The sequence below is a fragment of the Streptomyces sp. CHD11 genome, assembly GCF_018638295.1.
Classification (GTDB): Bacteria; Actinomycetota; Actinomycetes; order Streptomycetales; family Streptomycetaceae; genus Streptomyces.
Map to the genome: position 1 here is coordinate 57355 of NZ_JABTTS010000006.1, position 55030 is coordinate 112384.

Here is a 55030-nt window from a genome sequence, read left to right on the forward strand (position 1 = left end):
TCCTCCAGAGGGGGACGCCTCATCGCGAGCAGCCCTCTCATGTACTCCTCGGTCTGGAGCAGCCCATTGAGGACGGGCATGCTGTAGGAGACGAGCTCAACCGCCTCCTTCTCGAGCGTCGCCATCCCCTGGAAGAACACCGGATACTGAGCCCGCTCCACCTCCTCCTTCCACACGCACAGCAACCCACCCGCCCCCAGCGCCTCGTCCGCCCGCTCGATCGTCCCGGGCGACGGAATCCTCCGCCCCTGCTCGAACGACGCGACCGTGGCCGCCGAGTACCCGATCCGGCTCCCGAACTCCGCCCGGTCCAGCCCTTCCCGCAGCCGCAGCGTCTTCATGGTCTGCCCGAACGCGGCGACCACGCCGCCCTTCCCGCCCCCGCCCCCGCCGCCGTCCTCGGGACGGCACGCGCCGCCCCCGCCGTCGTCGCTCTCCCAGCCGTCCCCGACACTGACGACCGTTCCGCCGTCTCCGCCGCCCGCCAGGGCGTCCGCACCCGTACGCTTCGTCATCGACCACCGCCTTTTTCGGCCCAACGCGCCCGCCCGGGACGACGTCACGCCGCACGCTTCGTACTCGCGTCGACACATCGCGTACAGAGGCCCGCGTCGGTGCGTCACCACTGGTCACGCTACGCGACCGACGGGACCGTGGATGGCATGACGAACAACCCCGCTGGCCTCACCGACCCCGGCCGACTCGCCACCCCCACCCCCCACTTGAACACCACCCCACCCGCACCCGCGCCGGCGGCCCGCACCTTCCAGATGCGCTTCACCTCCACTCCACGCGGAGCCCGTCTCGCCCGCCACCTCGCCGCCGTCCGCCTGGACGCCTGGGGCCTCCCGTACGGCACCGGCGATCACGACGCGGTCGTGCTGATCGTCGCCGAGCTGACGGCGAACGCCGTGCTGCACGGCAACGTCCCCGGCCGGGACTTCCACTTCCGCCTCGCGCTCCTCCCCGCCGGGCCCCGCCCCGCCACCGTCCGCGTCGAGGTCACCGACACCCGGGGCGAACGCGTCCCGCCTCGACCCGGCGCACCCCGCCCCGAGGTCCCCGCCGTCTACGAAACCGGCCGGGGCCTCCTCCTGATCACCGCCCTCGCCACCCGCTGGGACTGGCACCCACGGCCGGACGGCCCGGGCAAGACGGTCTGGGCGGAGTGCGAGATCGAGGCCGTACCAGATGTACATCTGCTACATTCGTGACATGAGTGAACCGGTGATTGAATCCATGGCCGAGGTCCGAGGCCACCTCGCCGACGTCATAGACCGTGCCCGGCGCGAGGAGACCCCGACGATCATCACGCGGCGCGGGAAGCAGGAGGCCGTCGTGATCGACATCCAGGAGTACCAGCGACTGCGCCGGATCGCCGAGGACGCCGAAGAGGCCTGGCTCAACCGGCTGGCCGACGAAGCCGAGTCCGAAGGTCTGGAGGGGTCGGTCTCGCTCGAGGAGATGGCCACTGTCCTCCGCGCCGGTCAGGACTGACCGCATGGGGTACGTCACGCGCTTCACGCCGCACGCGCAGCGGGACATGCTCAAGATCCCGCGCCCGGACGCCCTGCGGATCCTGTACCGGCTCACCGAGTTGCAGAAGGCGATGGACGCGGGCGACACGGCGGCGTTCGACATCAAAGCCCTGCAGGGTCACAGCGCCCGGTGGCGGCTCAGGGTCGGTGACTACCGCGTCGTCTACACCGTCGAGGACGGCCGGCTGATCGTGTGGGTCCTGGCTCTCGGCAATCGCCGCGATGTCTACCGACAGGTGCCCTGACGTGCCGTCCCGCGAACCCGGTCACCCGGGTACCCCCGAAGAGCGAGCGCTGCGGGCCGAACAGGTCCGTATCGGTCTGCGCGAGTGGAACGGCTACGACCCGGGCGAAAGTGATCTGGTGACTCTCGACGCGGAGCTGGACCGGCGGCTGCGCGAGGCCGGCGCGAGGTGACCACAGTGGCCCGCCTCTCCGGCTCCCGACCCTGATTCCTCCGAACCCCGAAGGGCTGTCGGACCTCACCCGTAGAGTGGAGCGTGATCGATTCCGGTCGCTCCGGACCTGCGCTCCAGGCCCCCGGAGCGATCGGATCGCACGCCGGGACACGGGAGACGGGGGCCGCAGCGCGTCATGAGACCCACACTCGCCGCGCAGACACTGCGTGACACGACGGTCGAGTACCTGACGACGACGTTCGCGCTGGCCGAGCCCGACACCCAGGACGCGCTGGAGGACTTCCTCACCGACCCGGCCGACGGGCTCTTCCGCGGGCCGTACCTGCGCATCCGGCGGCCCTTCCGGACGGCGGAGGACGGCTGGCAGCGCCACCTGGACCGGTACCCGGCCGACTTCCCGCCGCCGTACGCTCACCAGGCCGGGCGTTCGCGCGGCTGACCGGCAAGGAAGGTCACCGCCCCGAGCCCACGCTGGTGACCACCGGCACCGGCTCCGGCAAGACCGAGTCCTTCCTCATCCCCGTGCTCGACCACGACGGGCGAGGGAAGCCGGGAAGCACGGCATCAAGGCCGTCCTGCTGTCGCGGCGATAAAGCAGCTGCGGGTGTGCGACCCGACGGGATAAGTTCCTGCCAGTTCGGAAAAGGGGGAGAGCCGACATGGCGAAGCTGAACCAGATCATCGCGGTCGAGAAGGGTGTCAAGAGCAAGGCGCTCCAGGACATCACCGCCGCGCACCACAAGGTGCAGAAGCCGGCGCTGATGGCCGGTATCTCGCGTACGTACCAGCCGAAGGACGAGGAGGGCGAGCAGCTGCCGCCCGAGTCGACGCGGGTGCAGGTGCAGGGCGAGGACGTGCTGCGGGAGATGGCCGCCTCGCTGACCCGGCTGTTCGACGTGACCGCGACCAAGGACTGGGCGAACTGCGCGGCCCGCGCGGACGTGACCGTCGACGGGCGGACCGTCGTCGCCGATGTTCCGGTCAGCTACCTGCTCTTCCTCGAGAAGCAGCTCACCGACCTGCACACCTTCGTCAAGAAGCTGCCCACCCTCGACGCCGCCGAGTCCTGGTCGCACGACCCGTCGACCGACTGGTGGAAGACGGACTCGGTCCGCACGATCCGGACCAAGAAGGTGCCGCGCAACCACGTCAAGGCGGAGGCGACCGACAAGCACCCGGCGCAGGTCGAGGTGTACTACGAGGACGTGTCCATCGGGTACTGGACCACCGTGAAGTTCTCCGGGGCGCTCCCCGCGCGGCGGGTCAACGAGCTCACCGAGCGGGTCGAGAAGCTCCAGCAGGCGGTCAAGTTCGCCCGTGAGGAGGCCAACGGTGCCGAGGTCACCGACCAGCGGGTCGGGGACGCGGTGTTCGGGTACCTTTTCGGCTGACGTGGCAGCACGTCACCACCATGATCGCCCCCGCGTGCGAGCGCGGGGGTGCGCTACGGGGCGCGGGCCGGACTGAGGACCGGTTCGCGCCAGGAGCGCAAGCTGAAACTGAAGTTCAGCCTGAAACGCGGCTCGCCGAGACGGCGGCCGCGGTCAATCTCAGACTCTCGCTCCAGTCTCAGTATCGCCGCCGATCGCCGGATCGACCGGGGACGGACATATGCCATCGGATGCGAGTTCGAATCTCGCCTGCACCTCTTCCACGGTGCGGTAGTTCAAAGGAAGAACACGACGGCTTCATGACTGATCCGTCCTCTTAAACGCCACCGGCGTGCGCATTGGGTGGCAGCCCCAGGGGCCCGGGAGCTGGATACGACTCCCGGGCTCCGCCACGTCATCCCCGGGCCGCGACCAGGAGGACCGGGTGGAGCAGACCCAGGGATCCCGTGACGAGGCCGATGGCGCACGGGACCCTGCCGAGGCCCTGGTTCAGGCCGAGCAGCGCGAAGGTGACGGCCAGGCTGCCGCAGAGCAGCGGGATCGCGAGGCCGAGGAGGCCGGTGAACACGACGGCGACCGCGGCGGCGGTGCCGAGGGCGAGCGAGACGGGCCCGTAGAGGGTCGCGGGGCTGTCTGCGGATCCACTGGCCACGGTGGGCTCCTCGCTCGAGGTCCGAGATGGTCGGCGTGCGGCGTGCGGCGGGCGGCGTGCGGCGTGCGGCGTGCGGCGGGCGGATGCCCGCACCGTCATCATGGCACGGCGGGCCCATTATTTGAACATGTTCAAAAGAGCGCTAGGGTGGTGTCCTGGACGGAGGGCAGGCCGGCTGATGAAGATCGTGATACCCGGGGGGACCGGGCAGGTGGGAACGGTCCTGAACCGCGCGCTGAGCGCGGCCGGACACGAGGTCGTGGTGCTGACCAGGCGGCCGGCGGCGCCGGGGGAGGTGGCCTGGGACGGCAGGACCACGGGGGCGTGGGCCGGCGAGGTCGACGGCAGCGACGTCGTGATCAACCTCGCCGGCCGCAGCGTGAGCTGCCGCTACACCCCCGCCAACCTCCGCGCCATGATGGACTCCCGGGTGCACTCCACCCGGGTCGTGGGTGAGGTGATCGGCGCCGCGGCGCGGCCTCCGCGGGTCTGGCTCCAGATGAGCACCGCCACCGTCTACGCCCACCGCTTCGACGCGCCCAACGACGAGGCCACCGGCGTGATCGGCGGGACGGAGCCCGGCGTGCCCGGCTACTGGTCCTACAGCGTCGACATCGCCAGGGCCTGGGAGCGGGAGCAGGAGGAGGCCGACACCCCGGGCACCCGCAAGGTGGCCCTGCGCTCCGCCATGGTGATGAGCCCGGACCGGGGCGGTGTCTTCGACGTCCTGTCCTGGATGACCCGGCTCGGTCTGGGCGGGCCGGTCGCGGGCGGCGGGCAGTACGTGTCGTGGATCCACGACCACGACTTCGTCCGCGCGGTCGAGTTCCTGGCCGACCGTGACGACCTCACCGGACCGGTGAACCTGGCGGCGCCCGAGCCCCTTCCGCAGCGGGTGTTCATGCGGCATCTGCGGAAGGCGTGGCGCATGCCGGTGGGGCTGCCCGCGACGCGGTGGATGGCCGAGGTGGGCGCGTTCGCACTCCGGTCGGACACCGAACTGCTGCTCAAGAGCCGCCGGGTGGTGCCCGGCCGGCTGCTCGACGCGGGTTTCGGCTTCACGCACCCGAGCTGGCCGGAGGCGGCCCGCGACCTGGCGCGGCGCCGACGGGACGGAGGGAGGGGCGGCTCCTCGAGTATCACTCTGTAGTACATCGAGGCCACCACGCGTGACTTCCATCAGAACGCCTCGAGGATCCTCACCGCGGCCCAGTGCGCCGAGCGCGGCGAGCTAACACGGTGACCAGGAACGGACGGCCGGTCGCCGTACTGTCGCCCGTCGCGCCCATGGTCCTGGAGGGCGCGCGGCCGGAGGACGAGGACGCCTCGTCGACCGCGGTCCACTCGCGATGGGCCTGACTCACCGTGGGCGCGCAGTCCGCGCGCCGTGCCGATCCCCGGCTTCCGATCGGTCGCCCAGGCGGAGGGGGTCGCGGGGGCTGGAGAAGGGCGCGCTCACCCGGCGCGCGGATGACCGAGGCGCGGCGCGTTCTCGCCCCCCGTCGGGGCGGGCGGTGAAGGGGGCGCCCGGTCCGGGCGTTTCGTGCGGCAGCCGTCCCGCCCGTCGGTGCGTATCCGCGGTCCCCCGCGGATCCACCCCCACCCGACGGTGGGGAACGGCTGCCGCATCCCCCCTGGAGATGGCCTTCGGAAGCACCTTGCTCCAAGTGTGAAGCTTTTGTGGAGCAGAGTTGAGCATAGGTCCGTTACCGGCCGCAATGGGCCGGACGGACATAATCCGTTTGTGGAAGGTGTGCGTCTCGCGCGGCCCCGCGCCGCCGGTCCGCCGTCCTCGGCCCCGGCCCGTGTACGGCATCGCCGTCGCCAGGACCGTCGCGAACCGCATGTTCGCCTCCGGTGGCAGTTCGGCCATGTGCCGCACCGTGCGGGCGACGTCCGCGACGTCCGTCACCGGCTCGGGAACGGTCTGTCCGTTCGCCTGGAGGACGCCGGTCTCCATGCGCCGTGTCATGTCGGCCGCCGCGTTGCCGATGTCGATCTGGCCCACCGCGATCCGGCTGCTGCCGTGGAACGCGGGCGCTGCCACGGACGGCACCGGTTACGGGTCGGTAAACGTTGCATGACGATGTGCGTTCATCTGTTCATACTCCAGTTACCCTCCCGAGACCCGGTCCGGTCCGTGAAGGGGAATGTCCTTGAGTACTCCCGCCCACCGTCCCATGGCTCACCCGTCGGTGACTGGCGCGGCTCCGCAACGGCAGCGTCCGCCGAGGCTCGCCACGTCCCGGGAGCGCGCCCTCGCGGACATCCAGCGCACCGCGGGCAACCGGGCCGCGGTGACCGTCATGAGGTCCGGCGGGACCGGGACCACCGGGACCACCGGAACCACCGGGAACGCCGGAACCACCGGGAACGCCGGGAGTACGGCCGAGGCCAAGGCCCCGGGGACGCCGGCGCCCACGAGCGGCGAAGCCGCCGCGAAGAGCAAGGCGTCCCCCGAGAAGAAGAGTTTTCACGACCGCGTCAGCCACGCCCTCGAAAGGGCCCAGCAGTCCTTCGCGCATCTCGACACCTGGGTCAGTAACGTGCACTCTCCCGTCAACGCGGGATTCCTCAGCAAGGCCTCCGTCACCAACGATGCCGGTCTCAGACAGGACGTAGCCGCTTCGGGGGCCGCCGCCGTGGGGGTGGGCGCCGGCGCCGAGATGCTCGAGACCGTGGTCGCCGGAATGGAGGCGCGCGAGGCCAGGAAGGAAGCCAAGGAGCACGGGAGCGGGGCCGCCTTCCACACCGCGAACAAGAAGGCCAAGAGCACGACGGCCGACGCCGGCCTCGCCGCCGCCGGCACGGTCAGCGAGGCCCTGCTCATCGCCAGGCAGGCGGCCAGGCTCCACGAGGCGGCGAGCGTGGCCAGGCCGGTGGGCACGGTGGCCGGTGTCAGTGGCGGTGCGACCGGCCTGGTGATAGGTGGCCGTGCCGCGGCCCGCACCTATACGACGGACAGGAAGCGCAGGAAACTGAAGAACGTCACCATGCCCGCCGGACCGGGCGAGGAGGCGATGGGCGAGCTGCGGCAGGCACTGGCGAATGCCGGGGAGGCGACGGCCGAGGCGCACGCCGCGCTGGACATGTACGTGGCCGACGCGGGCGACACCCCGCTGGCCCGTTTCGAGATGGCCATCGACGCGGCCTTCGAGACGACGAAGCCGCTGGCCGAGGCCGCCGCGGCACTCAAGCGGGAAATGGACAAGAAGGCGCTGTACGAGGAGCTGCCCGCGGCTCACCGGTACGCGCTCAAGAAGCAGCGCAACAAGGAAGTCAAGCAGGCCCTCACCGCCGTCGGCCAGACCACCAGGGCCGCGGGAGCCATCACGACGGCGACCTCCATCGGACTGGGCGGAGCGCTGCTGACCAGCCCGGTCGGCTGGGCCCTCGCCGGCACCGCGGCCCTGATCCTCTTCGGCGTCGCCGGCTACAAGGGAGGCCGTGCGGCCAAGAACCGCTACGACGGTGCCCGCCACCCCGAACTCCACGCGGCGCCCGTGGAGTCGGAGGACTCGGCTCCGAAGGAGCCCATGTCCCGCGGGGAGGCGCTGCGGGAGGCCCTGAAGTTCTGGAAGAAGGCGGAGAACAGCGAACGCAAGGCCGTGGCGCGCAGGATCTACCAGTACGCGGCGGGTCCGACCGTCAACGCCCAGTCCGGAGTGACCGACGAACTGCGGGAGACGGCCCGGGAGATCCTCATCGTTCTCAAGGCGGGCCCCGCCGATCACCGCACGGACCGGGTGGCCTGGGAGGGGAGCCTCAACGACCCGGAGAAGACCGAGGTGTGGATCAAGGAGATCGAGCAGGCGCTGTCCTCGGCCTGACCGGGAGGCGCGGAGCGTGGGGAGGGGGCGGCACCGTCGGGACGGGGCTGGGCCCGCGCCGGACCGCGGGTACGCACCGGCGTGGAACGGCTGTCGCACGAGGACGTGAGACCCCGCTGGCGGAAGGTGTGCGTCTCGCGCGGCCCCGCGCCGCCGGTCCGCCGTCCTCAGCCCCGGCCCGCGTACGGCATCGCCGTCGCCAGGACCGTCGCGAACTGCATGTTCGCCTCCAGTGGCAGTTCGGCCATGTGCCGCACCGTGCGGGCGACGTCCGCGACGTCCATCACCGGCTCGGGAACGGTCTGTCCGTTCGCCTGGAGGACGCCGGTCTCCATGCGCCGTGTCATGTCGGTCGCCGCGTTGCCGATGTCGATCTGGCCCACCGCGATCCGGTACGGCCGTCCGTCCAGCGAGAGGGACTTGGTCAGGCCCGTCAGCGCGTGCTTGGTCGCGGTGTAGGCGACCGAGTGGGGCCGGGGGGTGTGCGCGGAGACGGAGCCGTTGTTGATGATCCGGCCGCCTCGGGGGTCCTGCTCCTTCATCTGCCGGTACGCCGCCTGCGCGCACAGGAACGCCCCGTTGAGGTTGGTGTCCACCACGTGCCGCCAGGCCTCGTAGGGCAGTTCCTCCACCGGCACGCCGCCGGGGCCGGACGTCCCCGCGTTGTTGAACAGCAGGTCCACCCGGCCGAAGCGCCCGACCGCCGCCGCGAACAGCCCGCTCACGTCCTGGGGACGTGACACGTCCGTCCGTACGGCGAGCGATCCGCCCCCGCCGGGTTCCCGTGCGGCGAGCGCCGCGGTCTCCTCCAGGGTCTCCTTGCGGCGTCCCGCGAGCGCCACCGACCAGCCCGCGCGCAGCAGTTCCACCGCCACCGCGCGCCCGATGCCGGAGCCCGCCCCGGTCACCACCGCGATCCCGGTCCGTCCGTCCGTTTCCTTGGGGTTCATGGCCCCGCAGCGTACGGGAGGGGCCGCCATGCGGACCTCATCCGACCGTCATCCGAATGCCGTGTACGCGTCAACGTGGGGTCGTCCCCGCGCACTGCAATTCCTTCCGCACCCACCTGCCAGGGGAGGAACGGATGACACCCGAGGTCCGCCAGTCGCAGCACGCCTCACCGCACGCCCCCGAACTCCGCGCCGCGGCACGGCACATCGGCCGCCGCCGCTTCCTGACCGCCACCGGGGCCGCCGCCGCACTCGCCTTCGCGGTCAACGTACCCGGCGCGCGCACCGCGGCCGCCGCCGAACTCGACACCGCCCGGATCACCGACGACCCCTTCACGCTCGGCGTCGCCTCCGGCGACCCCCACCCCGACTCCGTCCTGCTGTGGACCCGGCTGGCCCCCGTCCCGTACCGGGCCGACAGCGGGCTGCCCGCGAAACGCGTCACCGTCGACTGGGAGATCGCCCTCGACGAGCGGTTCCGCCGCGTCGTCAGACGGGGCAAGGCGACCGCCCACCCCGAGTTCCACCACTCCGTGCACGTCGAGGCCGGTCACCTCGCCCCCGGGCAGGTCTATCACTACCGCTTCCGGGCGGGCCGCTTCGTGAGCCCGGCCGGCCGTACCCGCACCGCGCCCGCCTCCCGCAGCCGGACCGCGGGCCTCACCTTCGGCGTGGTCTCCTGCCAGCGCTACGACCAGGGCTACTGGACCGCCTACCGGCACCTCGCCGAGGAGGACCTGGACGTCGTCCTCCACCTCGGCGACTACCTCTACGAGTACGCCGTCGACGACGTCGCCGGAGCCCGCGCCTACCCGGCCGGCACCCTGCCCGACCTGTTCCGGCGCGAGACGGTCACGCTGGAGGACTACCGGCTGCGGTACGCCCTCTACAAGTCCGACCCCGACCTGCGGGCCGCACACGCCGCGCACCCCTTCGTCGTCACCTGGGACGACCACGAGACCGAGAACAACTACGCCGGCGGCACCCCCGAGAACAGCGTGCCGCCGGAGGAGTTCCTGCTGCGCCGGGCCGCCGCCTACCGGGCCTACTGGGAGAACATGCCGCTGCGCCGGCCGCAGCTTCCCGACGGCCCGGACCTGAAGCTCCACCGCCGGCTGCACTGGGGCCGGCTGGCCCAGTTCGACGTGCTCGACACCCGTCAGTACCGCTCCGACCAGGCCTACGGCGACGGCTGGCGGTACCCGGGTCCCGAGTCCGAGAACCCCGCGCGCACCCTCACCGGTGACGCCCAGGAGCGCTGGCTGCTGGGCGGCTGGCGTCGCTCGGACGCCGTGTGGAACGTGCTGCCCCAACAGGTCACGTTCTCCCAGCGGTTCAACTCGGCCACGGCGCCGTCCCAGGTCTCGATGGACTCCTGGGACGGCTACCCGGCCTCCCGCGAGCGGGTGCTGGCCGGCGCGCAGGCCGCCGGAGTCGAGAACCTCATGGTCCTCACCGGCGACGTGCACGTGCACTACGGCTTCGACATCAAACGCGACTTCTCCGATCCGGGCTCGAGGACCGTGGGCACGGAGATCGTCACCTCGTCCGTCAGCAGTGGTGGCAACGGCTCCGAGAAGCCCGCCAACTGGGAGACGTACCTGGCCGCCAACCCGCACCTGCGGTTCTACAACGGGCTGCGCGGCTACACGACGGTGTCGCTCGGCCGTGAGCGGGCGCGCGCCGACTTCAAGACGCTCTCCCACGTGACCACGCGGGGCGCGCCGCTCACGACCGCCGCCTCCTTCGTGACGGAGGCGGGGGAGCAGGGGCTCAAGCCGGCGTGACCACCGGGGCCTGAGCGGACTCCTGCGGGTAGCGGACGCCGACACGGTCCCGGATCGTGTCGAGCGTCCGCATCACGGCGAGGGTGCCGTCGAGCGGGACCAGCGGCGACTCGGTCTCACCGGCCCGCAGGGCGCGCATCACCTCGGCCGCCTCGTGCTTCAGGCTGCCCCGGGCGCCGTCGGCCGGGTCCGCCGTGAACTCCTCGGAGTCACGGCCGGTCCGGTGCAGGGTGAACCGCTCCGGGAAGAAGAAGCCGTACGGGATGTCGATCCGGCCCTTCGAACCGGTGATCGACGCGGAGGTCGCCGTTCCGCCCACGATGGAGCAGTGCACCGAAGCGAGAGCGCCGCTCTCCCAGGAGAGCAGTGCACCCGTCTGCAGATCGACGCCCTCCTCCGAGAGCACCGCTCGCGCCGCGATCTCCGACGGCTCCCCGAGCAGCAGCTGGGCGAACGACACCGGGTACACGCCGAGATCCAGCAGCGCGCCCCCGCCCAGCGCCGGGTCCCGCAGCCGGTGCGAGGCGGGGAAGGGCCCCTCGAGACCGAAGTCCGCGTGGACGCTGCGCACCTCACCGATCGCCCCGTCGTCGACCAGCGCCTTCAGCCGCCGCACCATCGGATGGCAGTACATCCACATCGCCTCCATCAGGAAGCGCCCGGTGCCGCGCGCCAGCGCGACCAGCTCCGCCGCCTCCCGAGCGTTCAGCGTGAACGGCTTCTCGCACAGCACGTTCCGCCCGGACTCCAGCATCAGTCCGGCCGCCGCGCGGTGCGCCGCGTGCGGAGTGGCGACGTAGACGACGTCGATCTCCTCGTCCCGCGCCAGCGACTCCCAGTCCCCGTACGCCCGCGGTATCCCGAACCGCTCCGCGAACGCCTTCGCCGGCCCGGCCGACCGTGACGCCACCGCCACGATCTCCGCGTCCGGCATGTCCACCAGGTCCGCCGTGAACGTCGCGGCCATCCCGCCGGTCGCCAGGATTCCCCAGCGTGTCTTCTGCTCGGTCATTCGTCCCACCCTGTTCATGTCTTCCGCCGACGCGTCGCCACCGGACTGTCGTGGAAGCGCTCCCATGGCATCCTCGTTGACGCCGAGCACTCCGTACGAGCTGAGAGCATAGGTAGCCGATGGCATGAAAAGGGAGGGGTCACATGCCCGAGGGTGGGGCGTTCATATCCAAATCGACCGAGAGCGGGACAGCGGGCACCACGGCGGAGGCGTCCGGGCAGGACGCGACGCCGGCCCCGCCGGCGCGGCGCACCACCGACGCGGTCCCCCGTGCCGGCCTGCTGGTCACCTTCATCCTCGGCGGCCTGACCGCCGTGACCCCGCTGGCGATGGACATGTACCTCCCCGCCCTGCCGGAGGTCACCCGCTCCCTGCACGCGTCCGCCGCGACCGTCCAGCTCACCCTCACCGCCTGCCTGGCCGGCATGGCGCTCGGGCAGCTCGTGGTCGGTCCGATGAGCGACCGCTGGGGCCGCCGCCGCCCCCTGCTCGTCGGCCTCGCGATCTACGTCGTCGCCACCGCGCTGTGCGCGTTCGCGCCGACCGTCGAGCTCCTGGTCGCCTGCCGGCTGGTGCAGGGCCTGGCGGGCTCGGCGGGCATCGTCATCGCGCGGGCGGTCGCGCGTGACCTGTACGACGGCGTGGCCCTGGCCCGCTTCTTCTCGACCCTGATGCTGATCTCCGGAGTGGCGCCGATCATGGCGCCGCTGATCGGCGGGCAGGTGCTGCGGGTCACGGACTGGCGGGGCGTGTTCGTCGTGCTCACCGTCCTGGGCGTGCTCCTGACGGCCGTCGTCTGGACGAGGCTGCCGGAGACGCTGGCTCCCGCCGAACGTCACGGCGGCGGCGTCGGCGAGGCACTCGGCTCGATGCGCCGACTGCTCGCCGACCGGGCCTTCACCGGCTACATGCTCGCCGGCGGGTTCGCCTTCGCGTCCCTCTTCGCCTACGTCGCGGCCTCGCCCTTCGTCGTGCAGGAGATCTACGGCGCCTCCCCGCAGACGTTCAGCCTGCTGTTCGGCCTCAACTCGATCGGCCTGATGATCATGGGGCAGGTCAACGGCAAGATCCTGGTCGGCCGGGTCCGGCTGGACAAGGTGCTCGGCATCGGGCTCGCCGTCGTGGTCCTCGCCGCGAGCGCGCTGCTGCTGATGTCGCTCGGTGTGTTCGGCGAGACCGGGCTGGTGCCGGTGGCCGCCGCGCTGTTCGTGCTGATGTCCGCGATGGGCATCACCATGCCCAACACCCAGACCCTCGCCCTGGTGCGCACCCGGCACGCGGCCGGCTCCGCGTCTGCCCTGCTCGGTACGACGTCCTTCCTCATCGCCGCGATCGCGTCCCCGCTGGTCGGAGTGGCCGGCGAGGACACCGCCGTGCCGATGGCCGTCGTCCAACTGGTCTCCGCCCTGGTGGCGCTGGGCTGCTTCCTGGGTATGTGCCGTCCGTGGAACGCGCGGACGGCGGAGAAGGGCGGGGGCATCTGAGCGCCCCGCGACTGCGTCACGGCACGCCGCGGCAGGCCGGGCTCGACGCCGGGGAACTCCGGCACCTGGTCCGGGCGGTCCGGGCCCGCACCGAGGGGGAGCGGCCCTGGGCGGCGGGCGCCGTCGTGGTCGCCGGCCGCGGCCCGGTGATCGCCGTGCAGGAGGCGGCGGGCTGGGCCGTGCGCTACGCGTCGTACGACCGCGGCACGGACGCCCCGGTCGAACTGCCGCCCGGCGGCCGCGTCCCGATGACCGTGCACACGCCCTTCGACCTGGCCTCGCTGACCAAGCTGTTCACCTCCGTCGCCGCCGTGCAGCAGATCGAGCGGGGCACCCTGGGCATCGACGCGCGCGTGGGCGCCTACCTCCCGGACTTCACGGCGGCGGCCCGGCACGGCATCACCGTGCGCCAGCTGCTCACCCACACCTCCGGACTGCGCCCCGAACTCCCGCTGTACGACCGCGCCGACGACGCGGAACGACTCGCGCTGCTCCGCGCGGAACCCCCGGCAGGCGTGCCCGGCACCTACTGCTACTCCGACCTGAACATGCTGCTCCTCCAGCACGTCCTGGAACGCCTCACCCGCCGCACACTGGACACGCTGGTCCGGGACGGCATCACCCGGCCGCTCGGCATGACCGCGACCGGCTTCGGTCTGTGCCCGGCCGCGGCCGCGACCGAGGACCAGCGGCGGCCGTGGGCCAAGGCGGACCGGGGGATGCTGCGGGGCGAGGTGCACGACGAGAACGCCTGGGCGCTGGGGGGCGTGGCCGGCCATGCGGGACTGTTCTCCACCGGCCGGGACCTCGCCGTGTTCTGCCGCACCCTGCTGGCGGGCGGCTCGTACGGCCCCGCCCGCATCCTCGGCCCCGACTTCACCGACCTGCTGTTCACCCCGCCCGGCCTGGGATTCGCCCTGGACCAGCCCTGGTTCATGGGCGGCCTGTCCGGCCGCGGCGCCGCGGGCCACACCGGTTTCACGGGTACCTCCCTGGTCCTCGACCGCGCCACGGACACCTATCTGATCCTCCTGGCCAACACCGTCCACCCCCGCCGCCCGTCCTCTCCGGACAGCGGCCCCAGAGCGGAGGCGGCGACCCGGCTGGCCCAGGCGGTACGAGGCATCTGAGGGCGCCTGCCGCCGCCAGGGGCTGGGCACTTGTGCCGGGTGCTGCTTGAATGCGCCAGTGATCGAATGGGTGGTGGCCCTCGTGGCCGGCGCGGTCACGGCGTGGTGGTTGGGCCGGAAGGTGCGGCACCGTGCGGTGAGCGCTGCCCGGGGGGATGTGATCAGGGTTCCCTGCCTGCTGCGGCAGGCTGCCCACGAGGGGCGGTGGCTTCGCGGGCGGATGGCGATGGGGCCGTCCACGATGACATGGGAGCCCCGTACCCGAGCCGGCGCGGAGGTGCGGTTCCCGGCCAGGCCGACGCGGACCGGCCTGCGTGCGCCGTCGCGGCGCGAGGGAATGAGGATGAATGCCCGGTGCGCCATCGTCGAGTGCACCTCCCCCGAAGGATCCTTCGGGATCGCCGTGATGCCGAACGAGCTGGGGCAGGTGCTCCTCGCCCTGAGCCGGAACGCGGCGGAAGAGAGCACGTAGGGGTGGCGGGTGCCCGGCACGTCGCTCTCGAGCGGGGGCCGTCCTGCTCCCGCCCTCCCCGGCCCCGGTGCCTCAAGGGCCTGGAAGGTGCCCCGGGACGGCGCGGAAGGGCGCGACGACACCCCCGCAAGCGCCGGGCCGCGCAGACGTCCCCCGACCAACCGACACACAGGCACCCGCGCGACACCGGCGTCCGCTCGGCCGACGGCCACGGCCGAGCCCCGCACCCCCGTAGAATCGCCGGGTGAACGCCCCCGCCTCCTCCCTGTCCACCGCCGAGACCCTGCGCTCCGCCCTCGCCGGGCTGCTCGACGGGCTTCCGGCGCGGCAGGCCACGCAGGCCGTCGAGCGGCTGATCGCCACCTACCGCGGGGCGACCCCCACAGGGGCCCCCATCCTGCGCGACCGCGCCGACGTGGCCGCGTACGCCGCCTACCGCATGCCCGCGACCTTCGAGGCCGTGCGCTCGGCGCTGGAGGCGTTCGCGGACGCGGTGCCCGGATGGGCGCCCGGCGACCACACCGACATCGGCGGCGGCACCGGCGCCGCGGCCTGGGCCGTGAACGCGACCTGGGGCGGGGAGCGCCCCGTGACCGTCCTCGACTGGGCGGAACCCGCCCTCGCCCTCGGCCGGGAACTCGCCGCCGCGAACCCCGCCCTGCGGGGGACCCGATGGCACCGCTCTCGTATCGGATCGGCGCTCACACTCGAGAGCACTGATCTCGTCACCGTCTCCTACGTGCTCAACGAGCTCACCGCCGCCGACCGCGCCGCCCTCGTCGACGCGGCCGCCGCCGCCGCGCGGTCCGTCGTCATCGTCGAACCCGGCACCCCCGACGGCTACGCCCGCGTCATCGAGGCCCGTGACCGCCTCGTCTCCGCCGGCTTCCACATCGCCGCCCCCTGTCCGCACAGCGCCGCCTGCCCCATCGTGCCCGGCGCGGACTGGTGCCACTTCTCCGCACGGGTCAGCCGTTCCTCGCTGCACCGCCAGGTCAAGGGCGGTTCTCTCGCGTACGAGGACGAGAAGTTCGGCTACGTGGCCGCCACCCGCGACCCGGTCACGCCGGCCCCGGCCCGGGTCGTCCGCAAGCCGCAGATCCGCAAGGGCCAGGTCCTCCTCGACCTCTGCGAGAAGGACCCGGCCCTCGGCCGGACCACGGTCACCAAACGCCACGGCGACCTGTACCGGGCGGCCCGGGACACGGACTGGGGCGACCCCTGGCCGCCGCTCCCCGGGGCCTGACCGCCCGCACTCACTTCTCGCCCCGCTGCTCTTGCTGCTCCCGCTGCTCCCGCAGCTTGCGCAGCAACTCCCGCTTCCGTGCCTGCGGATCGAGCCCGCCCCCGATCCGTCCGCCGCGCCCGCCGCCGCGCAGCGCCTTGCGGCCGAGGTGCTGTCGGGTGCCGCCGACCCCCAGCATGTCGCCGGTTCCGCCTCGCGTCATGGTGACGACCTTCCCTTCCCACGATGGATAGACGAGACGTGTCGTCTCGCTTCCTGACTGCACCACTGTCCAACGAGACGCACCGTCTTGTCAATCTGGTAACTTCTACCCATGTCCCAGAAACAGTCCGCCGCCCAGTCGGCCCCCGACGCCACCCGCCGCAGCGAGCGCTCCCGGCGGGCCATCTACGACGCCGCCCTCGCCCTGGTCTCCGAGGTCGGCTACCCGAGGACCACCATCGAGGGCATCGCGTCCCGCGCGGGTGTCGGCAAGCAGACGATCTACCGCTGGTGGCCGTCCAAGGCGGACGTGCTCCTGGAGGCGTTCCTCGACCTGAGCGAGCGGGCCGCCGAAGAGGCGTCCCGGGCGGCGGGCGGACAGCAGACCACGTACGCACTCCCGGACACCGGCGACCTCGCCGCCGACCTCAAGCACGTCCTGCGCGCCACCGTCGACGAACTGCGCGACCCCGCCTTCGAGGCCCCCTCCCGCGCCCTGGCCGCCGAAGGCGTCGTCAACGAGGAGCTCGGCCGCCGGTTCGTCGCCGCGCTGCTGGAACCACAGCTCCAGCTCTACGTCGACCGTCTGCGCGCGGCCCGGCAGGCCGGAGACATCCGCGCCGACGTCGACCCGCGTATCGCCCTGGAGCTCTTCGTCTCCCCCCTCGCCCAGCGCTGGCTCCAGTACACGGCCCCCATCAGCCACGAGTACACCGACACCCTCGTCGACTACGCCCTGTACGGCCTCGCCCCCCGCTGACCCCGCCGCCCCTCCGGAGGCCGTACGCCCTCCACCGTCCCGGTACGGCACTGCACCCACCACCCCCGAGCCCCGCGCGGGGCCGGCGTACGCCGTGTGGGCCCGGGGGCCCGGGGAATCCGGAGCGCACCGCGCGGGTCGGGTCCGCGTCACGGGCGGCCTCGACGCCCGCCTCGACGCCGGCGCCCGTGGCGCCCGGTGCGCAGCCGGCGGGCCGGGCGTCACGGCTGGTCACCCGCCGCGCGGGCGTCCCCTTCGTCCCGCGGGGCGCCCCTCGTCCGTTCAGGTCCCCCTCGTCCCACCTGCGCCGATTGTGGGCTCCGGCCCCCCGATGCGCACGATCGTGGAACCATAGGGCATCCTGGTGCGCAGGACGGCGAGGCGAGGAGCTAGATGAGCGCGGAGTTCGGTGAGCGGAGCGGCCGGCAGGGCCGGATCTCCCAGTGGCTGCGCGGACGCCGACCGAAGCCGGCCGCCGACGAGGGCGACCGCGAGGCGCTGCTGCTCGCCGCCGCCGGCGCGGGACTGCCGCTGGCGCCCGCCGCACACCCCGCCGCCGAGTACGGCTGCTCCTGCGACCGCGTGGGCTGTCCCACCCCCGCCCGGCACCCGGTGTCCTTCGCCTGGCAGACGCAGTCCACGACCGACCGTGGCCAGATCGAGCGCTGGGCCCGCCACCAGCCCGAAGCCAACTTCATCACCGCGACCGGCATGGTGCACGACGTCCTCGACGTCCCCCTCGCCGCCGGCCACGAGGCGCTCACCCGGCTGCTCGACGCCGGTGTCGAGGTCGGCCCGGTCGCCGCGAGCGACGACGGCCGCCTGCTGTTCTTCACCCTCACCCGCGGCACCCCCGAGGAGGAGGACGAGTGGTGGCCGTGCGAGCTGGACTGCCACCCGGAAACCATGGACGAGCACCCCGGCCTGCGCTGGCACTGCCGGGGCTCCTACGTCCTGGTACCGCCCGCCCGCCTGCCCGGCAACGGCGACGGTGACCGGTCGGTGTCCTGGGTGCGCGGCCCCGAGCACCCGCTGCCGGACCCGCTGACGCTGCTGGAGTACCTCACCGAGGCCTGCGCCCGCCACATCGGCGACCCGGCCGACCACGCGGGCACGGCCTGGCCCTCGCGCCGCTGAGTCACCGGGACCGCCGGCTCGCGCCCGGGACTCACTCGCCCTTCGCCGACGTCAGTCCCTGGATGCGCCCCAGGACCTCCACCCCGCCGTCCGCCGGGTCCAGCGCCACCTCGTTGGAGACGAACTCCATCGTCAGCGACTGCCGTATCTCCCCGGTCGTCAGCGCCAGCACGTCCTTGTTCGGGGTCGGTACCGTCGCCCCCGCCGCGGCCGTCTGCTTCTCGAAGTGGCGCGTGGCGAAGAACACCAGCGCCCCGCCGTCCGCGGTACGCAGCGCCAGCGGCGCGTAGTCGCCGTTCGTCATCGGCTCGTCGATGTACTGCGTGGCCAGACCCGGCCGCTGTGACTTCTTCGCCCGCGCGGCCCGCCATGCGCTGGTGTACGGACCGTCCGCGAAGACGTCCCCGCCGTCCTTGAGGAACGCGGTGTAGTCCCGGCTCAACTCGCCCGGTGGGACCGCCACATCGGCCGAGTTCGCGTCCACGGTCTCCGCCCAGCCGTCCCGGTCCGTCTTGAACTCCGGTATGTCGTCCGGGGCCACCAGCGTCAGGTACGCCGCCTCCCACGGCTCGTCCAGCCCGTTCCGGGTGAACACCAGCAGCCAGCGGACGTCGCCGCCCTTGTTGCCGTCCGCGTCGGCGAGGAACCAGCGCGGCCAGCCCGCCTTCGCGGGAATGGTGAACCTCGCGTCCGTCAGCTCCAGCGGCGTGTGACGCGGGTTGCCCTCGGGGTTGTTGACCCGCCCGGCCTTCAGCCGGGCCTGGTCGATGTCGGCGAGGGCACCGGTGGTGTGATCGGCGTCCAGGGAACCGTCGTACGCCTGGTCGGCCTTGTTGTACGCGGCCGTGAACTCCTCGAGCGCCTCGGCGGCTTCGGCGCGGGTGGTGGCCGGGAGCACCTCGCGCTCACCGTGCACCACCACACAGCCGCTCGCCGTCAGCGACAGGGCGGACACGAGCGCCCATGTGCCGAGCCTGCGGTGCCTGCGGAGCCTTCGAAGGCCGCGATCCCTGCTCATCCGGTTCCTTCACCTTCCCCTTCCCGGAGGCGAACCCTACCGGGGCGAGCAGTCGTGCGAGCGCCGGGACCGGGGAGAGCGGCCACACCGTGACCTGACGGCCGGCCGGGCCGCCGGATGCGGGTCAGACGGGGGCCCGGTCCTCCCTGGCCGGAAGGACCAGCAGTGCCCCCGTCCGTGGATGCGGGAACACCTCGACCGGCTGGTCGTACACCTGCGACAGCAGTTCCCCGGTGAAGACCTCCTCCGGCGGGCCGCCGGCCGCGACCCGGCCGGCGCGCAGGACCGCCACCCGGTGCGCGTAGGCAGCCGCGAGCCCGAGGTCGTGCAGCACGACGACCACCGCGTCACCGGCGAGAGCTCGCTGCCGGCACAACCGCAGCACCAGCTCCTGGTGCCGAAGGTCGAGAGCGGCCGTCGGTTCGTCGAGCAGGAGCAGCGGGGTGCGCTGGGCGAGGACCCGGGCGAGTGCGACCCGGGCCCGCTCACCCCCGCTGAGCGCCGAGAACGGGCGGGCGGCGAAGCCGGTCACCTCGGTGGCGGCCATCGCCCCGGCCACGGCCGCCTCGTCCTCCTCCGGCCGGGCGGCGGCCCAGGGCGCGCGGCCCATCCGCACCACCTCCTCGACCGTGAACGGAAAGGAGAGAGCCGCCGACTGGGGCAACACGGCACGGCGCAACGCGAGTTCGCGCGCGGACCAGTCCGACACCGGACGCCCCAGGATCCGTACGCACCCGGCGGTGGGCGGCAGATCGGCGGCGAGGACGCTCAACAGCGTCGACTTCCCCGCACCGTTGGGCCCGACGAGGGCCAGCACCTCACCGGCGCGGACCCGGACGCCGACATCGGTGAGAACCTCGCGGGCACCGAGCCGGACGGACAGCCCCTCGGTCTCCGCGAGCACCTCGCCGGGCCCGGGGGCGGCCGGCGGAGCGGGGTGGCGGCGCGCGCGGATCCCGCGGAGCGTGCCGGGGACACGCATCCCGTCCAGCCTCCTGCCAAGCCTCATGTTTGGCTGCCGGTTCATGCCCAGCCTCCCTGCCTGCGCCGGGTCCGGCGCAACAGCCAGAAGAAGAACGGGCTGCCGAGCAGCGCCGTGAGAACACCGAGGGGGAGTTCGGCGGGATCGGCGACGGTACGGGCCGTGAGATCGGCCGCCAGCAGCACCAGCGCGCCCAGCAGCGCACTGCCCGGCAGCAGGAACCGGTGCCCGGGACCGGCCGCCATCCGCAGCAGATGCGGCACGACCAGCCCCACGAACCCGACGATCCCCGACACACTCACCGCCGCCGCCGTCAGCAGCGCGATGACCAGGACGAGCACGATCCGCAGCCGCTCCACATCGACGCCCAGATGCCGGGCCGGGCGTTCGCCGAGCGCCAGCAGGTCGAGCCGGCGGGCGTACAGGGGCGCGACGGCCAGCCCGAGCGCCGCGCACGGCAGGACCGCGAGCACCTTCGGCCAGGTGGCCTGGGAGAGCGAACCGAGCTGCCAGAAGGTGATCTGGTTGACGGCGGCGGTGTCCGCGAAGAACAGGAACAGCCCGATGAGGGCGCCCGCGAAGGCGTTCACCGCGATCCCGGTGAGGATCAGCGTCACCACTTCCGTGCGGCCGCCCGAGCGGGACATCCCGTACACGAGCAGTACGGTGAACAGCCCGGCGGCGAACGCCGGCACCGAGACCGTCCAGTTCCCGGCGAAGTCCCATCCCAGCGTGATGGCCGCCACCGCGCCCACCGCCGCGCCGGAGGAGACCCCGATGACGCCCGGTTCGGCGAGCGGATTGCCGAACACGCCCTGCATCAGCGCGCCCGCGCAACCCAGCGACGCACCGACGAGCAGGGCGAGCACGATCCTCGGGAACCGTACGTTCCACAGCACCGACTCGGCGACCCGGTCCAGCCCGGTGCCGCCGAGCCCGATCCGGTGCTGCACGGAGGCGAGCACGTCCCCGACGGGCACGGGATAGGCGCCGGTCCCGGCGGCGACCGGGACAAGGACGAGCAGAGCGGTGACGAGTCCCGCGGTCAACAGCCAGCCGGTGGTGCGCGGTCGGCGCGGCCGCCTCGGAGATCGGCGGACCGGTTCCGCTACCGGTCCCCGCACGGTCTTCCCGGCACTCTCCAGGACGCTCACGCGCCACCGCCGTACAACTGTTCCACGACCGACTCCAGCACCTGGTCCGTACGCGGCCCGTAGCTGAGCAGGACGCCGTCCTCGACGGACACGATCCGCCGGTCCGTCCCGGCAGGGGTCTGGGCGACGCCGGGGATCTTCACCAGCCCGTCCACACCCCCGACGGACTCCAGCCCCTTCGACATCACCAGGACGGCGTCGGGGGCCGCTCTCACCAGCGCCTCGCTGGTGATGGCGGTGAAGTCCTTCTCCAGCCCGGACTCGGCCCCGGCGTCCGCCGCACCCGCGGCCTCGATCAGCGAGGTGGCGCCCGATCCCCTGCCGCCGATGAGATACACGGAGGCGGAACCGCGCAGATACAGGAACGCGACCCGCGGCCGGACTTCGTCCCGGGGGAGCGACCCGGTCACGGCGGTGATGCGCCGTTCGGTGCGACGGGTCAGCTCCCGGCCCGCGGACGGTACGCCGAGTGCCTCGGCCACGGCCGCGATGCGCGGGCCCACGTCGTCGAGCCCGGTGGCCCCGTCGACGACCAGGACCGGTATCCCGGCGGCGCGGATCTGGTCCATGGCCTCCGCGGGCCCCGAGGTGGTCTCGGCGATCACCAGGTCGGGCCGCAGTGACAGCACGCCCTCCGCGGAGACGTCGTGTCCCCGGGTGACGACGGGCAGTTCGGCGGCCTGCTCGAAGGTGGCCGTGACATCGCGGGCGACGACCCGGTCCCCGAGGCCCAGGGTGAACACGATCTCGCCGAGGCTGCCGGAGAGCGGTACGAGGCGCTCGGCCCGCTCGACCGTCAGCTCGCGGCCGTCGGCGGAGCGGACGGCGACCGGGAGTTCCGGTTCCGGTGTGCCGGCGAGGGGTTCCACGCGGTCCGGGCGCGCGGAGGATTCCTCCGCCGGGGGAGTGGCCGCCGTGTCGGCCGGTCCTCCGCATGCGGTCGCGGTGAGGGTGAGGGCGAGCACGGACAGCAGTGCTCCCGCCCGTCTGGTGCGCAAGCGTCGCACGGTTCCGTCCGATCCTTCCGGCCGTGGTGGATGATGCCTGATGCAGCTTAGGTTAGCCTTACCTAAATCCGCTACCGGCTGTCGTCTCCGGAGGACCACCCATGCCCACCCGCCTGCGCACCCTGGTGACCGTCCTCTGCGCGGCCGTCCTGGGAGCGCTCCTCCCGGCCGCCACGGCCCACGCCGAGAACCGCACCGTCCAAGGGGGCCGGCTGGACTGGGGCATCAAGACCTCCTTCCAGCGCTATGTCACCGGGCCGGTCGCGAAGGGGAGTTACTCCCTCGGCGGCGGCGCTGCCACCGTCGGCGGCAGCGGATTCCGCTTCCACTCGGCGACGGGTACGTACGACGGCGACACCGGCGCCTTCCGGGCAGCCTTCTCCGGCGGGGTGCGCTTCACCGGCCACCCCACGGGGTCCGGGGCGCACCAGCTCGACCTCACCCTCAGCCGTCCCACCGTGAGCGTCTCCGGCTCGACCGGCACGCTCCACGTGGACGTCACCAGCAGGGCGAAGGACACGGGAGCGGTCACGACGTCCCACCAAGTGCCCTTCGCCTCCCTCTCCCTGGGCGGGATCGACATGCGGGGCGGCGGCACCTCCGTCGTCCTCACGAACCTTCCCGCCACCCTCACCACCCAGGGCGCGCGGTCCTTCGCCGGCTACTACACGGCCGGGACGGCACTCGACCCGGTGAGCCTCTCGGCGGACGTACGGCCGGCGGCACAGCGGGAGCCGTCGCGTGCCCCGGCGGCTAAGACGCCGAAGACACCGAAGACGCCGACGCCCAAGGCGACTTCGGACTCCCCGAAGACGCGCGGACTCACCGGCGGAGCCGTCGACTGGGGTGTGCGCCGCACCTTCCGCGAGTACGTCACCGGGGACATCGCCGACGGACGGTGGATCCTGTCCTCCGGCGCCCTGGACGGCGGCGCCCTCTTCCGCTTCCCGGACGGCGAGGGGACGTACGACGACGGCGAACTGGCCGCCTCCTTCAAGGGCGCGGTCCGCTTCACCGGCGAGCACGGCCTCGATCTGACCCTGAGCGGCGTCCGCGTCACCGTCGAGGACGGCACGGGCACCCTCTACGCCGATGTGACGTCACCGGACCACACCGGCCGGAAGGTCCCGCTGGTCACCTTCACGGCCAGGGACCTCAAGGCGAGGGCCGGCCTCGCCACGCTCACCGAGGCCCCCGCGAAACTCACGGCGCGGGGTGCGAAGGCCTTCGCCGGCATGTACCCCGAGGGAACCGTGATGGACCCGGTCTCCCTGGCCGTGGCCCTCACCAGGAACGCCGGACTCCCCGCGCTCCCGGACCTCGGCAGCACCCCGTCCCCGTCCTCACCGGCAGCCTCGTCCGAGCCGGTGGCCAAGGCCGCGCGGCAGGACGGCACCGACGGCACACCTCCCGTCCTCCCCCTCGCACTGGCGGCCGGATCACTGCTGGCGCTCGCCGCCGCGGCCGCGTTCACCGTCCGCAGGCGCCGCGCGCAGCCGGCCGCCGCGGACACCCCGCAGAACGACTGAACCCCATCACCCAAGGAGTACCGCCCATGTCCGCAAGACGACGCCGCTCCCTCGCCCTCGCCGCCGCGGTGGCCACGGCGGCGGGACTCGGCGCCACCGTCGCCCCCTCCGCCTCCGCCTCCGCCTCCGAAGTCCCCCTAAGTGGTTACGAGTTGACCTGGGGTATCAAGGAGTCGTACCGCAACTACGTCGTCACCTTCGCGCAGGGCACGTTCACCCCCGCGGACGGCGCCTCCCAGGCCGTCGGCAACGGACCGTTCACCTTCACCGACGGCACAGGCGGCTACGACTCCACCACGCACCGGGTGTCCCTCGCCTTCCAGGGCGAGCTGACCATCAAGTCCGAGGCCCACGGGTTCGAGATCGGGCTCTCCGACGTGAGGTTCGACAGTGTGGACGCCGAGATCACCGCCGACGTCACGCGCGACGGCACCACGCAGGACGACGTCCCCCTCGCGACCGTCACGGTCACCCGCCAGATGACGGACATGGTGACCACGCTGACCGAGGAGGCCGGAGCGGTCTTCGGCAGCGCGGACTACGCGGGCGCGGTCGGCGACCCGCTGACGCTGGTGAAGAAGACCGGCCCGGAGCCGGCCCCGACGACCACCCCGCCCACCACCCCGCCCACCACCCCGCCCACCACCCCGCCGGCCTCACCGTCGCCCGAGTCCACCCCGACGGCCACGGCCACCGCCTCCCCGACGACGAAGGCCCCGACCACGGCCCCGTCCGCCACGCCCCCACGGACGACCGCGCCCGCCACCCGGGGCGAGATAGCCGGCGGGACGCTCGGCTGGGGTGTGAAACAGTCCTTCCGCGCCTACGCGACCGGCCCGGTCGCCCAGGGCAGGATCACCGCGTCGGGCGGTGCGACGCAGGCCGCCGGCAACGGCGCCTTCACCTTCACCGGCGCGAGCGGCACGTACGACACGAAGGCCGGCACGCTGAAGGCAGCCTTCAAGGGCGCGGTCAACTTCAAGGGCCACGAGAAGAACGGCACTTACGGCCTCGACCTCACCCTGACCGACCTCAGGGCGGCCCTCGACGACGGTACGGGCAGACTGACCGCGGACGTCACCAGTCTTGGCGGGGCGTCCCAGGACGTGGTCCTGGCCGACCTGAAGGCGAAGTCGCCCACCCTGGCCGCGAGGAACGACGTCATCACGGTCGACGACGTGGCCGCGACCCTCACCGAGGCCGGCGCGAAGGCGTTCGGCGGCTTCTACCCGGCCGGCACCGCGCTGGACCAGGTAGGCCTCTCCGTGGCCCTCACCGACGACGCGCAACTCCCCGGCGGCACGGGCGGAACCGGAGGCGGCACCGGCACCACAGGCGGCACCGGGGGTGCGGGCACCACCGGTCCGACGACCGGCGGCGTGGGCTCGACCACCGGCGGCACCTTCGGCGGAAGCCTCGCCAGTACCGGTACGGACGTCCCGGCCGGCGCCCTCGGCGTGGCCGCCGGGGTAGCCGTGGCGGCCGGCGCGGGGGTGGTCCTCGTCCTGCGCAGGCGGAGCACGACGGCCGAGTGAACGTGGAAGGGGTGCTCCCCGAGGCGGGGGCACCCCTTCCACGTCCACGGCAGGGCCGGTGTCAGATCAGGTCCTGCCCGTTGCGCCGGGCCTCCGCCCACTCGCGGAAGAACCCCCGGCTGATCACGAAGAGGACGACGGCCACGAGCACGGGCCACATCAGGACGTACGCGGTCAGGGCTGCGGTGGACATGCTGCCTCCTGGGGGATCACTTGGTACCGCTTCCGGCAGGCTCGGGGTCGCCGTCGGCGGCCGGGGTGCCCGCGTCCGCGTCCGCGTCCGCGACCGCTGCCGAGTCGCTGTCGTCGAAGTCACCGGTGCGCTGGGCGATGGCGGCGAAGTCGAAGCCCTCGCGCCGGCGCACGCTCATCGCCCAGCAGACGATCGTGGACACCGAGTAGGCGACCAGCGAGCCGCACAGCGTGGCGTACTCGTGCAGGGATCCGATGGCGAACGGCGCGGTCACCAACACCGCGGCCACACCCACGGCCTTGGCCGCCCTCGCCCCGAAGAAGCCGAACACCATCAGGCCGAGGACGACACCGACGCCGACGACCGACAGCACGTCCACGACGATGCCGAAGAAGCCGTCCACGGGTATCCAGCCGAAGCGCACCGGCAGGAACACCGCGAGCGCCGTGATCACCGAGACGGTGAACGCCCTCCCGGAGACCTTCTCCCAGTAGAAACTGGCCAGCACCGGGAAGACGAGCGCACCCCACAGCGCTCCCACGAACACCAGCAGATCGAGGATGTTCAGCTGCAGACTGGCGAAGGCCACGGCCGCGGCGGTCGCCATCACCATGGTGATGCGGCCGACCAGCAGCATCGTCTTCGGGTTCGCCCTCTCCTTGCCGGCCACGTTCTGCCCGTAGACGTCGGCCATCATGATCGAGGAGAGGGCCGCGAGATCGGAGTCGGCGGTGGAGGACAGTGCCCCGACGATCATCAGGAAGAACACGCCCAGCAGCACGGGCGGCAGGTACTCGGCGGCCATCCCGGGGATGATGTTGTTCACGTCGCCGCCGACCGGCTCGTAGCCGAGGTAGAGGGCGAGCACACCGAGCATGCCGACACCGATCACCATGGCGCCGTAGCCGACGGTCGCGGTGAGGAAGGTCGGCTTGATCAGGTCCTGCCGCACCGCGAACAGCCGCTGCGCGATGGTCTGGTTGCCGATCGCGTACGCGAGCACCGCGGCGATGTACGGGGCGCCCTGCTCCATGAAGGCGGTGCTGGAGAAGAAGTTGCCCTGCTCGGCCGTGAGGTTGCCCGCGCCGGTCTCGAAGGCCGCCGGGAAGTCGGCCGCGGCGAAGATGAACGGGACGATCACGGCGACCGCGCCGAGCATCGCGACGACCTGCAGGAAGTCGGTGAGCACCGAGGCGCGGAAGCCGGACCACAGGGTGTAGAGCAGCACGCCCGCGGCGACGGCGAAGACGCCCTGGGTGAAGGTGAACGGCGACAGCATCGAGATCAGCACGCCACCGGCGATGAAGTTGGACATCAGGCTGATCAGGCTGCCGACGATGTTCGACCCGGCCAGCATCAGCTGGCTGGAGCGGCCGTGCCGGGCGTACATGACCTCGGCGAGGGTGTGCGCCTTCGGCGCCACGGCCCGGATCCGCTTGCCGAAGGGGTAGATGAAGAGAATCATCAGCGCACCCCACAGCCCGTAGTGGATGGGCCCGGAGATGCCGTAGGTGTACCCCGACGTCGCGGACGCGTACATCGACGACGCCCAGATCCAGGTCGCCGTCATGCTGGCCGCGGAGATGCCGAAACCGATGTTGTTGCCGGCGGTCATGTAGCCGTCGGCGTTCTCCTTCTTCTTGCCGATGCGGGTCGAGACCAGGAAGGTCCCTCCGTAGAAGAAGACCAACAGACCCACGACCACCAGCGTGCTGAACTCGGCTGTCTCCAGTCCACTCACAGGCGCCACCTCCTCATCGCTGGAACCGGGGCGTTCACAAAAGAGGCGGGCCCTTTGGGCCCGCAAACTTTCCGCACGGTAACAGCTCTTTCCAGACACCGGGCGGCGGCACCGACCGGCTTCGCAAGCGGCTCGACGCTCGGCTTTGTGCTCAATTCGTACAAGTCCTGGACATGTCCGATGGGTCATTTATCGCGAAAGCGACTCCCTTGTCCGGTCTTTTCCCAGCCATCCGTTTGCGCATGGCGAAAGCAAAGTTGATCACTTTGTTACGCCAAAGGGACCGGGTGGGAAGGGCGTGGTGCGCGGGATGGGGTGCTCATGAGGTCACACGGTGACGACGCCGGGACGTGCTCCAGGGTCGAGCCGTCGGCGTACAGGCGCTTCGAAGGGGCCAGTGCTTCGCTGTCCGGGCGCCCCGCGGCCTTGCCCCCCTGCGACCTGCGCGATGCTTGAATGCCCGGGTGACTGATTACGACGTGCTGCGTGTCTTCTGCGGCCCCCGCGGCGGGTACGGCAACGAGCTGGGTGTCGTCCGCAACGGGGCCGTGATGCCCGGGCGGGAGGAGCGGCAGGAGTTCGCCGCCACACTCGGTTTCAGCGAGACCGTGTTCGTCGACGACCCCGAGCGCGGGGTGATCGACATCTACACGCCCACCCTGCGGCTGCCCTTCGCCGGGCACCCGTGCGTCGGCACCGCCTGGCTGATCGACGTACCCGAACTCGTCGTCCCCGCCGGGGTGATGGGCGCCCGGCAGGACGGGGAGTTCTGCTGGATCGAGGCGCGGGCGGAGTGGGTGCCGCCGCGCACCCTGCGCCAGTACGCCACCGCCGCCGAGGTCGACGACCTGCCCGTGCCGCCGAAGGGTGAGTGGATCTACGCCTGGGCCTGGCTGGACGAGTCGGCCGGCCGGATCCGCGCCCGCGCCTTCCCCGGCCGCGGCGACGGCATCGACGAGGACGAGGCGACGGGTGCGGCGGCCCTCCTCCTCACCGACCGTCTCGGGCGCGCCCTCAACATCACCCAGGGCGCGGGCTCCCAGATCCTCACCGCACCCCAGCCGGAGGGCTGGACCGAGATCGGCGGCCGGGTCCACCTGGAACGCTGACAGGCGACACGGCGGGCAGGGCCGGTTCAGTCGGGCGCCACGGCCCGGCGCACGCTCTCACGCAGCAGCGTGCGCCGCTGCTCGTGCAGCTCAGCGGGTTCCCCGGCGGTCGCCGCGTAGACGTTGCTCACCGGCGACCAAGCCATGGACATGGCGATGACCAGAGCCATCACATCGAACGGATCGCCCTGGCGCAGCAGTCCCGCGGCCTGGGCCTCCGCGATGGCGCGCAGCTTGCCGTCGTCGAGACGGTCGTGGCCTTCGACCAGGTGGCCGGCCGGCCGGCGCTCCAGGCGCGCCCAGGTGGCCAGCCGGATGAGGTCGGGACGGCGGAGATACTCGTCGTAGAGGCGTACCGCCCAGTCGGCGAGGTCGGTGGCGTCGATGGGGACGACGTTCACGATCCGGTCCAGGGAGCCCAGGAAGATGGCGTCGAAAAGCCCGTCCTTGCTGCCGAAGTAGGCGTAGAGCTGGGCCTTGTTCGTGCGGGCGGCGGCCACGATCCGCTCGATGCGCGCTCCGGCGATCCCGTACTCGGCGAACTCCCGCGTCGCCACCTCGAGGATGCGCTGGTACGTCGCCGCTCCCCGAGCGGTCAGGGGTTGGTCAGCCATACCCGGCACACTACCAAACAGAACGGTTGGTTTGCCTTTGCGGGGGTGGTGCACCTACGGTCGAACAGACAGAACAGTCTGTTTGAGGAGGCGTGCTGTGCGAACGACAACCGGCTGGCAGGCGGACGGCCCGACGGCGCCACTGCGGCGCACCCCCCTGCGACGGCGCGACCTGCGCCCCGACGACCTGGCGGTCCGGGTCGACTACTGCGGCGTCTGCCACACCGACCTGCACGCCGTCCGCGACCACGACGGGGCGGCGGACCGTGCCCTGGTGCCGGGGCACGAGTTCACCGGCGTGGTGACCGAGGCGGGATCCGCCGTCACCCGCTTCTCCGCCGGTGACCCCGTCGCGGTCGGCAACATCGTCGACTCGTGCGGTGCGTGCCCCATGTGCCGGGCCGGCCAGGAGAACTTCTGCCACTCCTTCCCGACCCTGACCTACGGCGGTGCCGACCGGCACGACGGATCGACCACCCTGGGCGCCTACTCCCGCGAGTACGTCGTACGCGAAGGGTTCGCGCATCCGCTGCCCGCCGGCCTGGATCCCGCCGCCGCGGCGCCCCTGCTCTGCGCCGGGGTCACCGTCTGGGAGCCGCTGCACAGCCTGGGAGTGGGTCCCGGGACCCGTGTCGCGGTGGCGGGACTGGGCGGCCTCGGGCATCTCGCGGTCAAGTTCGCCGTGGCGCTGGGAGCCGACACCTCGGTCATCAGCCGCTCACCCGGCAAGGCCGACGACGCCCGCCGTCTCGGCGCCCAGGGCCTGGTCGTCTCCACGGACCCGGAACAGATGGCCGCCGCCCGCGACCGGTTCGACGTCGTGATCGACACCATCTCCGCCCCGCACGACCCCGGACCGTATCTGCGGCTGGTCGCCATGGACGGCACGCTCAGCCTCGTCGGACACCTCGGGACCGTCACCGTGGAAACCCTCGACCTGCTCGTGGGGCGCAAGAAGCTCAGCTCGGCGGGCAGCGGCGGCAGGCCCGCGACCGCGGCCATGCTGGACTTCTGCGCCGAGCACGGCGTCACCGCCGACATCGAACTGCTGCCCTCGGCACGGGTGAACGAGGCGCTCGACCGTCTCGGCCGCAACGACGTCCGCTACCGGTTCGTACTCGACCTGTCCGACCTGGACTGATGGACCGCCGAACCGCGCGCGGAGACGGAGCGCCAGCGGCTGCTGTGACGCGGGGCGGGTGTCAGGCGGACAGGGGGAACTCCTCGCCCAGGGCGCGGAAGAGGTCCGTGTTGAGGGAGAACGCGCGCTTGCACTCCGTCACGATGCGCTGCTTCTCCAGATCGTCCACCGGGAGCGCGTCCAGGAGTTCGCGGTAACCGCGCTTGAAGGCGGCCGGGTTGGAGATCTCCTCGAAGACGTAGAAGCGGACACCGTCGCCCTTGCGCTCGAAGCCCCAGGTCTTCTCCGCCTTGCCGCGGATGATCTGGCCGCCGGAGAGGTCGCCGAGGTAGCGGGTGTAGTGGTGGGCGATGTAGCCGGCCGGCCAGGTGCGGGCGCACTCGGCGACCCGGGCCGCGTACGCCTGTGTGGCGGGGAGGGCGGTCAGGGTGGAGCGCCAGTCGGGGCCGCGCAGGTGGGTCAGGTCCCGCTCCAGCGCGGCCAGCCGGAACAGCTCCGGCTGGATGAACGGGCCCGCCACCGGGTCCTGGGCCAGCTCCCGCGCGTCGGACTCCAGCGCCCCGTACACGAACCACAGCTGCTCGGTGTAGCGCGCGTACGCGTCCACGCCCAGCCGGCCGCCGAGCAGATCGCTCATGAACGTAGAGGTCTCCGCCTCCACATGCTGCTCGTGGGAGGCGGTGCGGATCAGGGTCGAGAAGGAGTCCATGGTCCGATCTTTATGGTTAGGCTTACCTAAGTCAATGCCTTGCCGACGGCTTGTCGGTAACCTCCCCGGCCCCGGGCCGGAACAAACGAGGGCCCGCCCCCGAGAGGAAGGAGAGCGGGCCGAGGACAAGGCGGCGGCGTCACGGCAAGGTGAGGATCTCCGCCCCCGTGTCCGTCACCACCAGGGTGTGCTCGAACTGCGCCGTGCGCCTGCGGTCCTTCGTCACGACCGTCCAGCCGTCGTCCCACAGGTCGTACTCGTGGGTGCCCAGCGTCAGCATCGGCTCGATGGTGAAGGTCATGCCCGGCTGGATCACCGTCGTGGCGTGCGGACTGTCGTAGTGCGGGACGATCAGGCCGGAGTGGAAGGCGGAGTTGATGCCGTGACCGGTGAAGTCACGGACCACCCCGTAGCCGAACCGCTTCGCGTACGACTCGATCACCCGGCCGATGATGTTGATCTGCCGGCCCGGCTTGACCGCCTTGATCGCACGGTTCAGCGACTCGCGGGTGCGTTCCACCAGCAGCCGGCTCTCCTCGTCCACGTCGCCGACCAGGTACGTCGCGTTGTTGTCGCCGTGCACCCCGCCGATGTACGCCGTCACGTCCAGGTTGACGATGTCGCCGTCGCGCAGCACCGTCGAGTCCGGGATGCCGTGGCAGATGACCTCGTTGACCGACGTGCACAGGGACTTCGGGAAACCGCGGTAGCCGAGCGTCGAGGGGTAGGCGCCGTGGTCGCACATGTACGCGTGCGCCACCCGGTCCAACTCGTCCGTGGTCACACCGGGCGCGATGAGTTTCGCGGCCTCCTCCATCGCCCGCGCCGCGATCCGGCCGGCGGTCCGCATCGCCTCGACCGTCTCGGGCGTCTGCACCTCCGGTCCTGTGTACGGCGTGGGGGCGGGCTTACCGACGTACTCCGGACGACGGATGTTCCCGGGCACGGAACGGGTGGGGGACAGTTCCCCCGGAACGAGCAGCGACTGGCCAGACATGCCGGCGAGTCTAATTCAGCGGGGATGGGGGACCATCTTCCTGGCCGGACGGTGACGAGACGGTGAGAGGAGACGGTCATGCCCCTGTTCAAGAAGCGGACGGCCGGGAAGCCGGGCGAGTGGTTCTACTGCCTGGAACACCAGAAGGTCGAGGAGGGTCCCGACTGCCCCGGCAAGGACCGCTTCGGGCCGTACGCGAGCCGCACCGAGGCCGAACGTGCCATGGAGACGGCCCGCGAGCGCAATCTCCAGTGGGAGAACGACGCCCAGTGGCACGACGCCCCGGTGGGTGAGCGGGACGACGACTGACGGCAGCGGGTCGGGGACGGACCACGGCTGCCGGAACGCGGGACCGGAGCCGCTGCCGGCGCGTCGGCGGCGGCGCGGTCAGCAGGTCGGCCGGCCCCGGCAGGTGATCCCGGAAGCGGCGAGGGCCCCGGCGGGCCGGCCGGGCGCCCTCGCCGGCCGCCGCGCTCACCAGGCGCGTCCTGCCCCCACCGCTCACATCTGGCCCAGCCGCTCGTCCCTGCCCCCAACCACTCACCTCCGTACCGGCGTTTGCGCGGAGTCCCCCTGCCCGGGGACACTGTCCGCTGACCGGTGACGGCGCCCACGCGGGACGGAAGGGGCGCCGCCACGGACGTAGAGTCGGCCCATGACCTCTACCGACAGCGCACAGCAGCCCGCGAAGACCCCCGCGAAGGCCCCGGCCAAGGATCCCTGGGACCTGCCCGACGTCTCCGGACTCGTCGTCGGCGTGCTCGGCGGCACCGGACCGCAGGGCAAGGGGCTCGCCTACCGGCTCGCCAGGGCCGGCCAGAAGGTGATCATCGGTTCCCGGGCCGCCGAGCGCGCCAGGTCCGCCGCCGGGGAACTCGGACACGGCGTCGAGGGCGCCGACAACGCCGAGACCGCCCGCCGCAGCGACATCGTGATCGTCGCCGTGCCCTGGGACGGCCACGGCAAGACGCTGGAGTCCCTGCGCGAGGAACTCACCGGCAAGCTCGTCGTCGACTGCGTCAATCCGCTCGGCTTCGACAAGCAGGGCGCCTACGCGCTCACGCCGGAGGAGGGCAGCGCCGCCCAGCAGGCCGCCGCGCTGCTTCCCGGCTCCCGGGTCACCGCCGCCTTCCACCATCTGTCGGCCGTACTGCTCCAGGACCCGGAGATCGACGAGATCGACACCGACGTGATGGTGCTCGGCGAGGTCCGCGCCGACGTGGAGATCGTGCAGGCGCTGGCCGGCCGCATCCCGGGCATGCGGGGCATCTTCGCCGGGCGTCTGCGCAATGCCCACCAGGTGGAGTCGCTGGTCGCCAACCTGATCTCCGTCAACCGGCGCTACAAGGCACACGCGGGGCTCCGCGTCACGGACGTATGAGGTGATGGGGGACACTGGAGGCCGCAGCAACGCCTGTAGCAGTGCCGGAAGCAGTGTCCCCCGACAGGAGCCCGCAGTCATGCCCCGCCTCGCCCTCTACGCTCTCGCCGTGTGCCTCCTCGCCGTCGCCGCGGCCGTCGTCTCCTTCGTGCGGGGCGACGCGTTCCTCGGCGTCGTCTGGATCCTGCTGGTAGGGCTGTCGTCCAACATGACCTGGTACTACCTCAAGCGGGGGCGGGCCGCGCGGGACGAGCACTCGATCACGGGCTGACCGAGCAGACGCCGTTCGTGTCGCTCCAGAAGCGGAACAGGTCGTAGCCGCAGTACGTCTCGATCTCGTGGATCCCCAGGGGCGCCAGCAGCGAGTCGACGGCGCCGAAGAACGCGCCGTTCACCTCGGGCACCCACAGCAGAGCGAACACGAACAGCAGACCGAACGGCGCGAACGGCTCCACCTGACGCCGGAAACCGTGCGACAGCCAGGGCTCGATCACCCCGTAGCCGTCCAGGCCGGGCACCGGCAGGAAGTTCAGGATCGCCGCCGTCACCTGGAGCAGGGCGAGGAAGGCCAGCGCGAACCGGAAGTCGGCCGGTACGCCGTCCAGCGCGTCCAGCCAGAACGGGGCCGTGCAGACAATCGCGAACAGCACGTTCGTCAGCGGTCCCGCCGCCGAGATCAGGCTGTGCCGCCACCGGCCCCGGATCCGGCCGCGCTCGATGAACACGGCACCGCCCGGCAGACCGATCCCGCCCATGATCACGAACACCACGGGGAGGACGATGCTCAGCAGGGCGTGGGTGTACTTCATCGGGTTCAGCGTGAGATAGCCCTTGGCGCCGATCGAGATGTCGCCGCTGTGCAGGGCGGTGCGCGCGTGCGCGTACTCGTGCAGACACAGGGTAACGATCCAGGCGGCCGTCACGAACAGGAACACCGCGAGGCCGGGCTGCTCGGCGAACCCGGTCCAGGTGGCCCACCCGGTGACCACCGTCACGGCCAGGATGCCCAGGAAGACCGGGCTGATCCTCCGGTCGCTGGGACGGGCGGCGGCGGTGGTCATGGGGCTCCCTGGACGGTCGGCCACGCGGAGACGCGCGGGGGCTGCCCGACGGTACCGGGCGCACGGGGAGAACGTCTCGCGCCGGCGACCGGTTCCATGGCGGGGGAGCACCGGGCCTGCCGCTCCGGGCTCGCGGTGCCCGGCCGGCGCTGCCCTCACCGACCGCGGCACCTCCCCGCCCCGCCGCCGCGCCACCCCGGCCGTCCCCGGCGCCCGCCGCGCCCCCCAACCGGACAGAATGGACCCCGTGCGCTATCGCATCCTCGGCACCACCCAGGCACTCCGTCCCGACGGCAGCGCCGTCCCCGTCGGCGGGGCGCGGCTGCGCGCGCTGCTGAGCGTGCTCGCCCTGCGGGCCGGTCGCACCGTCCCCGTGGCCGTACTGGTCGACGAGGTCTGGCGCGGTGATCCGCCGGCCGACGCCACCGGGGCGCTGCAGGCACTGGTCGGGCGGCTGCGCCGGGCGCTCGGCGCGGACGCCATCGCCTCCGCCCAAGGCGGCTACCGGCTGACCGCCGCTCCCGACGACGTCGACCTGCACCGTTTCGAGCGGCTGGCCGGGGAGGGGCTGCGCGCCCTGGCCGACGGCGACCCCGCGAAGGCGGCGACCGTGCTGGACGACGCCCTCGCCCTGTGGCACGGGCCCGTCCTGGCCGGGCTGCCCGACAGCACCGCGGAGGCGGCCCGCGTCGAGGCCCGGCACCTGGACGTGCTGCGCGGCCGGCACACCGCCGCCCTCGCTCTCGGGGAGGCCGAGCAGTCGTTGCCCGAGCTGACCGCCCTGTGCGACAGCCACCCGCTCGACGAACCCCTCCAGGCGCTGCGGCTGCGCGCCCTGCGGGACACCGGACGCACCGCCGAGGCGCTGGCCGCCTACGAGGAGGTACGACGGCTGCTCGCCGACCGGCTCGGCTCGTACCCCGGCGCCGAACTGCGCTCCCTCCACGCCGAGCTGCTGAAGCCCGGGCCGGCCGCACCGGGGAAGCCGAAGGGGGCGCCGCCCGGCAACCTGCGGGCCCGGCTGACCTCGTTCGTCGGCCGGGAGCGGGACATCGAGGCCATCCGCGCCGACCTCGCCGCCGCCCGGCTGGTCACACTCCTCGGACCGGGCGGGGCCGGCAAGACCCGGCTGTCCCAGGAGGCCGCCGAGACGCTGCGGCAGACCACGCCGGACGGGGTGTGGCTCGCAGAACTCGCCCCGGTCGACGACCCCGGCGCCGTCCCCGAGACCGTACTCACCGCCGTCGGTGCCCGCGAGACCGTGCTGTACGGAGCCGGCGCCGAGAGCATGCGGGCCGTCACCGACCGGCACGCCGACCCCGTGGAGCGACTCGCCGAGCACTGCGGCCCCCGCCGCATGCTGCTGATCCTCGACAACTGCGAGCACGTGGTCGAGGCCGCCGCCCACCTCGTCGAGGCGCTGCTGGAACGCTGCCCCGGCCTCACCGTGCTCGCCACCAGCCGTGAACCCCTGGGCGTGCGAGGGGAGTCGCTGCGCCCGGTGGAGCCGCTGCCGGAGCCGGTCGCCCTGCGGCTGCTCGCCGACCGCGGCGCTGCCGCCCGCCCCGGCTTCCGCACCGACGCCGACGAGGACACCGCGGCGGCCTGCGCGGAGATCTGCCGACGCCTCGACGGACTGCCGCTCGCCATCGAACTCGCCGCCGCCCGGCTGCGGATGCTCACCCCGCGTCAGATCGCCGACCGGCTCGACGACCGCTTCCGGCTGCTCACCTCCGGCAGCCGTACCGTCCTGCCCAGGCAGCAGACCCTGCGGGCCGTCGTCGACTGGTCCTGGGACCTGCTCGACGAGGACGAACGCGACGTACTGGGCCGCCTGTCGGTCTTCTCGGGCGGCTGCGACCTCGCCGCCGCCGAGGCCGTCTGCGGACCGGCCGCGTTCGACACGCTCGGCTCCCTCGTGGACAAGTCCCTTGTCGTGGCCGCCCCTTCGGGGGACGGCGGGATGCGCTACCGGCTCCTGGAGACCGTCGCCGAGTACGCCGGCGAGCGGCTGGAGGAATCCGGCCGGCGCCCTGACGCGGAGCGGGCGCATCTGACGTACTACCGCGAACTCGTGCGCACCACCGAACCGATGCTGCGCGGCTTCGACCAGCAGGTCGCCATCGCCCTGCTGGAGCGGGATTACGAGAACGTGCGCACCGCCCTGCGGCACGCCCTCGCCCTGCGCGACGAGCAGGAGGCACTCTGCATCACCCTGTCGCTCACCTGGTACTGGCAGATGCGTGATCTGCGCATCGAGGCCCGCCACTGGTGCGCCGAGGTCATGATCCTCGGCCCGGACCCGTTCACCGAACCGATGCGGCCCGCCGCCCCGCTCTGGCAGCGCTGCACCGACGATCCGCCGCCCATGACCGGCGAGGTCCTCGCCGAGGCCCGGCGAGGGGTGCACCTGACCCACATGGCCCACATGGACAGCGCACTGGACGACTGGCAGACCCCGCAGGCACAGCACAAGCTGCGCCTCGTCGGCGCGACGTACGAACCGGGGATGCCGCAGACCTGTCGCCCGCCCGGCCTGCTCTGGGTGTTCGCGGCGATGCTGACCGGTGACGTGGAGCGGCTGCATCACGTGGTCGACGCGGCGATCCGTACCTGCCGGGAGAACCCCGGGTTCGCGTGGGAGCTGGCCTCCAACCTCCAGCTGCGCGCCAACTTCCTGGCCAACCGCAGCGACGGGGCCGATGACGCCCGCCGTGCCGCCGACGAGGCCCTGGAGATCCACCGCAGGCTCGGTGACGCCTGGGGCGTCGCCGAGGCGCTCGCCGCGCGCGGCGAGGCCCGCGAGCGGGCCGGCGCGTACGAGGACGCCGCCGCGGACTTCGAGGCGGCGATCGAGTACGCCGACCGCCTGGGCGCCCGCACCCACGTCGCCGTGCTCACCGCGCGGCTGGGCAGTGCCCTGCTGGAGGCGGGCGACCCGGAGCGCGGTGAGCGCCTGCTGCGCGAGGTCATCGAGGACTCCAAGGGCCGGCACACCGAGGCCCTGCCCGCCGCCCGGCTCTTCCTGACCGGCTGGCTCTGCGCGACGGGGCGCACGGCGGAGGCGCGGGAGCAGCTGCACGTCCTGCGCGAGGAGTTCCGCATCGCGCACTACGTCGTCTTCGAGGCGTTCATCCTCGGTGCCGAGGGCTATCTGGAGGTGGCCGAGGGCAACGACGAGCGGGCGCTGGCCGTCCTCCGCGAGGCGATCCGGCGGGCGGGTGATCCGCTGTCCACCGCCATGGCACCTTATATGCGTGCCGCGTACCTCACCCTCGGCGCCGTCGCCCTCGCCGGACTCGGCGGCGGGCGGCACGCCCGGGACGCGGCCCGCTGCGTCGGCGCCGCCGACTCGTGGCTGCCGCCGGGACACCATGCCACGCTCGTGGAGCGCGAGGTGCGCGAACGCGCCGAGGCGCGTGCCCGGGCGGCGCTCGGCGACACGGCGTACGAGACCGCGTACGCCGAGGGCGACGGCCTCGGCGTGGAGGAGGCCGCCGCCCTGCTCGGACCGGAGTGATCAGGTCTTCGTACGGAACTTGTGGATCGCGACCGGGGCCATCACCACGGTGATCCCCACCGACCAGGCCAGCGTCGTCCACAGGTCCTGCGCGACCGGGCCACCCACCATCAGCCCGCGTGCGGCGTCGGCCAGCGAGGAGAGCGGGTTGTAGTCGGTGAAGCTCTGCAGCCAGCCCGGCATCGACTGCGGCGGCGCGAAGATGGACGAACCGAACTGCAGCGGCATCAGCACCAGGAAGCCCATCGCCTGCACGGACTGGGCGTTCTTCAGTACCACCCCCAGCGTGAGGAAGATCCACATCAGTGCCGATCCGAATACCGCGGAGAGCCCGACAGCCGCGAGCAGCCCCGGCCAGTCGGTGATGTCGAAACCGACGAGCACCCCGACGACCATCAGGATGCCCGTGGCGATCAGCATCCGCATCATCTCGACCGAGATCTTGGCGAACAGTACCGAGCCCCGCCCGATCGGCAGCGACCGGAAGCGGTCCATGACGCCGGTGTTGAAGTCCTGGTTGAACCCCGTGCCCACCCCCATGGCCATGTTCATGCCCATCATGGCCATGAGTCCGGGCACGATGTACTGCACGTACGCCTCCTGACCGCCGCCCAGCGCCTGCCCGATCGAGCCGCCGAAGACGTACACGAACAGCAGGGTGAAGACGATCGGGAACAGCACGGCGTCGAACATCGACTCCGGGTCCTGCCGGATCCACAGCAGGTTGCGGCGTACCAGAGCCCCGGTGTGCCGCAGATGGGAACGCGGTGAGATGCGCCCGTCCGCGCGGAGACCGGACCCGGCGGTGGTGGTGTCGGTGGTGGCGGTGGCAGCGCTCATACGGCGATGACCTCCTCGTGGGTGTCGGCCGCGGGCGCGGCGTCCTGCGGGGCGCTGGGACGGTGACCGGTGAGGGACAGGAACACCTCGTCCAGGCTGGGCAGTTCGGTGGAGATGGAGCTGAGGGTGATCCCGCGCGCGGTGACCGCGCCGACCACGGCGGTCAGCTGCTCGTCACTCAGCACCGGCACGAGCACCACGCCCCGCTCGGTGTCCACGGTGGTGGTGGCGAGCCCGGTGATGCCCAGCGCGTCGAGCGCCTCGGCCAGTGGACGCAGCCGCAGCGGGTCGGCCGGGCGGATCCGCAGGGTGCGGCCGCCGACCTTGGCCTTCAGCTCCTCGATACCGCCGCTCGCGATGACCTGACCCCGGTCCACGACGGTCAGCTCGGAGGCGAGCTGCTCGGCCTCCTCCATGTACTGGGTGGTCAGCAGCACCGTCACCCCGTCCCCGACCAGCCGCCGGACCTCGGCCCACACCTCGTTGCGGGTACGGGGGTCAAGCCCCGTGGTCGGCTCGTCCAGGAACAGCACGGCCGGCCGGCCGATCATCGAGGCGGCCAGGTCGAGGCGGCGCCGCATACCGCCGGAGTACGTGGCCGCCGGGCGCCGGGCCGCCTCGGTGAGCGAGAACCGCTCAAGCAGCGCGTCGGCGCGGGCCCGGGCCTCCTTGCGGGGCAGGTCGAGCAGCCGCCCGATCAGATACAGGTTCTCCCAGCCCGCGAGCTTCTCGTCCACGGAGGCGTACTGCCCGGTCAGGCCGATCACCCGGCGCAGTTGCCGGGGCTCGCGGAGCACGTCGTACCCGGCGACGGTGGCGTGTCCCGCCGTCGGGGCGAGCAGCGTGGACAGAATCCGTACCAGCGTGGTCTTCCCGGCCCCGTTCGGTCCGAGCACCCCCATCACGGTGCCTTCCCGTACCTCCAGGTCGACCCCGTCCAGCGCCTTGGTCTCCCCGTAGTGCTTGACCAGCCCCCGCACGGAAACGGCGCTCCCCGTGCCTCCCGATTGCATGTCGTTTCGCGTCATGCCAATGACCCTGCCAGCCCTCACCGACAAACCACCGATAGACCATCGCCCCCCACCGACACCGCTCCCACCGATGCCGCTCCCCACCGACACCGCTGAGCGCCGGGCTGCGCAGACACCCCCAGGCCCCACCCACGCACGGCGACGAGCGAGACGCCCACCCGCCCAGCCCCGCCGCACGTGAGCCGGCACACATGAGCCGGCACACATGAGCAGGCACACGTGAGCCGGCCCTGTCGACGGGGGAATCGACAGGGCCGGCAGATGGTGCCGCGATGGCTCAGTGGCAGCGACGCCGCTCAGTGCACGGAGTGCGCCTCCTCCGGGAACGTCCCGCCCACCACATCCTCGGCGAACGCCTTGGCCGCCCCGCTCATGACCTCACGCAGGTCCGCGTACCGCTTCACGAACTTTGGCACCCGCCCCCCGGTCAGCCCCAGCATGTCGGTCCACACCAACACCTGCGCGTCCGTTCGGGCGCCCGCCCCGATACCGACCGTGGGAATCTGCAGCACCCGCGTCACCTCGGCCGCCAGCTCCGCCGGAACCAGCTCCAGCACCACCGCGAACGCCCCCGCGTCCTGCACGGCCTTCGCGTCCCGCAGCAGCTGCTGCGCCGCTTCCTCGCCGCGCCCCTGCACGCGGTAGCCCATCGCGTTCACCGACTGCGGGGTCAGCCCGATATGGGCCATCACGGGGATCCCGGACTCCACCAGCAGCTCGATCTGCCGGTGCGACCGCTCGCCGCCCTCCAGCTTCACCGCACCCACACCGGCCTCCTTGACCAGCCGGGTCGCCGAGCGCAGCGCCTGCACCGGACCCTCCTGGTAGGCGCCGAAGGGCAGGTCGCCCACGATCAGGGCGCGCGAGGTACCGCGGACCACCGCGGCCGACAGCATGGTCATCTCGTCGAGGGTGACGGGCACGGTGGTCTCGTACCCGAGGTGGCAGTTGCCCGCGGAGTCGCCGACGAGCATGACCGGGATACCGGCCTCGTCGAACACGGACGCGGTCATCGCGTCGTACGCGGTGAGCATCGGCCACTTCTCACCGCGCTCCTTGGCTGCGGCGATGTCACGGACAGTGATGCGGCGTGTGCCCTTGCCCCCGTACAGCGTTTTGCCGTCGGAGGAGGAGCCGGGTGTCACCCCGGCCCGGGCAGCGGAAAGCTGCGTCATGGAGCTGTCTCCCAACACGTCATCTCGAGGCGCCCTGACGGCGTCCCCGGACCACCTCCATGGTGGCACTTCGACCGGACGAGGGCCAGAGGCAGGCCCGTGCGCCGCCCCCGGACGCTCTGTGAGCTGCGCCCCAGTGCACCCCTCGCCCGGCCCGCACACGCCCCCCGCCCGTCCGCGGTCACATCGAGGACGAGCTCGTCGTGCTGCCGCCCGGCGTCCGGCACGCCGCCGGGGAGTCCATCGAGGCGTTCCTGCACGCGACGCACGTCACGTCCCTGTGGGGAGCGGGCGTCGCCGTGCTGGGCGCGGTCCTCGTCGCCGTGTACCTGCCCGGCCGTACGGTCACGCCCGAACGGCACGACAGGGGCGAGGAGTTGATCTCGACGGCGGACTGAGATCCCTGGGCGGGCCGGGCGTTGCCCGCCCGCCGGGGCCCACACGCGCCGCCGGACCTCAGAACCCGCACTTCCCGGCACCCCCGTGCGCGACGGCCTGGGCACTCTCCCGCGGGCCCGCGCCCCGTCAGCACCCGAGCGCGATGTGCGCGTTTCGTCACAGAGGCCGCTCCCGCCGCTCCCGCCCGGAACTCCCCGGGCGCCCGCGTACGTCCTTGCCCCCGTACGGCCGCCGGGGGCGGCGAGAACGGAGCCGATCATCCCCTAGGGTCTTAACCACACGGGGCGACGGTGTGCACAGCGGGTTGTGAGGCAACGGTATGGCGCAGCAGGCGTACATGACGGAGACGGACGGCGGAGGCTCGGAGCCCGAGCGCCCGGTTTCCCGGCTTCGGCGCCTGCTGGACGGTGTGAGCAGGGGCTGGCGGGGCGACCGCCGTATCTGGCGCCGGGGTCTGGTTCTCGCCGTCTGCGCGGGTCTGCTGGCCCTGGTCATGCTGGCCCACTCCCGCATCCCGAACGCTGTCGGCAACCTGGGCAGCCTGATCGAGACGTTCCTGCCGTGGCTGGGCCTGTTCATCCCGGTCCTGCTGCTGCTCGCGCTGGTCCGCAAGTCGGCGACGGCGCTGATCGCGACGATCCTGCCGGCGGCCGTCTGGATGAACCTCTTCGGCGGTCTGCTCGGGGACAAGAACGAGCCCGGCGGCGACCTGACGGTGGTCACGCACAACGTCAACGCCGACAACCCGGATCCCTCGCGCACGGCCCGGGAGGTGGCCGCCTCGGGCGCGGACGTCCTGGCCCTGGAGGAACTGAAGGCGTCGAAGGTGTCCGCCTACGCATCGGCGCTGGCACCGACGTACCGGCATCACGCGGTGGTGGGGACCGTCGGCCTGTGGAGCAAGTATCCGCTGAGTGACGTGAAGGCGGTGGACATCCGTCTCGGCTGGAAGCGCGCGATGCGCGCCACGGTCGCCGCGCCCGCCGGCCGGGTCGCGGTCTACGTCGCCCATCTTCCCTCGGTGCGCGTGAAGATGGAGGCCGGCTTCACGGCCCGCCAGCGCGACAAGAGCGCCGACGCGCTGGGGGAGGCCATCTCCGGCGAACGCCTGGAGAACATCGTCCTGCTCGGCGACCTGAACGGCACGATGAACGACCGGGCCCTGAACGCCGTCACCTCCCAGATGCGCTCCACCCAGGGCGCCGTGGGCAGCGGCTTCGGCTTCAGCTGGCCGGCCTCGTTCCCGATGGCGCGGATCGACCAGATCCTGGTGAGGGGAGCCGAGCCGGAAAGCTCCTGGACCCTCCCGGCCACGGCGAGCGACCATCTCCCCGTCGCGGCCCGCCTGAAGCTCGCCAAGCCCTCGGACTGACGCCGGCCGTGCTGCCGGTCCTTCACCCGCGCCGGGCGGGGCCGGGGGCCGCCGCGTGGACGGCCCCCGGGTGTGTCAGCTCGCGTACGTCTCGAACTCGGCGACCCTCGGGGTGCCGGACGCGCTGGTGATCTCGAACGTGATCTTCTTCAGCGAGGTCGCGGGGAAGCTGATGACGCCCGCTCCGTTGCCCGAGGCCAGGACGGCTCCGGTGTCGTGGTCGATGACACGGTAGGAGCCGATGGCGCCCGTCGCGCCCGACGCCTCACGGATGTCGACCTTGGAGACCGTGGTGGCGGAGCTCCACTTGACCGAGATGGAACCGGTCGAGCCGGACGGCGACCAGTAGGTGCTCATGCTGCCGTCACGCACGTTGCCGTAACTGGTGCCGCCGGCCTTGGAGGAACCGTCGGCGCCCGCCCCGAGACTGAGGTTGGTACCGGCGGGAGGGTCGGTCGGGCCCGGGTCCGGGTCGGTGGGGCCGGGGTCCGGGTCCGTCGGGCCGGGGTCGGTCGGGTCCGGATTCTGCGGGGTGCAGCTCCCGTCCGAGACCCTCAGGCCCTTGTCCGCGCCGGCCGTCTGACCGACCACGCCCGGTACGCAGCCGGCCGCGTCGAGGGTGTAGGCGTACGGAATGCCCACCGAGGTGTTCGACCTCGGGTCCGGACCGGCCGGGTTGGTGTCGCCACTGCGCGAGGACCAGGTCACGTTGTCGAAGATGTTGCCGCTGACCTGCCAGTAGCCGGCCTCGCTGGTGTAGAAGGTGCCGAGGACGTCCTTGGAGTCCTCGAAGTAGTTGTTGTCCACCTTCGCGCGGGCACCGGCCCGGGAGTTGATCCCGGACTCGTTCAGGTTCCTGTAGTGGTTGTTGTACATGTGCGCGACGCCGCCGCGCAGCAGGGGCGTACGGGAGTCGATGTTCTCGTACAGGTTGTGGTGGAACGTGATGTGGCTGTTGGACCGGTCGCTCTCGCTGGAGCCGACGAGACCGCCGCGGCCGGAGTTGCGCAGAGTGCTGTAGGACAGCGTCACGTACTGGGTGTTGTCCTTCATGTCGAACAGGCCGTCGTAGCCCGCCGACTCACCGCCGGACGCCTCGAGGGTGGTGTGGTCGACCCAGACGTTGCGGACATCGCTCTCCATGCCGATGGCGTCTCCGCCGTTGGACGTGGGCGAGCCGGACTTCCTGACGTTCCTGACGGTCACGTTCTGGATGATGATGTTGCTGGACTCGCGTATGTGGATGCCCAGTTGGTCGAAGACGGCACCTTTGCCCACACCGACGACGGTGACGTTGCTGATCTGCTTCAGCTCGATCTTGTCGGCGGCGGTGTTGCAGCTGCCGCCCGACACCTTGGTGGTGTTCCCGTGGTTGATGGTGCCCTCGACCTGGATGACGATCGGGGTGGAGCTGTCGGCCCGGCCGCACAGGGCCTGGTGGATCGCGGTGCCGGTGGTGGCGCGGACCGTCCGGCCGCCCGCGCCGCCGGTGGTCCCGCCGTTCTGGGTGGCGTAGCCGGTGACACCGCCCGTCGCGGCGGACGCGGTGGATGTGGACAGCGCCACCGTGGAAGCGGCCGCGAGGGCTCCCGTGGCCAGTAACGCGGAGAGTCGTACGGCGACTGATCGTTCCATGCTCGCCTCGCCTTTCGTCCTCTGAGTCAGCATGTGTGTCATGGGCATGACATTGAGACCGACGGGAGGGGGCGGGGTGGGGCCGGACCCCTCGGTGAGAAAGCGCTTTCTTCTCCGTCCGTCGCGACAGTAGGGCCACGCCCGAGCGGCTGGCAAGGTCCCGCGCAGTTACGGAATTTCAGACTCCGTTTCAAGTGTGTGAACGCGAACGCACCCGCACACCAGGGGGGCCGGCGGTCACTGACCGCCGGCCCCCCTGGTGTGCGGGTGCCCCGCTGTGCCGTGCGCCTCAGAGGACGGGCAGGTTCTTCCGCAGTTCGAAGGCGGTGACCTCGGAGCGGTACTCCTCCCACTCCTGCTTCTTGTTGCGCAGGAAGAAGTCGAAGACGTGCTCGCCGAGGGTCTCGGCGGCCAGGTCGCTGCGCTGCATCAGAGCCAGGGCCTCGCCCAGGTTCTGCGGCAGGGGCTCGATGCCGAGCGCACGGCGCTCCGCGTCGGACAGGGCCCAGACGTCGTCCTCGGCGCCGGGCGGGAGCTCGTAGCCCTCCTCGATGCCCTTGAGTCCGGCGGCGACGAGCAGGGCGTAGGCCAGGTACGGGTTGACGCCGGCGTCGAGGGAGCGGACCTCCACCCGCGCCGAGCCGGTCTTGCCGGGCTTGTACATCGGCACCCGGACCAGGGCCGAGCGGTTGTTGTGGCCCCAGCAGATGTACGACGGAGCCTCGCCGCCGGCGCCGGCCGTGCGCTCCGAGCCGCCCCAGATGCGCTTGTAGGAGTTCACCCACTGGTTGGTGACGGCGGAGATCTCCGCCGAGTGCCGCAGCAGGCCCGCGATGAAGGAGCGGCCGACCTTGGAGAGCTGGTACTCCGAGCCGGACTCGTAGAACGCGTTGCGGTCGCCCTCGAAGAGGGAGAGGTGGGTGTGCATGCCGGAGCCGGGATACTCGGAGAACGGCTTGGGCATGAAGGTCGCCTGGACCCCCTGCTCCAGCGCCACCTGCTTCATGACCAGGCGGAACGTCATGATGTTGTCCGCCGTGGAGAGCGCGTCCGCGTAGCGCAGATCGATCTCCTGCTGGCCGGGGGCACCCTCGTGGTGGGAGAACTCCACCGAGATGCCCATCGACTCCAGCATGGTGATCGCCTGGCGGCGGAAGTCCATGCCGACGTTCTGCGGGGTGTGGTCGAAGTAGCCGGAGTTGTCCGCCGGGGTCGGCCGGCTGCCGTCCAGCGGCTTGTCCTTCAGCAGGAAGAACTCGATCTCCGGGTGGGTGTAGAAAGTGAAACCCAGGTCGGAGGTGCGGGCGAGGGCGCGCTTGAGGACGTAGCGCGGGTCGGCGAAGGACGGGGAGCCGTCCGGCATCAGGATGTCGCAGAACATCCGCGCCGTGCCGGGGGCCTCCGCACGCCAGGGGAGGATCTGGAACGTCGACGGGTCCGGCTTGGCGATCATGTCGGACTCGTATACCCGCGCGAATCCTTCGATGGCGGAGCCGTCGAAGCCGATCCCCTCGTCGAAGGCCTGCTCCAGTTCGGCGGGGGCGACGGCCACGGACTTGAGGAAGCCCAGCACGTCGGTGAACCACAGGCGCACGAACCGGATGTCGCGCTCTTCCAGTGTCCGGAGCACGAACTCCTGCTGCTTGTCCATCTTCCGCTTCCCCATCCTTGCCGGTCAGGCCGCCTGTCCGCGAGCGTTCGCGTCCGCGCCCCGGGAGGCCGGGCGGGCGCCCGGGGCGGGTACAGGGGCATCCCACCACACCAGCGTTTCATACGCGTTGCCGACCTCGGCCGGCCGGCCGGTCGTGGCCGGGGCGCCCCCTGTCAGGTGTACCGCTCCGGGGTCCATCCTGCCTGTTCGCGCCCGCGTCCGTAATGGTGCGGTGCACGGGCTCGGGGAGAGGCCCGGAGCGGGTGGTTCACGGGCTCGGGGAGAGGCTCAGCAGAAGGGGGCCGGTCGGGCCGCCCGCGATGTCCGCCACCGTGAGCGGGTCCAGCGTGGCGTAGAACGCCTCCTGTGCCTGGCGCAGGGCGCCGCGCAGCCGGCAGGCGGAGCTCAGCGGGCAGGCGGCCGAGGTGGCCGTGCCCGCGCAGTCGACGACGTCCCCTTCGCCCTCGAAGGCCCTGACCAGTGCCCCCACCGAGGCGGTACGGCCCTCCTCCGTGAGGGCCAGACCCCCGCCCCTGCCGCGCCGGGCGGTGAGCAGACCCATGTGCTGGAGTGCGGCGACGACCTTCGCGGCATGGGTGTAGGGCACGTCCATGGCCGTCGCGACGTCCCGTGTCGTCGCCTTGGCCCCGCTGGTCACGGCGAGGCGCATGAGGACCCGGAGAGCCAGGTCGGTGGAGCGCAGGAGCCGCATGCCAGGCAGCGTAATGAATGCGCATCCGCGGTTCACATTATTCGCGGTGGAGATCGTGTGCGGGTGGCCCGTGGCCGGTGCGATGCCGTCCGCGGTCCCGGTTTCCCCGTCCTCTACGACTGCCTGTCCATCCCTACTACGATCAGTTGATCCGTTCGTCCCACACGCCTCCCCGAAGGGCATTCCCCATGGGCTCCGCCAAGAAGAGCAGCGCAGCACGTACGGCGCGCATAGAGGAGATGCGGCGCGCCGAGCAGGCCCGCGAGCGCCGCAACCGGATCCTCACCATCGCCGCCAGTGTGGTGGTCGTCGGCGGGCTCGTGGCCGGGGGCGTGGTGCTCGTCCAGTCGCAGTCGGACGACGGCGGCGCCACCGCGGGCGGCTCCGGGACCGCGGGCAAGTTCGTCACGGACAAGGACGGCGTGCGCGCCTGGAAGGGCGAGCTGGGGCGCAACCATGTGACCAAGGCCGTCGACTACCCCGTGTCGCCCCCGGTGGGCGGTGACCACAACCCCGCGTGGATGAACTGCAACGGCGACGTCTACACCGACGAGATCAACAACACCAACGCCGTGCACTCGCTGGAGCACGGCGCCGTCTGGGTGACGTACAACGCCGAAGCCGGGAAGGCAGACGTCGACGCGCTGGCGGCGAAGGTGAAGAAGACCCCGTACACGCTGATGAGCCCCGTGGACGGGCAGAAGGACCCGATCCTGCTGACCGCCTGGGGACACCAGCGGACGGTGACCGGGGCGGACGACCCGGCCGTGGACGCCTTCCTGGAGAAGTTCGTCCAGGGGCAGCAGACGCCCGAGCCCGGGGCCGCGTGCACCAACGGGCTGTCCGGATGAGGCAGCTGGGACTGATCGCGGGCGCCGCGGCGACGGCGCTCGTCGCGGCCGGGGCGATCACCTTCGCGGTGGCCGGGGACGAAGGGGCGTCGGGCGTCGTACCGGCGCCGGACTCCGCGGACGCCGGGTTCGCCCGGGACATGGCGGTGCACCACCAGCAGGCCGTCGAGATGTCGTACGTCGTGCGCGACCGGACGGACGACGAGGAGGTCCGGCGGCTCGCCTACGACATCGCCCAGACCCAGGCCAACCAGCGGGGCATGCTGCTGGGCTGGCTCGACCTGTGGGAGCTGCCCAAGGTGTCCGCGGACCCGCCCATGACCTGGATGGGGATGGGCGACGCGGCCTCCGGCAAGGACGGGGCGCTGATGCCGGGGATGGCGACCAACGCCGAGATGGAGCGGCTGGGGACGCTGGACGGGAAGCGTGCCGAGATCCTTTACCTGCGGCTCATGACCGACCATCACCGGGGTGGTGTCCATATGGCCCAGGGGTGTGTACGTGCCTGCGAGGTCGGGGTCGAGAAGCGGCTCGCGCGGGGCATGGTGGAGGCGCAGGAGTCGGAGATCGCGCTGATGGCGGAGATGCTGGAGGAGCGGGGAGCGGCGGCCCGGCCGTAGCCGTGGACAGGGGGCTCCGCGACATCGCGTCGGTTTGACGATTACACTGGGCGGCGTGCCTCAACTACGTCTCGCCCTGAATCAGATCGACTCGCGCGTCGGCGATCTCGCCGGCAACGCCGAAGAGGTCGTCCGCTGGACCCGGCACTCCGCCGAACAGGGAGCGCACCTCGTGGCGTTCCCCGAGATGGTGCTGACCGGGTATCCCGTCGAGGACCTCGCCCTGCGGTCGTCCTTCGTGGAAGCCTCCCGCGCGGCGCTGCGCTCGCTCGCCGCGCGGCTCGCCGAGGAGGGGTTCGGTGAACTCCCGGTGGTCGTCGGCTACCTCGACCGCAGCTCCGCCGCCCAGCCGAAGTACGGGCAGCCGGCGGGTGCGCCGCAGAACGCCGGAGCCGTGCTGCACGGGGGCGAGGTGGTGCTGACCTTCGCCAAGCACCACCTGCCGAACTACGGCGTCTTCGACGAGTTCCGGTACTTCGTGCCCGGCGACACGATGCCGGTGGTACGGGTGCGGGGTGTCGACGTCGCCCTCGCCATCTGCGAGGACCTGTGGCAGGACGGGGGCCGGGTGCCGGCGGCGCGCTCGGCGCGGGCCGGACTGCTGCTGTCGGTCAACGCCTCGCCGTACGAGCGCGACAAGGACGACACCCGGCTGGAGCTCGTGCGCAAGCGGGCGCAGGAGGCCGGGTGCACGACCGCGTACCTCGCGATGATGGGCGGGCAGGACGAGCTCGTCTTCGACGGCGACTCCATCGTGGTCGACCGCGACGGTGAAGTGGTGGCGCGGGCGCCGCAGTTCTCCGAGGCGTGTGTCGTGGTCGATCTCGACCTGCCCGCCGCCGAGGCCGACGCGCCGGCAGGGGTGGTCGACGACGGGCTGCGGATCGACCGGGTCGTGCTGTCGCGGGAACCCGTGCCCGCGTACGACGCCGAGGCGGCCGGGGGATACGCCGAGCGGCTCGACGACGACGAGGAGGTGTACTCCGCGCTGGTCGTGGGTCTGCGGGCGTACGTCGCGAAGAACGGGTTCCGGTCCGTGCTGATCGGGCTGTCCGGGGGGATCGACTCGGCGCTCGTCGCCGCGATCGCCTGTGACGCGGTGGGCGCGGAGAACGTGTACGGCGTGTCCATGCCGTCGAAGTACTCGTCGGAGCACTCGAAGGGTGACGCGGCGGAGCTGGCACGGCGTACCGGGCTGAACTACCGGACGGTCGCCATCGAGCCGATGTTCGACGCGTACATGGGCTCGCTGGGGCTCACCGGGCTCGCCGAGGAGAACCTGCAGTCGCGGCTGCGGGGGACGCTGCTGATGGCGATCTCCAACCAGGAGGGGCACATCGTGCTGGCCCCGGGGAACAAGTCCGAGCTGGCGGTGGGGTATTCGACACTGTACGGGGACTCGGTCGGGGCGTACGGGCCGATCAAGGACGTGTACAAGACGTCGGTGTTCCGGCTGGCCGAGTGGCGCAACCGCGCGGCGGCGGAGCGGGGGCAGACACCGCCCATCCCGGAGAACTCGATCGCGAAGCCGCCCAGTGCGGAGCTGAGGCCGGGGCAGGTGGACACTGACTCACTGCCCGACTACCCGGTGCTGGACGCCATCCTCGCGCTGTACGTGGACCGGGACCGGGGGGCCGACGAGATCGTCGCGGCCGGGTTCGACGCGGAGCTGGTGACGAAGACGCTGCGGATGGTGGACCGGGCGGAGTACAAGCGGCGGCAGTACCCGCCGGGCACGAAGATCTCCCCGAAGGGCTTCGGCAAGGACCGCCGCCTGCCGATCACCAACGGCTGGCGCGAGGGCACACCGGCCTGACGGCCGGGGCGGACGCCCTCCGGGGTGCGGGCGGAGACGGCCGGGGCGGCGGGATCACGGCCACCGCCATGCCGGTCGTGATCCCGTCGCCCGCCGCGCCGTCGCCCGCCGCGCCGTCGCCCGCCGCGCGGGCGCGGCTACCCACGCGGGGCGGTCGGGCCGGCCGGGGTACGACCTCCGCTGTGCCGCTCCGCTCGCCCTTGCCGCGCCTCACCACGCCGTCGCCGCATGGATGGGCCACCCCGCGGGTTGGTTCTCCGGCCGCTGATCCCCCGCCCGCGCGCCGCCCGTGCGCCGGCCAGGCGAAGCACGGGGGAGGGCTCTGGCCGGTACCGGCCTGTACCGGCCTGTACCAGCCGTCCGTCAGGCGGCGTACGGGACCCAGTCCGGTGCCCGCCTGCGCGCCGGCCGTTCGTCAGGCGGCGCGCGGGAGAGCCCTGCCCCGGCGGTCTCAAGGCCGGGACAGGGCGCTCCCCGTCGTCGCGCCGCCGGCGTCCGGTGTCAGGCCGGTCCGGAGCGGTTCCGCGCCTCGTCCTTGAGGCTGCGGCCGGAGTCGCGGGCCTGGTCGGAGATCTGGCCGGCCTGGCCGCGGGCCTCGTCCTGCGCGGTCCGGGCCCCCTGCTGCGCGGTGTCCTTCACCTCCGCGGCCGCGCTCTGGGCCGCTTCCCTGGCGTCCTCCTTCAGGTGCTGTGCGGACTCGGTGGCGGCCTGCTTGACCGGCTCCAGAGCCTCGGCGCCCCGCTCCATCAGCTCGGACGCCTTCTGCTGTTCCTTCTCGGACGCGGGCACCATCGACGCGGCCAGCAGGCCGACGCCGAAGGCGACCAGCCCGGCGGCCATCGGGTTGCCCTGGGTCTGGCGGCGGGCGATCTCGGGCGTCTGCTGGGCGGCCTGCCCCGCCTGATCGGCGGCCCCGCGCGCCGTGTCGGCGGCCCGCCCGGCTCCCTCCTGCACCGAGCCGGCCGCCCGTCCGGTGCCTTCCTGCACCGAACCGGCCGCCGACCGGGCGGTGCCGGCCATGCCGTGGGCCGTATGCGAGGCGGTGCCCATGACGCGGTCACGGACGCCCGACACCGTACGGCGCATCCTCGCCTTGCGGCGGCGGGCCATCCGGCGGGGGCTGGCCCGGTCGGCGAGCTGGTCCACGTCCGCGGACAGCTGGTTGCGCGTGGCCGCTATCTCGGCCCTCATGTGGTCGGGTGACGTGCCCATTCCGCGTCCTCCTTCAGGGTCTGGACGGTCTGCTCCGGCTTGGGGGAGACGGTGCGCATCTTCGCGCGGCCCTTCTGGTACAGCACGGCTCCGGCGATCCCCCACAGGGCGGCGACGATCAGGGCGGCCCAGCCCTCGTCCATCACGCGGGCCAGGCCGAACACGGCCGCCAGCGAGAGGAACAGCAGGACCATGTAGCCGGCGAACCCGGCACCGCCGAACATCCCGGCCGCCTTGCCGGCCTTGGTGCCCTCCTCCTTGATCTCGGCCTTGGCCAGCTCCACCTCCTGGCGGAAGAGAACCTGGAGGTCCGAGGTGACCTCGGACAGCAGCTCACCTGTGGACTTCTCCTGTTCCAGGGGCTCGGCCGAGCGCGCCCGGGACAGTGGTGACATCGTCGCCATGTCATGCCTCCGGGAACGGGCGGCCCGGTGTGCCCAGGGACGGCGGCGAGGAGGGCGCGGGCGGTGCGGTGCCCGGCGGGGGAGCGGCCGGCAGGGCCTCGGGGGCCGGGGCCGCGGTGACCTCCGCCCGGCCGTTCCCGTTCGCCCCGGACGCCGACTGCGTCACCTTCGCCAGGCGCCCGACGGCCAGCCCGGCCAGCAGCGCGCCGCCGAGGAAGGCGCCGGGGCGGCGCCGGGCGAAGCCCTGGAGGTCGGCGACGAGCCCTTCGACTCCCTGCCGCTCCAGGTAGTCCGCCGCCCGCGTCCCCTTGTCGCCCGCGCGCGCCGCCAGGCTGCGGGCGGGCGAGTCGTGCTCGGCGTGGGCGGCCAGGCCGGAGAAGTCGTTCGCCCACTCCCGCAGCGTGCCGGCCGCCCGCCTGGTCTGCCCGTCCGCCTCGTCGATCGCGCGGCCCCGCAGATCCTCCAGGACCGTGCCGGCCTGTTGCCGTGCCTCACCCACGACGTTCCTGGCCTGCTCCGCCGCTGTCCCCGCGACCTGGCCGGCGGCCTGTTTGGCCTGTCCGGCCGTCGCGGAGGACTCTGCCCTGACCTTCTCCCCGGTGCTCCCGGCTCCGGTTCGTACGGACTCACTCATCGGCGACTTCCCCTCATCGGATGCGTGCGTACGGCCCGTGGCCTCGTGACCCGGTGTGGGCCGGAGACCGAGCTCCGAGCCGCACACGTGGCCGTCCGTCCGCACCCGAGTGGCCATTCGTGAGCATTTGACACGTTATGGGCAAGGTTCGTCGGGTGGTCCTGCCGTTGCCCCTCGCTGAGGGCAGGATCCGGCTGCGCTGCACCGAGTGGTACACGTCCTGTACCATTTCGATATGGCTCTGAAGCGCACCAACGTCTACGCCGACGACGGCGATCTGCGCCTGATCAAAGAGGCGGCTGCCCGCCTGGGGGTCCCGGAGGCGGAGATAATCCGTGAGGGCATCCACCGCATCGCTCTGGCGCACCGTGTGTGGGACGAGCCGTTCGTCTCCGACGAGGAGACGTTCGACCTCGGCGCTCCCGTGGACAAGGATGAGATCCGGTCGGCAGTGACCCATGGGCACACAGCGCGCGAGCGCCGGAACCGGGGCGACGCCGCGTGATCGCCATCGCCGACACTTCCGGCATTCTCACACTGTTCAACCGCTCCGACCCGGATCATCACGCGGCGAGAAAGGCCGCGGACCAGTGCGGCTTTCTCGTCATGAGCCCGCTCGCGCTCACCGAGGTGCATCGGGTGGCCACCAGTCGTGCCGGGCGGGGAGCGGCCGACGGCATCCTCCGCTCCCTCACCGAACGGGTACGGCAGATGCGGCTGGTCCTGGCCCCGCCGACGCCGGAGATCCTGGATGCCGCGCTGACCGTCCGGGCGCGCTATGCCTCCCTGGACCTGGATCTGGTGGATGCGGTCAACGTCGCTCTCGCCGCCGAGTACGGCACGGACGCAGTTCTCACCAAGGATCTCCGGGACTTCCGGGCGTTGCGGCCGACAGGTGGCAGCTTCTCCTGCTTCCGGATCCTTCCGGATGATCTCTGACCGGTCGCCGGGGACCGGCCTACCTCTGTGCCGGATCCCCCAGCGCCTTGTGCAGCGGCTCCTCCGCCCGCCGCCGGTACTCCTGCACCGCCCAGCCGTTGCCGTCCGGGTCCGTGAAGTACATGAACGTGGCGCCGTCGGACTCGGCGTACCGGACCGGTTCGGAGACGTCCAGGCCCCGGCCGACCAGTTCCGCGCGGGCCGCCTCGATGTCGGCGACACAGAGCTGGAGCCCTTGGTAGGTGCCGGGGGCCGGGGTGGGGCCGGGGGTCATCTCCCACAGGGTCTCGCCGAGGGCGATCGAGCAGCCCGAGCCCGGCGGGGTCAGCTGGACGATGCGCATGCCCGGCATGACCTCCTGGTCGATGTCGACATGGAAGCCGACCTTGTCCCGGTAGAAGTCCCGTGCCCGGTCGATGTCGCTCACCGGGAGCGGGATCACCTCGAGGGTCATGTCCATGGTCAGTGACTCCTTCGTCGGTTTCACGTCAGGCGAACCGCCACCTGCTCTGGCTGAACGGCTCCCCCTTACCGAATCCGAAAACCGTGCGGGGTGCCACCGAGAACACCACCGCGCGCCCCGGCCCGTGACGGAAGTGCCCGTCCCGGACCTCGAAGTGCCAGAAGCTGCCGTACTTCTCCTCCCACGCCGCCGCCAGTTCGCGCAGCCGCGCGTCGTCGGCGATCCGTACGGCCGCGCCCTCCACCACCACGTCGTAGCCCTCGTTCCAGGTGTTGGTGCCCGTGGTCAGCACGACCTGCGGGTTCTCCGCCAGGTTGCGGGCCTTGCGCTCGTCCGGCCCGGTGCAGAAGTGCAGCGCTCCGGCCGACCACACGGCGGGGAGCGGGGTGACATGGGGACGGCCGTCGGGGCGGACCGTGGAGATCCAGAACAGTTCCGCCTCGCTGATCAGACGCTCCACCTCGGACCAGGGCGGCGAACCGGCTTCCGGATCGCTGTAGCGCGGGTCGAGGCGGGACTCGGGGGTGGCGCTCATGGGGACTCCCTCGCGGATGGGCCGTGGCCGTGCTCCTCCATCAGACCCCGCCCGCCCCCGGAACTCATCGCGGGCCGTCCCCGGAGCCGTGCGTGTCCGCTCCGGCTAGGCTCAGGGCCGTACGACCCAGATCCGAGGCACGAGGCACGAGGGAGGCCGGGGATGACGTCGGCGCCGGGGCGCAGGAGCAGTACCTTCACTCGGCTGCTGCGGCACGGTTTCACCGATCCCTCCGCCGCCGAGCGGCTGCTGGAGAGCGCGGGGCCGGCGCCGCTCCGCGACGATCCCGTGCTGCTGGACGCCCTCGGCGCGACCGCCGACCCGGATCTCGCGCTGCTCGGGCTCGTGCGGCTGCTGGAGGCGCAGGACGGGGCCGCCGCCCGCCAGGAACTGCTGGACACCCTGATAGCCGCCAAGCCGCTGCGGGACCGGCTGCTCGGGGTGCTCGGCGCGTCCGAGGCGCTCGCCGATCACCTGGTCCGGCACCCCAGTGACTGGCAGGCCCTCGTCACCTACGAGCCGCATGACCTCCACCCCGGTGTCCAGGAGTTCGAGCGCGGTCTCGCCGAGGCCGGCGACCCGGTCGCGCTCCGCGTCGCCTACCGGCGCTGCCTGCTGTCCATCGCCGCCCGGGACGTCTGCGGCACCATCGAGGTCGCCGAGACCGCCGCCGAACTGGCCGACCTCGCCACCGCCACCCTGCGCGCCGCCCTCGCCCTCGCACACGCCGACGCGCCCGAGGACGCCGCGCTGTGCCGGCTCGCGGTGATCGCGATGGGCAAGTGCGGGGGACACGAGCTCAACTACGTCTCCGACGTCGACGTGATCTTCGTGGGCGAGGCGGTGGACGGGGCCGACGAGGACAAGGCGCTGCGCGCCGCGACCCGCCTCGCCTCGAACCTGATGCGGATCTGCTCCGAGACCACCGTCGAGGGCTCCATCTGGCCCGTCGACGCCAACCTGCGCCCCGAGGGCCGCAACGGGCCGCTGGTCCGCACCCTCGCCTCCCACCTGGTCTACTACCAGCGCTGGGCCAAGACC

The 55030-nt window shown here is 72.1% G+C and carries 56 protein-coding genes and 3 pseudogenes (2 of these 59 running past the window's edge); 31 read left to right on the top strand and 28 right to left on the bottom strand.

All coding sequences use genetic code 11. From position 1 onward, the window contains the following. On the bottom strand, positions 1–515 hold the 5' portion of the coding sequence (locus HTV45_RS08000; RefSeq protein WP_215204939.1) for a helix-turn-helix transcriptional regulator. The gene continues 421 nt to the left of window position 1, outside the view; only the first 515 of its 936 coding nucleotides appear in the window; it begins with the start codon at positions 513–515; its stop codon lies off the left edge, out of view. 147 nt (positions 516–662) lie between these two features. On the opposite strand from HTV45_RS08000, the gene HTV45_RS08005 reads away from it, so the two are divergent. The 6 genes from HTV45_RS08005 to HTV45_RS08030 all read left to right on the top strand — a co-directional run bounded on the left by HTV45_RS08005 (position 663) and on the right by HTV45_RS08030 (position 3348). Further along, positions 663–1214, top strand: a complete 552-nt coding sequence (locus HTV45_RS08005) for an ATP-binding protein (protein ID WP_215204940.1) — start codon at positions 663–665, stop codon at positions 1212–1214. A gap of 1 nt (position 1215) precedes the next feature. Further along, positions 1216–1497: a type II toxin-antitoxin system Phd/YefM family antitoxin gene (locus tag HTV45_RS08010; RefSeq protein WP_251691669.1), complete on the top strand. Its 282-nt coding sequence runs from the start codon at positions 1216–1218 to the stop codon at positions 1495–1497. A 4-nt stretch (positions 1498–1501) separates the two neighbouring features. Continuing rightward, complete coding sequence (locus tag HTV45_RS08015; protein ID WP_114873607.1) at positions 1502–1783, top strand: type II toxin-antitoxin system RelE/ParE family toxin; 282 nt, start codon at positions 1502–1504, stop codon at positions 1781–1783. Position 1784: 1 nt separating this feature from the next. Next, the gene (locus HTV45_RS08020; protein WP_215204942.1) at positions 1785–1955 is read left to right on the top strand and encodes a hypothetical protein; all 171 of its coding nucleotides are present in this window, start codon (positions 1785–1787) and stop codon (positions 1953–1955) included. Between the two features lie 177 nt (positions 1956–2132). Further along, the gene (locus HTV45_RS08025) at positions 2133–2396 is read left to right on the top strand and encodes a hypothetical protein (RefSeq protein WP_215204943.1); all 264 of its coding nucleotides are present in this window, start codon (positions 2133–2135) and stop codon (positions 2394–2396) included. A gap of 220 nt (positions 2397–2616) precedes the next feature. Further along, positions 2617–3348: a hypothetical protein gene (locus HTV45_RS08030; RefSeq protein WP_215204944.1), complete on the top strand. Its 732-nt coding sequence runs from the start codon at positions 2617–2619 to the stop codon at positions 3346–3348. Between the two features lie 394 nt (positions 3349–3742). Here the strand turns inward: HTV45_RS08030 and HTV45_RS08035 are convergent, their stop codons facing one another. Next, complete coding sequence (locus HTV45_RS08035) at positions 3743–4000, bottom strand: hypothetical protein (protein ID WP_215204945.1); 258 nt, start codon at positions 3998–4000, stop codon at positions 3743–3745. 178 nt (positions 4001–4178) lie between these two features. On the opposite strand from HTV45_RS08035, the gene HTV45_RS08040 reads away from it, so the two are divergent. Next, the gene (locus HTV45_RS08040; RefSeq protein WP_215204946.1) at positions 4179–5150 is read left to right on the top strand and encodes a TIGR01777 family oxidoreductase; all 972 of its coding nucleotides are present in this window, start codon (positions 4179–4181) and stop codon (positions 5148–5150) included. A 645-nt stretch (positions 5151–5795) separates the two neighbouring features. Here the strand turns inward: HTV45_RS08040 and HTV45_RS34155 are convergent. Continuing rightward, positions 5796–6017 (bottom strand): annotated as a pseudogene (locus HTV45_RS34155) (3-oxoacyl-ACP reductase); the annotation flags it as partial. 139 nt (positions 6018–6156) lie between these two features. On the opposite strand from HTV45_RS34155, the gene HTV45_RS08050 reads away from it, so the two are divergent. Continuing rightward, entirely contained in the window at positions 6157–7830 is a 1674-nt protein-coding gene (locus HTV45_RS08050; protein ID WP_215204948.1) for a hypothetical protein, read from the top strand. 167 nt (positions 7831–7997) lie between these two features. Here HTV45_RS08050 and HTV45_RS08055 read toward each other — a convergent pair whose 3' ends face one another. Next, positions 7998–8780, bottom strand: coding sequence for an SDR family oxidoreductase (locus HTV45_RS08055; protein ID WP_215204949.1), 783 nt, complete (start codon positions 8778–8780; stop codon positions 7998–8000). Between the two features lie 134 nt (positions 8781–8914). On the opposite strand from HTV45_RS08055, the gene HTV45_RS08060 reads away from it, so the two are divergent. After that, positions 8915–10567, top strand: coding sequence for an alkaline phosphatase (locus HTV45_RS08060; protein WP_215204950.1), 1653 nt, complete (start codon positions 8915–8917; stop codon positions 10565–10567). Here the strand turns inward: HTV45_RS08060 and HTV45_RS08065 are convergent. Further along, entirely contained in the window at positions 10554–11579 is a 1026-nt protein-coding gene (locus HTV45_RS08065; RefSeq protein ID WP_215204951.1) for a Gfo/Idh/MocA family protein, read from the bottom strand. The two genes, HTV45_RS08060 and HTV45_RS08065, sit on opposite strands and share 14 nt — an antisense overlap. Before the next feature lie 143 nt (positions 11580–11722). Here HTV45_RS08065 and HTV45_RS08070 point away from each other — a divergent pair, with 143 nt between their 5' ends. The 4 genes from HTV45_RS08070 (at position 11723) to HTV45_RS08085 (ending at position 15911) form a co-directional block, all read left to right on the top strand. Then, complete coding sequence (locus tag HTV45_RS08070; protein ID WP_215204952.1) at positions 11723–13063, top strand: multidrug effflux MFS transporter; 1341 nt, start codon at positions 11723–11725, stop codon at positions 13061–13063. Beyond that, positions 13015–14193: a serine hydrolase gene (locus HTV45_RS08075; protein WP_215204953.1), complete on the top strand. Its 1179-nt coding sequence runs from the start codon at positions 13015–13017 to the stop codon at positions 14191–14193. The genes HTV45_RS08070 and HTV45_RS08075 overlap by 49 nt, the downstream gene beginning before the upstream one ends. Positions 14194–14536: 343 nt before the next feature. Further along, complete coding sequence (locus HTV45_RS34795; RefSeq protein WP_285899626.1) at positions 14537–14665, top strand: hypothetical protein; 129 nt, start codon at positions 14537–14539, stop codon at positions 14663–14665. A gap of 244 nt (positions 14666–14909) precedes the next feature. Next, positions 14910–15911: a small ribosomal subunit Rsm22 family protein gene (locus HTV45_RS08085; protein WP_215204955.1), complete on the top strand. Its 1002-nt coding sequence runs from the start codon at positions 14910–14912 to the stop codon at positions 15909–15911. Positions 15912–15921: 10 nt separating this feature from the next. Here HTV45_RS08085 and HTV45_RS08090 read toward each other — a convergent pair whose 3' ends face one another. Then, positions 15922–16113 carry a DUF6243 family protein gene (locus HTV45_RS08090; RefSeq protein WP_215204956.1) on the bottom strand — a complete coding sequence of 64 codons (192 nt, stop codon included), beginning with the start codon at positions 16111–16113 and terminating at the stop codon, positions 15922–15924. Positions 16114–16224: 111 nt separating this feature from the next. On the opposite strand from HTV45_RS08090, the gene HTV45_RS08095 reads away from it, so the two are divergent. Together HTV45_RS08095 and HTV45_RS08100 are read left to right on the top strand one after the other, a co-directional pair. After that, complete coding sequence (locus HTV45_RS08095; RefSeq protein WP_215204957.1) at positions 16225–16872, top strand: TetR/AcrR family transcriptional regulator; 648 nt, start codon at positions 16225–16227, stop codon at positions 16870–16872. Positions 16873–17265: 393 nt separating this feature from the next. Then, positions 17266–18009, top strand: a complete 744-nt coding sequence (locus HTV45_RS08100; RefSeq protein ID WP_215204958.1) for a bifunctional DNA primase/polymerase — start codon at positions 17266–17268, stop codon at positions 18007–18009. A gap of 31 nt (positions 18010–18040) precedes the next feature. Here HTV45_RS08100 and HTV45_RS08105 read toward each other — a convergent pair whose 3' ends face one another. The 5 genes and pseudogenes from HTV45_RS08105 to HTV45_RS08120 all read right to left on the bottom strand — a co-directional run bounded on the left by HTV45_RS08105 (position 18041) and on the right by HTV45_RS08120 (position 22161). Next, positions 18041–18931, bottom strand: coding sequence for a hypothetical protein (locus HTV45_RS08105; RefSeq protein WP_308309324.1), 891 nt, complete (start codon positions 18929–18931; stop codon positions 18041–18043). Beyond that, positions 18915–19124 (bottom strand): annotated as a pseudogene (locus tag HTV45_RS34160) (hypothetical protein); the annotation flags it as partial. The pseudogene HTV45_RS34160 and the gene HTV45_RS08105, both read right to left, overlap by 17 nt. Positions 19125–19151: 27 nt before the next feature. Next, the gene (locus tag HTV45_RS08110) at positions 19152–20009 is read right to left on the bottom strand and encodes a heme ABC transporter ATP-binding protein (protein ID WP_215205095.1); all 858 of its coding nucleotides are present in this window, start codon (positions 20007–20009) and stop codon (positions 19152–19154) included. Positions 20010–20050: 41 nt separating this feature from the next. Next, entirely contained in the window at positions 20051–21061 is a 1011-nt protein-coding gene (locus HTV45_RS08115) for an iron ABC transporter permease (RefSeq protein WP_251691730.1), read from the bottom strand. Between the two features lie 98 nt (positions 21062–21159). Beyond that, positions 21160–22161 carry a hemin ABC transporter substrate-binding protein gene (locus HTV45_RS08120; RefSeq protein WP_251691671.1) on the bottom strand — a complete coding sequence of 334 codons (1002 nt, stop codon included), beginning with the start codon at positions 22159–22161 and terminating at the stop codon, positions 21160–21162. A gap of 110 nt (positions 22162–22271) precedes the next feature. Here HTV45_RS08120 and HTV45_RS08125 point away from each other — a divergent pair, with 110 nt between their 5' ends. Both HTV45_RS08125 and HTV45_RS08130 read left to right on the top strand, forming a co-directional pair. Then, a complete protein-coding gene (locus tag HTV45_RS08125; RefSeq protein WP_215204961.1) occupies positions 22272–23699 on the top strand; it encodes an HtaA domain-containing protein in 1428 nt (475 codons plus the stop codon). A gap of 26 nt (positions 23700–23725) precedes the next feature. Then, positions 23726–25234, top strand: a complete 1509-nt coding sequence (locus HTV45_RS08130) for an HtaA domain-containing protein (RefSeq protein ID WP_215204962.1) — start codon at positions 23726–23728, stop codon at positions 25232–25234. 61 nt (positions 25235–25295) lie between these two features. Here the strand turns inward: HTV45_RS08130 and HTV45_RS08135 are convergent, their stop codons facing one another. Continuing rightward, entirely contained in the window at positions 25296–25427 is a 132-nt protein-coding gene (locus HTV45_RS08135) for a putative transporter small subunit (RefSeq protein ID WP_215204963.1), read from the bottom strand. 16 nt (positions 25428–25443) lie between these two features. Further along, the gene (locus tag HTV45_RS08140) at positions 25444–27168 is read right to left on the bottom strand and encodes a sodium:solute symporter family protein (RefSeq protein WP_308309296.1); all 1725 of its coding nucleotides are present in this window, start codon (positions 27166–27168) and stop codon (positions 25444–25446) included. 464 nt (positions 27169–27632) lie between these two features. Between HTV45_RS08140 and HTV45_RS08145 the strand changes: the two genes are divergently transcribed. Beyond that, positions 27633–28277: a PhzF family phenazine biosynthesis protein gene (locus HTV45_RS08145; RefSeq protein WP_215204965.1), complete on the top strand. Its 645-nt coding sequence runs from the start codon at positions 27633–27635 to the stop codon at positions 28275–28277. A gap of 26 nt (positions 28278–28303) precedes the next feature. On the opposite strand, the gene HTV45_RS08150 is transcribed toward HTV45_RS08145, so the two are convergent. Next, positions 28304–28891, bottom strand: coding sequence for a TetR family transcriptional regulator (locus tag HTV45_RS08150; protein WP_215204966.1), 588 nt, complete (start codon positions 28889–28891; stop codon positions 28304–28306). A gap of 97 nt (positions 28892–28988) precedes the next feature. Here HTV45_RS08150 and HTV45_RS08155 point away from each other — a divergent pair, with 97 nt between their 5' ends. Continuing rightward, positions 28989–30032, top strand: a complete 1044-nt coding sequence (locus HTV45_RS08155) for an NAD(P)-dependent alcohol dehydrogenase (RefSeq protein WP_215204967.1) — start codon at positions 28989–28991, stop codon at positions 30030–30032. 61 nt (positions 30033–30093) lie between these two features. Here the strand turns inward: HTV45_RS08155 and HTV45_RS08160 are convergent, their stop codons facing one another. Beyond that, positions 30094–30741, bottom strand: coding sequence for a heme oxygenase (biliverdin-producing) (locus tag HTV45_RS08160; protein ID WP_215204968.1), 648 nt, complete (start codon positions 30739–30741; stop codon positions 30094–30096). Between the two features lie 139 nt (positions 30742–30880). Next, positions 30881–31738, bottom strand: coding sequence for a type I methionyl aminopeptidase (map, locus tag HTV45_RS08165; protein WP_215204969.1), 858 nt, complete (start codon positions 31736–31738; stop codon positions 30881–30883). Positions 31739–31816: 78 nt separating this feature from the next. Between map and HTV45_RS08170 the strand changes: the two genes are divergently transcribed. The 3 genes from HTV45_RS08170 to HTV45_RS08180 all read left to right on the top strand — a co-directional run bounded on the left by HTV45_RS08170 (position 31817) and on the right by HTV45_RS08180 (position 33390). After that, positions 31817–32047 (top strand): hypothetical protein, encoded by a 231-nt coding sequence (locus tag HTV45_RS08170; protein ID WP_215204970.1) that lies wholly within the window; start codon positions 31817–31819, stop codon positions 32045–32047. A gap of 346 nt (positions 32048–32393) precedes the next feature. Then, positions 32394–33119 carry an NADPH-dependent F420 reductase gene (npdG, locus tag HTV45_RS08175; protein ID WP_215204971.1) on the top strand — a complete coding sequence of 242 codons (726 nt, stop codon included), beginning with the start codon at positions 32394–32396 and terminating at the stop codon, positions 33117–33119. Positions 33120–33123: 4 nt separating this feature from the next. After that, on the top strand, positions 33124–33390 hold the full coding sequence (locus HTV45_RS08180) for a hypothetical protein (protein WP_215204972.1): 267 nt from the start codon (positions 33124–33126) through the stop codon (positions 33388–33390). Here the strand turns inward: HTV45_RS08180 and HTV45_RS08185 are convergent. Next, positions 33380–34180: a site-2 protease family protein gene (locus tag HTV45_RS08185; RefSeq protein WP_215204973.1), complete on the bottom strand. Its 801-nt coding sequence runs from the start codon at positions 34178–34180 to the stop codon at positions 33380–33382. The genes HTV45_RS08180 and HTV45_RS08185 overlap by 11 nt on opposite strands. A gap of 238 nt (positions 34181–34418) precedes the next feature. Here HTV45_RS08185 and HTV45_RS08190 point away from each other — a divergent pair, with 238 nt between their 5' ends. Next, positions 34419–37700: a BTAD domain-containing putative transcriptional regulator gene (locus HTV45_RS08190; RefSeq protein WP_215204974.1), complete on the top strand. Its 3282-nt coding sequence runs from the start codon at positions 34419–34421 to the stop codon at positions 37698–37700. On the opposite strand, the gene HTV45_RS08195 is transcribed toward HTV45_RS08190, so the two are convergent. The 3 genes from HTV45_RS08195 to panB all read right to left on the bottom strand — a co-directional run bounded on the left by HTV45_RS08195 (position 37701) and on the right by panB (position 40746). After that, positions 37701–38540 carry an ABC transporter permease gene (locus tag HTV45_RS08195; RefSeq protein ID WP_215204975.1) on the bottom strand — a complete coding sequence of 280 codons (840 nt, stop codon included), beginning with the start codon at positions 38538–38540 and terminating at the stop codon, positions 37701–37703. It abuts the gene before it with no gap. After that, positions 38537–39568, bottom strand: coding sequence for an ATP-binding cassette domain-containing protein (locus HTV45_RS08200; RefSeq protein ID WP_215204976.1), 1032 nt, complete (start codon positions 39566–39568; stop codon positions 38537–38539). Before HTV45_RS08200 ends, HTV45_RS08195 begins: the two co-directional genes overlap by 4 nt. A 299-nt stretch (positions 39569–39867) precedes the next feature. Continuing rightward, positions 39868–40746 (bottom strand): 3-methyl-2-oxobutanoate hydroxymethyltransferase, encoded by an 879-nt coding sequence (gene panB / locus HTV45_RS08205; RefSeq protein ID WP_215204977.1) that lies wholly within the window; start codon positions 40744–40746, stop codon positions 39868–39870. A gap of 185 nt (positions 40747–40931) precedes the next feature. On the opposite strand from panB, the pseudogene HTV45_RS08210 reads away from it, so the two are divergent. Continuing rightward, positions 40932–41144: pseudogene (locus HTV45_RS08210) on the top strand (MFS transporter); the annotation flags it as partial. Between the two features lie 320 nt (positions 41145–41464). Continuing rightward, positions 41465–42517 carry an endonuclease/exonuclease/phosphatase family protein gene (locus HTV45_RS08215; RefSeq protein WP_215204978.1) on the top strand — a complete coding sequence of 351 codons (1053 nt, stop codon included), beginning with the start codon at positions 41465–41467 and terminating at the stop codon, positions 42515–42517. Between the two features lie 75 nt (positions 42518–42592). On the opposite strand, the gene HTV45_RS08220 is transcribed toward HTV45_RS08215, so the two are convergent. The 3 genes from HTV45_RS08220 to HTV45_RS08230 form a co-directional block, all read right to left on the bottom strand. Next, complete coding sequence (locus HTV45_RS08220) at positions 42593–44152, bottom strand: polysaccharide lyase family 1 protein (RefSeq protein ID WP_215204979.1); 1560 nt, start codon at positions 44150–44152, stop codon at positions 42593–42595. A gap of 289 nt (positions 44153–44441) precedes the next feature. Continuing rightward, complete coding sequence (locus HTV45_RS08225; RefSeq protein ID WP_215204980.1) at positions 44442–45803, bottom strand: glutamine synthetase family protein; 1362 nt, start codon at positions 45801–45803, stop codon at positions 44442–44444. Between the two features lie 268 nt (positions 45804–46071). Beyond that, positions 46072–46515 carry an Rrf2 family transcriptional regulator gene (locus HTV45_RS08230; protein ID WP_215204981.1) on the bottom strand — a complete coding sequence of 148 codons (444 nt, stop codon included), beginning with the start codon at positions 46513–46515 and terminating at the stop codon, positions 46072–46074. Positions 46516–46703: 188 nt separating this feature from the next. Here HTV45_RS08230 and HTV45_RS08235 point away from each other — a divergent pair, with 188 nt between their 5' ends. The 3 genes from HTV45_RS08235 to HTV45_RS08245 are packed head-to-tail and all read left to right on the top strand — an operon-like array spanning position 46704 to position 49802. Continuing rightward, a complete protein-coding gene (locus HTV45_RS08235; RefSeq protein WP_215204982.1) occupies positions 46704–47366 on the top strand; it encodes a DUF3105 domain-containing protein in 663 nt (220 codons plus the stop codon). Then, on the top strand, positions 47363–47986 hold the full coding sequence (locus HTV45_RS08240) for a DUF305 domain-containing protein (protein WP_215204983.1): 624 nt from the start codon (positions 47363–47365) through the stop codon (positions 47984–47986). The genes HTV45_RS08235 and HTV45_RS08240 overlap by 4 nt, the downstream gene beginning before the upstream one ends. Positions 47987–48041: 55 nt before the next feature. Then, positions 48042–49802 (top strand): NAD+ synthase, encoded by a 1761-nt coding sequence (locus HTV45_RS08245; protein WP_215204984.1) that lies wholly within the window; start codon positions 48042–48044, stop codon positions 49800–49802. Positions 49803–50303: 501 nt separating this feature from the next. Here the strand turns inward: HTV45_RS08245 and HTV45_RS08250 are convergent. From HTV45_RS08250 to HTV45_RS08260, 3 genes are read right to left on the bottom strand one after another with little or no spacing between them, the layout of a single operon-like run. Beyond that, entirely contained in the window at positions 50304–51014 is a 711-nt protein-coding gene (locus tag HTV45_RS08250; protein ID WP_215204985.1) for a DUF3618 domain-containing protein, read from the bottom strand. Beyond that, entirely contained in the window at positions 50990–51409 is a 420-nt protein-coding gene (locus HTV45_RS08255; RefSeq protein ID WP_251691677.1) for a phage holin family protein, read from the bottom strand. The genes HTV45_RS08250 and HTV45_RS08255 overlap by 25 nt, the downstream gene beginning before the upstream one ends. Before the next feature lie 10 nt (positions 51410–51419). Continuing rightward, on the bottom strand, positions 51420–52052 hold the full coding sequence (locus HTV45_RS08260; protein ID WP_215204987.1) for a hypothetical protein: 633 nt from the start codon (positions 52050–52052) through the stop codon (positions 51420–51422). A gap of 235 nt (positions 52053–52287) precedes the next feature. Between HTV45_RS08260 and HTV45_RS08265 the strand changes: the two genes are divergently transcribed. Continuing rightward, positions 52288–52557 (top strand): hypothetical protein, encoded by a 270-nt coding sequence (locus HTV45_RS08265; protein ID WP_215204988.1) that lies wholly within the window; start codon positions 52288–52290, stop codon positions 52555–52557. Then, positions 52554–52991, top strand: coding sequence for a type II toxin-antitoxin system VapC family toxin (locus HTV45_RS08270; RefSeq protein WP_215204989.1), 438 nt, complete (start codon positions 52554–52556; stop codon positions 52989–52991). Before HTV45_RS08265 ends, HTV45_RS08270 begins: the two co-directional genes overlap by 4 nt. 19 nt (positions 52992–53010) lie before the next feature. Here the strand turns inward: HTV45_RS08270 and HTV45_RS08275 are convergent, their stop codons facing one another. Both HTV45_RS08275 and HTV45_RS08280 read right to left on the bottom strand, forming a co-directional pair. Further along, positions 53011–53451, bottom strand: a complete 441-nt coding sequence (locus HTV45_RS08275; protein ID WP_215204990.1) for a VOC family protein — start codon at positions 53449–53451, stop codon at positions 53011–53013. A 28-nt stretch (positions 53452–53479) separates the two neighbouring features. Continuing rightward, positions 53480–53989, bottom strand: a complete 510-nt coding sequence (locus tag HTV45_RS08280; protein ID WP_215204991.1) for a pyridoxamine 5'-phosphate oxidase family protein — start codon at positions 53987–53989, stop codon at positions 53480–53482. Between the two features lie 162 nt (positions 53990–54151). On the opposite strand from HTV45_RS08280, the gene HTV45_RS08285 reads away from it, so the two are divergent. Beyond that, positions 54152–55030, top strand: the start of a protein-coding gene (locus HTV45_RS08285) for a bifunctional [glutamine synthetase] adenylyltransferase/[glutamine synthetase]-adenylyl-L-tyrosine phosphorylase (protein WP_215204992.1). It continues 2124 nt past the right edge of the window; 879 of the gene's 3003 nt are visible here — the first part of the coding sequence; the start codon lies at positions 54152–54154; its stop codon lies off the right edge, out of view.

Excerpts from the sequence above, each read along its gene's own strand:
- HTV45_RS08005 (WP_215204940.1), top strand. The coding sequence starts at position 663 with ATGACGAACAACCCCGCTGGCCTCACCGACCCCGGCCGACTCGCCACC.
- HTV45_RS08010 (WP_251691669.1), top strand. The coding sequence starts at position 1,216 with ATGAGTGAACCGGTGATTGAATCCATGGCCGAGGTCCGAGGCCACCTC.
- HTV45_RS08015 (WP_114873607.1), top strand. The coding sequence starts at position 1,502 with ATGGGGTACGTCACGCGCTTCACGCCGCACGCGCAGCGGGACATGCTC.
- HTV45_RS08025 (WP_215204943.1), top strand. The coding sequence starts at position 2,133 with ATGAGACCCACACTCGCCGCGCAGACACTGCGTGACACGACGGTCGAG.
- HTV45_RS08030 (WP_215204944.1), top strand. The coding sequence starts at position 2,617 with ATGGCGAAGCTGAACCAGATCATCGCGGTCGAGAAGGGTGTCAAGAGC.
- HTV45_RS08040 (WP_215204946.1), top strand. The coding sequence starts at position 4,179 with ATGAAGATCGTGATACCCGGGGGGACCGGGCAGGTGGGAACGGTCCTG.
- HTV45_RS08055 (WP_215204949.1), bottom strand. The coding sequence starts at position 8,780 with ATGAACCCCAAGGAAACGGACGGACGGACCGGGATCGCGGTGGTGACC.
- HTV45_RS08060 (WP_215204950.1), top strand. The coding sequence starts at position 8,915 with ATGACACCCGAGGTCCGCCAGTCGCAGCACGCCTCACCGCACGCCCCC.
- HTV45_RS08065 (WP_215204951.1), bottom strand. The coding sequence starts at position 11,579 with ATGACCGAGCAGAAGACACGCTGGGGAATCCTGGCGACCGGCGGGATG.
- HTV45_RS08070 (WP_215204952.1), top strand. The coding sequence starts at position 11,723 with ATGCCCGAGGGTGGGGCGTTCATATCCAAATCGACCGAGAGCGGGACA.
- HTV45_RS34795 (WP_285899626.1), top strand. The coding sequence starts at position 14,537 with ATGAATGCCCGGTGCGCCATCGTCGAGTGCACCTCCCCCGAAGGATCC.
- HTV45_RS08090 (WP_215204956.1), bottom strand. The coding sequence starts at position 16,113 with ATGACGCGAGGCGGAACCGGCGACATGCTGGGGGTCGGCGGCACCCGA.
- HTV45_RS08095 (WP_215204957.1), top strand. The coding sequence starts at position 16,225 with ATGTCCCAGAAACAGTCCGCCGCCCAGTCGGCCCCCGACGCCACCCGC.
- HTV45_RS08100 (WP_215204958.1), top strand. The coding sequence starts at position 17,266 with ATGAGCGCGGAGTTCGGTGAGCGGAGCGGCCGGCAGGGCCGGATCTCC.
- HTV45_RS08110 (WP_215205095.1), bottom strand. The coding sequence starts at position 20,009 with ATGCGTGTCCCCGGCACGCTCCGCGGGATCCGCGCGCGCCGCCACCCC.
- HTV45_RS08125 (WP_215204961.1), top strand. The coding sequence starts at position 22,272 with ATGCCCACCCGCCTGCGCACCCTGGTGACCGTCCTCTGCGCGGCCGTC.
- HTV45_RS08130 (WP_215204962.1), top strand. The coding sequence starts at position 23,726 with ATGTCCGCAAGACGACGCCGCTCCCTCGCCCTCGCCGCCGCGGTGGCC.
- HTV45_RS08135 (WP_215204963.1), bottom strand. The coding sequence starts at position 25,427 with ATGTCCACCGCAGCCCTGACCGCGTACGTCCTGATGTGGCCCGTGCTC.
- HTV45_RS08150 (WP_215204966.1), bottom strand. The coding sequence starts at position 28,891 with ATGGCTGACCAACCCCTGACCGCTCGGGGAGCGGCGACGTACCAGCGC.
- HTV45_RS08160 (WP_215204968.1), bottom strand. The coding sequence starts at position 30,741 with ATGGACTCCTTCTCGACCCTGATCCGCACCGCCTCCCACGAGCAGCAT.
- map (WP_215204969.1), bottom strand. The coding sequence starts at position 31,738 with ATGTCTGGCCAGTCGCTGCTCGTTCCGGGGGAACTGTCCCCCACCCGT.
- HTV45_RS08170 (WP_215204970.1), top strand. The coding sequence starts at position 31,817 with ATGCCCCTGTTCAAGAAGCGGACGGCCGGGAAGCCGGGCGAGTGGTTC.
- npdG (WP_215204971.1), top strand. The coding sequence starts at position 32,394 with ATGACCTCTACCGACAGCGCACAGCAGCCCGCGAAGACCCCCGCGAAG.
- HTV45_RS08180 (WP_215204972.1), top strand. The coding sequence starts at position 33,124 with ATGGGGGACACTGGAGGCCGCAGCAACGCCTGTAGCAGTGCCGGAAGC.
- HTV45_RS08185 (WP_215204973.1), bottom strand. The coding sequence starts at position 34,180 with ATGACCACCGCCGCCGCCCGTCCCAGCGACCGGAGGATCAGCCCGGTC.
- HTV45_RS08190 (WP_215204974.1), top strand. The coding sequence starts at position 34,419 with ATGGACCCCGTGCGCTATCGCATCCTCGGCACCACCCAGGCACTCCGT.
- HTV45_RS08195 (WP_215204975.1), bottom strand. The coding sequence starts at position 38,540 with ATGAGCGCTGCCACCGCCACCACCGACACCACCACCGCCGGGTCCGGT.
- HTV45_RS08200 (WP_215204976.1), bottom strand. The coding sequence starts at position 39,568 with ATGACGCGAAACGACATGCAATCGGGAGGCACGGGGAGCGCCGTTTCC.
- panB (WP_215204977.1), bottom strand. The coding sequence starts at position 40,746 with ATGACGCAGCTTTCCGCTGCCCGGGCCGGGGTGACACCCGGCTCCTCC.
- HTV45_RS08215 (WP_215204978.1), top strand. The coding sequence starts at position 41,465 with ATGGCGCAGCAGGCGTACATGACGGAGACGGACGGCGGAGGCTCGGAG.
- HTV45_RS08220 (WP_215204979.1), bottom strand. The coding sequence starts at position 44,152 with ATGGAACGATCAGTCGCCGTACGACTCTCCGCGTTACTGGCCACGGGA.
- HTV45_RS08225 (WP_215204980.1), bottom strand. The coding sequence starts at position 45,803 with ATGGACAAGCAGCAGGAGTTCGTGCTCCGGACACTGGAAGAGCGCGAC.
- HTV45_RS08230 (WP_215204981.1), bottom strand. The coding sequence starts at position 46,515 with ATGCGGCTCCTGCGCTCCACCGACCTGGCTCTCCGGGTCCTCATGCGC.
- HTV45_RS08235 (WP_215204982.1), top strand. The coding sequence starts at position 46,704 with ATGGGCTCCGCCAAGAAGAGCAGCGCAGCACGTACGGCGCGCATAGAG.
- HTV45_RS08240 (WP_215204983.1), top strand. The coding sequence starts at position 47,363 with ATGAGGCAGCTGGGACTGATCGCGGGCGCCGCGGCGACGGCGCTCGTC.
- HTV45_RS08250 (WP_215204985.1), bottom strand. The coding sequence starts at position 51,014 with ATGGGCACGTCACCCGACCACATGAGGGCCGAGATAGCGGCCACGCGC.
- HTV45_RS08255 (WP_251691677.1), bottom strand. The coding sequence starts at position 51,409 with ATGTCACCACTGTCCCGGGCGCGCTCGGCCGAGCCCCTGGAACAGGAG.
- HTV45_RS08260 (WP_215204987.1), bottom strand. The coding sequence starts at position 52,052 with ATGAGTGAGTCCGTACGAACCGGAGCCGGGAGCACCGGGGAGAAGGTC.
- HTV45_RS08265 (WP_215204988.1), top strand. The coding sequence starts at position 52,288 with ATGGCTCTGAAGCGCACCAACGTCTACGCCGACGACGGCGATCTGCGC.
- HTV45_RS08275 (WP_215204990.1), bottom strand. The coding sequence starts at position 53,451 with ATGGACATGACCCTCGAGGTGATCCCGCTCCCGGTGAGCGACATCGAC.
- HTV45_RS08280 (WP_215204991.1), bottom strand. The coding sequence starts at position 53,989 with ATGAGCGCCACCCCCGAGTCCCGCCTCGACCCGCGCTACAGCGATCCG.